Source organism: Sphaerisporangium sp. NPDC049457 (genome assembly GCF_055586705.1).
In genome coordinates this window covers 57672-115342 of record NZ_JBVJHR010000014.1, presented here as the reverse complement: position 1 = coordinate 115342, position 57671 = coordinate 57672, and the positions used below count along the sequence as shown (strand labels likewise).

The 57671-nt window shown below is 72.3% G+C and carries 47 protein-coding genes (2 of these 47 cut by a window edge); 26 read left to right on the top strand and 21 right to left on the bottom strand.

Going from position 1 to position 57671, the window contains the following annotated elements; all coding sequences use genetic code 11:
- Positions 1–1134: the 3' portion of an alkaline phosphatase D family protein gene (locus ACZ6QO_RS22525; RefSeq protein ID WP_465853515.1), read on the top strand. The gene continues 438 nt to the left of window position 1, outside the view; 1134 of the gene's 1572 nt are visible here — the last part of the coding sequence; its start codon lies beyond the left edge, outside the window; its stop codon occupies positions 1132–1134.
- A 117-nt stretch (positions 1135–1251) separates the two neighbouring features.
- Here the strand turns inward: ACZ6QO_RS22525 and ACZ6QO_RS22520 are convergent, their stop codons facing one another.
- Together ACZ6QO_RS22520 and ACZ6QO_RS22515 are read right to left on the bottom strand one after the other, a co-directional pair.
- Positions 1252–2814, bottom strand: coding sequence for an FG-GAP repeat protein (locus tag ACZ6QO_RS22520; RefSeq protein ID WP_465853513.1), 1563 nt, complete (start codon positions 2812–2814; stop codon positions 1252–1254).
- A 206-nt stretch (positions 2815–3020) separates the two neighbouring features.
- Positions 3021–3752 carry an ATP-binding protein gene (locus tag ACZ6QO_RS22515; RefSeq protein WP_465853511.1) on the bottom strand — a complete coding sequence of 244 codons (732 nt, stop codon included), beginning with the start codon at positions 3750–3752 and terminating at the stop codon, positions 3021–3023.
- A gap of 252 nt (positions 3753–4004) precedes the next feature.
- Between ACZ6QO_RS22515 and ACZ6QO_RS22510 the strand changes: the two genes are divergently transcribed.
- The 3 genes from ACZ6QO_RS22510 to ACZ6QO_RS22500 all read left to right on the top strand — a co-directional run bounded on the left by ACZ6QO_RS22510 (position 4005) and on the right by ACZ6QO_RS22500 (position 7645).
- Positions 4005–5369: a helix-turn-helix domain-containing protein gene (locus ACZ6QO_RS22510; RefSeq protein ID WP_465853509.1), complete on the top strand. Its 1365-nt coding sequence runs from the start codon at positions 4005–4007 to the stop codon at positions 5367–5369.
- Positions 5366–6277, top strand: coding sequence for a phosphotransferase enzyme family protein (locus ACZ6QO_RS22505; RefSeq protein WP_465853508.1), 912 nt, complete (start codon positions 5366–5368; stop codon positions 6275–6277). Before ACZ6QO_RS22510 ends, ACZ6QO_RS22505 begins: the two co-directional genes overlap by 4 nt.
- A gap of 120 nt (positions 6278–6397) precedes the next feature.
- On the top strand, positions 6398–7645 hold the full coding sequence (locus ACZ6QO_RS22500) for a cytochrome P450 (RefSeq protein ID WP_465853506.1): 1248 nt from the start codon (positions 6398–6400) through the stop codon (positions 7643–7645).
- A 198-nt stretch (positions 7646–7843) separates the two neighbouring features.
- On the opposite strand, the gene ACZ6QO_RS22495 is transcribed toward ACZ6QO_RS22500, so the two are convergent.
- Together ACZ6QO_RS22495 and ACZ6QO_RS22490 are read right to left on the bottom strand one after the other, a co-directional pair.
- Complete coding sequence (locus tag ACZ6QO_RS22495) at positions 7844–9208, bottom strand: hypothetical protein (RefSeq protein ID WP_465853504.1); 1365 nt, start codon at positions 9206–9208, stop codon at positions 7844–7846.
- A 387-nt stretch (positions 9209–9595) separates the two neighbouring features.
- Positions 9596–10420, bottom strand: coding sequence for an alpha/beta fold hydrolase (locus ACZ6QO_RS22490; protein WP_465853502.1), 825 nt, complete (start codon positions 10418–10420; stop codon positions 9596–9598).
- A gap of 305 nt (positions 10421–10725) precedes the next feature.
- On the opposite strand from ACZ6QO_RS22490, the gene ACZ6QO_RS22485 reads away from it, so the two are divergent.
- Both ACZ6QO_RS22485 and ACZ6QO_RS22480 read left to right on the top strand, forming a co-directional pair.
- A complete protein-coding gene (locus ACZ6QO_RS22485; protein ID WP_465853501.1) occupies positions 10726–11445 on the top strand; it encodes a hypothetical protein in 720 nt (239 codons plus the stop codon).
- Between the two features lie 292 nt (positions 11446–11737).
- Positions 11738–12874: an aminotransferase class V-fold PLP-dependent enzyme gene (locus tag ACZ6QO_RS22480; RefSeq protein WP_465853499.1), complete on the top strand. Its 1137-nt coding sequence runs from the start codon at positions 11738–11740 to the stop codon at positions 12872–12874.
- Positions 12875–13094: 220 nt separating this feature from the next.
- On the opposite strand, the gene ACZ6QO_RS22475 is transcribed toward ACZ6QO_RS22480, so the two are convergent.
- A complete protein-coding gene (locus ACZ6QO_RS22475; RefSeq protein WP_465853498.1) occupies positions 13095–15107 on the bottom strand; it encodes a glycoside hydrolase family 44 protein in 2013 nt (670 codons plus the stop codon).
- A gap of 176 nt (positions 15108–15283) precedes the next feature.
- Complete coding sequence (locus tag ACZ6QO_RS22470) at positions 15284–15709, bottom strand: ATP-binding protein (RefSeq protein ID WP_465853497.1); 426 nt, start codon at positions 15707–15709, stop codon at positions 15284–15286.
- Between the two features lie 249 nt (positions 15710–15958).
- Here ACZ6QO_RS22470 and ACZ6QO_RS22465 point away from each other — a divergent pair, with 249 nt between their 5' ends.
- The gene (locus tag ACZ6QO_RS22465) at positions 15959–16804 is read left to right on the top strand and encodes a helix-turn-helix domain-containing protein (protein ID WP_465853495.1); all 846 of its coding nucleotides are present in this window, start codon (positions 15959–15961) and stop codon (positions 16802–16804) included.
- Complete coding sequence (locus tag ACZ6QO_RS22460; protein WP_465853493.1) at positions 16786–16995, top strand: DUF397 domain-containing protein; 210 nt, start codon at positions 16786–16788, stop codon at positions 16993–16995. Before ACZ6QO_RS22465 ends, ACZ6QO_RS22460 begins: the two co-directional genes overlap by 19 nt.
- 54 nt (positions 16996–17049) lie before the next feature.
- On the opposite strand, the gene ACZ6QO_RS22455 is transcribed toward ACZ6QO_RS22460, so the two are convergent.
- Together ACZ6QO_RS22455 and ACZ6QO_RS22450 are read right to left on the bottom strand one after the other, a co-directional pair.
- Positions 17050–18252, bottom strand: coding sequence for a cysteine desulfurase-like protein (locus tag ACZ6QO_RS22455; RefSeq protein WP_465853491.1), 1203 nt, complete (start codon positions 18250–18252; stop codon positions 17050–17052).
- Positions 18253–18323: 71 nt separating this feature from the next.
- A complete protein-coding gene (locus ACZ6QO_RS22450; protein ID WP_465853489.1) occupies positions 18324–19082 on the bottom strand; it encodes a neutral zinc metallopeptidase in 759 nt (252 codons plus the stop codon).
- A 321-nt stretch (positions 19083–19403) separates the two neighbouring features.
- Between ACZ6QO_RS22450 and ACZ6QO_RS22445 the strand changes: the two genes are divergently transcribed.
- Complete coding sequence (locus ACZ6QO_RS22445) at positions 19404–20030, top strand: Uma2 family endonuclease (RefSeq protein ID WP_465853487.1); 627 nt, start codon at positions 19404–19406, stop codon at positions 20028–20030.
- Positions 20031–20346: 316 nt separating this feature from the next.
- On the opposite strand, the gene ACZ6QO_RS22440 is transcribed toward ACZ6QO_RS22445, so the two are convergent.
- Positions 20347–21360: a LacI family DNA-binding transcriptional regulator gene (locus tag ACZ6QO_RS22440; RefSeq protein ID WP_465853485.1), complete on the bottom strand. Its 1014-nt coding sequence runs from the start codon at positions 21358–21360 to the stop codon at positions 20347–20349.
- 171 nt (positions 21361–21531) lie between these two features.
- On the opposite strand from ACZ6QO_RS22440, the gene arfA reads away from it, so the two are divergent.
- The 6 genes from arfA to ACZ6QO_RS22410 all read left to right on the top strand — a co-directional run bounded on the left by arfA (position 21532) and on the right by ACZ6QO_RS22410 (position 29712).
- The gene (gene arfA, locus ACZ6QO_RS22435; RefSeq protein WP_465853483.1) at positions 21532–23052 is read left to right on the top strand and encodes an arabinosylfuranosidase ArfA; all 1521 of its coding nucleotides are present in this window, start codon (positions 21532–21534) and stop codon (positions 23050–23052) included.
- Complete coding sequence (locus ACZ6QO_RS22430) at positions 23049–24389, top strand: extracellular solute-binding protein (protein WP_465853481.1); 1341 nt, start codon at positions 23049–23051, stop codon at positions 24387–24389. Before arfA ends, ACZ6QO_RS22430 begins: the two co-directional genes overlap by 4 nt.
- Positions 24386–25321 (top strand): carbohydrate ABC transporter permease, encoded by a 936-nt coding sequence (locus tag ACZ6QO_RS22425; protein WP_465853479.1) that lies wholly within the window; start codon positions 24386–24388, stop codon positions 25319–25321. The genes ACZ6QO_RS22430 and ACZ6QO_RS22425 overlap by 4 nt, the downstream gene beginning before the upstream one ends.
- Positions 25318–26157 carry a carbohydrate ABC transporter permease gene (locus ACZ6QO_RS22420; protein WP_465853478.1) on the top strand — a complete coding sequence of 280 codons (840 nt, stop codon included), beginning with the start codon at positions 25318–25320 and terminating at the stop codon, positions 26155–26157. Before ACZ6QO_RS22425 ends, ACZ6QO_RS22420 begins: the two co-directional genes overlap by 4 nt.
- 152 nt (positions 26158–26309) lie before the next feature.
- Positions 26310–26714: an effector-associated constant component EACC1 gene (locus ACZ6QO_RS22415; RefSeq protein ID WP_465853476.1), complete on the top strand. Its 405-nt coding sequence runs from the start codon at positions 26310–26312 to the stop codon at positions 26712–26714.
- A 4-nt stretch (positions 26715–26718) separates the two neighbouring features.
- Positions 26719–29712, top strand: coding sequence for a caspase, EACC1-associated type (locus ACZ6QO_RS22410; RefSeq protein WP_465853474.1), 2994 nt, complete (start codon positions 26719–26721; stop codon positions 29710–29712).
- 26 nt (positions 29713–29738) lie between these two features.
- On the opposite strand, the gene ACZ6QO_RS22405 is transcribed toward ACZ6QO_RS22410, so the two are convergent.
- Genes ACZ6QO_RS22405 through ACZ6QO_RS22395 form a run of 3 tightly spaced genes read right to left on the bottom strand, consistent with a single transcriptional unit; the run spans position 29739 to position 33198 of the window.
- Positions 29739–31226, bottom strand: coding sequence for an MFS transporter (locus ACZ6QO_RS22405; RefSeq protein WP_465853472.1), 1488 nt, complete (start codon positions 31224–31226; stop codon positions 29739–29741).
- A gap of 8 nt (positions 31227–31234) precedes the next feature.
- Positions 31235–32437: an acyltransferase family protein gene (locus ACZ6QO_RS22400; protein ID WP_465853470.1), complete on the bottom strand. Its 1203-nt coding sequence runs from the start codon at positions 32435–32437 to the stop codon at positions 31235–31237.
- Complete coding sequence (locus ACZ6QO_RS22395; protein WP_465853469.1) at positions 32434–33198, bottom strand: alpha/beta hydrolase; 765 nt, start codon at positions 33196–33198, stop codon at positions 32434–32436. Before ACZ6QO_RS22395 ends, ACZ6QO_RS22400 begins: the two co-directional genes overlap by 4 nt.
- Before the next feature lie 210 nt (positions 33199–33408).
- Here ACZ6QO_RS22395 and ACZ6QO_RS22390 point away from each other — a divergent pair, with 210 nt between their 5' ends.
- The 5 genes from ACZ6QO_RS22390 to ACZ6QO_RS22370 all read left to right on the top strand — a co-directional run bounded on the left by ACZ6QO_RS22390 (position 33409) and on the right by ACZ6QO_RS22370 (position 41090).
- A complete protein-coding gene (locus ACZ6QO_RS22390; RefSeq protein WP_465853467.1) occupies positions 33409–34746 on the top strand; it encodes a sensor histidine kinase in 1338 nt (445 codons plus the stop codon).
- Positions 34743–35396 carry a response regulator gene (locus ACZ6QO_RS22385; RefSeq protein ID WP_465853465.1) on the top strand — a complete coding sequence of 218 codons (654 nt, stop codon included), beginning with the start codon at positions 34743–34745 and terminating at the stop codon, positions 35394–35396. Before ACZ6QO_RS22390 ends, ACZ6QO_RS22385 begins: the two co-directional genes overlap by 4 nt.
- Before the next feature lie 330 nt (positions 35397–35726).
- A complete protein-coding gene (gene lon / locus ACZ6QO_RS22380; RefSeq protein ID WP_465853464.1) occupies positions 35727–38102 on the top strand; it encodes an endopeptidase La in 2376 nt (791 codons plus the stop codon).
- Positions 38103–38319: 217 nt separating this feature from the next.
- Positions 38320–39456: a Fic family protein gene (locus ACZ6QO_RS22375; RefSeq protein WP_465853462.1), complete on the top strand. Its 1137-nt coding sequence runs from the start codon at positions 38320–38322 to the stop codon at positions 39454–39456.
- A 101-nt stretch (positions 39457–39557) separates the two neighbouring features.
- Positions 39558–41090, top strand: a complete 1533-nt coding sequence (locus ACZ6QO_RS22370) for an acyl-CoA synthetase (protein ID WP_465853461.1) — start codon at positions 39558–39560, stop codon at positions 41088–41090.
- Here ACZ6QO_RS22370 and ACZ6QO_RS22365 read toward each other — a convergent pair.
- On the bottom strand, positions 41016–42077 hold the full coding sequence (locus tag ACZ6QO_RS22365; RefSeq protein ID WP_465853459.1) for a M12 family metallopeptidase: 1062 nt from the start codon (positions 42075–42077) through the stop codon (positions 41016–41018). The two genes, ACZ6QO_RS22370 and ACZ6QO_RS22365, sit on opposite strands and share 75 nt — an antisense overlap.
- 404 nt (positions 42078–42481) lie before the next feature.
- Between ACZ6QO_RS22365 and ACZ6QO_RS22360 the strand changes: the two genes are divergently transcribed.
- The 6 genes from ACZ6QO_RS22360 to ACZ6QO_RS22335 all read left to right on the top strand — a co-directional run bounded on the left by ACZ6QO_RS22360 (position 42482) and on the right by ACZ6QO_RS22335 (position 48948).
- On the top strand, positions 42482–43837 hold the full coding sequence (locus ACZ6QO_RS22360; RefSeq protein ID WP_465853457.1) for a S1C family serine protease: 1356 nt from the start codon (positions 42482–42484) through the stop codon (positions 43835–43837).
- A 201-nt stretch (positions 43838–44038) separates the two neighbouring features.
- Positions 44039–44431, top strand: coding sequence for a GntR family transcriptional regulator (locus ACZ6QO_RS22355; RefSeq protein ID WP_465853456.1), 393 nt, complete (start codon positions 44039–44041; stop codon positions 44429–44431).
- On the top strand, positions 44428–45315 hold the full coding sequence (locus ACZ6QO_RS22350; RefSeq protein ID WP_465853455.1) for an ABC transporter ATP-binding protein: 888 nt from the start codon (positions 44428–44430) through the stop codon (positions 45313–45315). Before ACZ6QO_RS22355 ends, ACZ6QO_RS22350 begins: the two co-directional genes overlap by 4 nt.
- Positions 45315–46364: an ABC-2 transporter permease gene (locus ACZ6QO_RS22345; RefSeq protein WP_465853453.1), complete on the top strand. Its 1050-nt coding sequence runs from the start codon at positions 45315–45317 to the stop codon at positions 46362–46364. The genes ACZ6QO_RS22350 and ACZ6QO_RS22345 overlap by 1 nt, the downstream gene beginning before the upstream one ends.
- Complete coding sequence (locus tag ACZ6QO_RS22340) at positions 46361–47779, top strand: S41 family peptidase (protein WP_465853451.1); 1419 nt, start codon at positions 46361–46363, stop codon at positions 47777–47779. The genes ACZ6QO_RS22345 and ACZ6QO_RS22340 overlap by 4 nt, the downstream gene beginning before the upstream one ends.
- A gap of 14 nt (positions 47780–47793) precedes the next feature.
- Positions 47794–48948, top strand: a complete 1155-nt coding sequence (locus ACZ6QO_RS22335; protein ID WP_465853450.1) for an alpha/beta hydrolase family protein — start codon at positions 47794–47796, stop codon at positions 48946–48948.
- Between the two features lie 21 nt (positions 48949–48969).
- Here the strand turns inward: ACZ6QO_RS22335 and ACZ6QO_RS22330 are convergent, their stop codons facing one another.
- From ACZ6QO_RS22330 to ACZ6QO_RS22295, 8 genes are all read right to left on the bottom strand, one after another.
- Positions 48970–49707 (bottom strand): ABC transporter permease, encoded by a 738-nt coding sequence (locus tag ACZ6QO_RS22330; RefSeq protein WP_465853448.1) that lies wholly within the window; start codon positions 49705–49707, stop codon positions 48970–48972.
- Positions 49708–49869: 162 nt separating this feature from the next.
- A complete protein-coding gene (locus ACZ6QO_RS22325) occupies positions 49870–50760 on the bottom strand; it encodes an ABC transporter ATP-binding protein (protein ID WP_465853446.1) in 891 nt (296 codons plus the stop codon).
- Complete coding sequence (locus ACZ6QO_RS22320; RefSeq protein ID WP_465853444.1) at positions 50757–51164, bottom strand: winged helix-turn-helix domain-containing protein; 408 nt, start codon at positions 51162–51164, stop codon at positions 50757–50759. Before ACZ6QO_RS22320 ends, ACZ6QO_RS22325 begins: the two co-directional genes overlap by 4 nt.
- Positions 51161–51832 carry a hypothetical protein gene (locus ACZ6QO_RS22315; protein ID WP_465853442.1) on the bottom strand — a complete coding sequence of 224 codons (672 nt, stop codon included), beginning with the start codon at positions 51830–51832 and terminating at the stop codon, positions 51161–51163. The genes ACZ6QO_RS22320 and ACZ6QO_RS22315 overlap by 4 nt, the downstream gene beginning before the upstream one ends.
- Before the next feature lie 134 nt (positions 51833–51966).
- A complete protein-coding gene (gene cydC, locus ACZ6QO_RS22310; RefSeq protein WP_465853440.1) occupies positions 51967–53718 on the bottom strand; it encodes a thiol reductant ABC exporter subunit CydC in 1752 nt (583 codons plus the stop codon).
- The gene (cydD, locus tag ACZ6QO_RS22305) at positions 53715–55601 is read right to left on the bottom strand and encodes a thiol reductant ABC exporter subunit CydD (protein WP_465853438.1); all 1887 of its coding nucleotides are present in this window, start codon (positions 55599–55601) and stop codon (positions 53715–53717) included. Before cydD ends, cydC begins: the two co-directional genes overlap by 4 nt.
- A gap of 7 nt (positions 55602–55608) precedes the next feature.
- Positions 55609–56412, bottom strand: a complete 804-nt coding sequence (locus ACZ6QO_RS22300) for a cytochrome d ubiquinol oxidase subunit II (protein ID WP_465853437.1) — start codon at positions 56410–56412, stop codon at positions 55609–55611.
- 79 nt (positions 56413–56491) lie between these two features.
- Positions 56492–57671: the 3' portion of a cytochrome ubiquinol oxidase subunit I gene (locus tag ACZ6QO_RS22295; protein WP_465853435.1), read on the bottom strand. It continues 5 nt past the right edge of the window; the window shows 1180 of its 1185 coding nt (coding positions 6–1185); its start codon lies beyond the right edge, outside the window — the gene reads right to left on this strand; the stop codon is at positions 56492–56494.

The following is a 57671-nucleotide window of genomic DNA, read 5'->3' as shown; positions in this document are numbered from 1 at the left end:
ACGCCGGCCCCGGGCGTCACGGAGGCGTCGTTCACCTTCGCGGCCGTCTCGTGCGCGCAGTACGAGCACGGGTACTACACCGCCTACCGGCGGATGGCCGAGCAGCACCCTGACCTGGTCGTCCACCTCGGCGACTACATCTACGAGTACTCCGGCGGCATCTACACCGCGCCGCAGGGCAACGTGCGCGAGCACGCCGGCGGCAAGCTGCAGACGCTGGCCGACTACCGGCTGCGGCACGCCCAGTACAAGACCGACCCCGACCTGCGGCTCGCCCACCGCACCAGCCCGTGGCTGGTCATCTTCGACGACCACGAGGTGGAGAACAACTGGGCCGGCGACAACCCCGGCACGCCCGTCCCCGGCTTCGCCACCCGCAAGGCGGCGGGCTTCCAGGCGTACTACGAGAACATGCCGCTGCGCCGGTCGGCGGTGGTCCGCGGCCCGCACCTTAAGATCAACCGCAGGGTGTCGTGGGGGTCGCTGGCGACCTTCCACCTGCTCGACAGCCGCCAGTTCCGCGACGACCAGCCCTGCGACGACGGCATGCGCTCCGGGTGCGACGAGCGCCTCGGGCAGGAGCGGGTCATGCTCGGGGACGAGCAGATGAGGTGGCTGGCCGACGGCCTGGAGTCCACCCCGGCCGCGTGGAACCTCATCGCCCAGCAGGTCATCGTCGGCCAGCGCGACTACCACCTCGGCCCCGGCAGGGAGCTCAACGTGGACGCCTGGGACGGCTACCCGGCCGAGCGTGACCGGCTGCTGCGCACCTTGGCCGGTGCGGCGACCGGCGACCCGGTCGTGCTCACCGGCGACGCCCACGTGGCCTCCGCCTGCGACCTTCTGGCCGACTTCGACGACCCGGACGCCGGGCGGGTCGGCGTGGAGCTGGCGGCCACCTCCATCTCCAGCGACGGCGACGGCTACCACGACCCCGCCAGGAACGCGGCGCTGCTGGAGGAGAACCCGCACCTGAGGTTCGTCAACGAGCGCCGCGGCTACATCATGTGCCAGGCCACGCCACAGGAGCTGAAGGCCGACTTCCGCACCCTGGACCACATCAGCCGCGAGGGCGCCCCGGCCAGGACCGCCGCCACCTTCACCATCCCCGCCGGCGAGCGCTCCCTCACCTGACGGCGAACACTTCCTCACCTGACGGCGAGCGTCCACCACCTGACGGCACGAGGGCGAGGCGCACGGCGGCGGAGGGCGCCGGCCCGCCGCCGCCGTCGTGGTGTGGGACGGCGCGGCTCAGGGGGCGAGGGCGAAGCCGAACAGGCTCGCCGGGCGGCCGGTGAGCGTCCGGGCGCCCGAAGTGCGCAGACCGGTGTAGGAGCCCTTGCGGACCGACGAGGGGATGAACGTGACGCGGCCGGCGCCGGGGGAGCCGACGGCGAGGCCGGAGCCGGTGATCGCCACCGACGAGCCGTACAGATCGCCGGGCCGGCCCGGCCTGCCCTTGACGACCACCGCGTGCTTCGCGGTGAGCCCTCCGCTGCGGGTGCCGGGGAGCACCAGGACGCGGTCGCCGCCGGGCAGGCCGATCGCCAGTTCGGCGTCGCCGTCCCCGTTGAGGTCCCCGGCGGCGAGCGCCGAGCCGAACCTGTCGGTGTTCCGGCTCCTCCCGGGGACGCCCCTGGTCTTGCCCGACCAGAACTCCCCGCCGACCGCGGTCAGCCCCCGCCGGGAGCCGTACAGCACGTGCACGCCGCCGTCGCCGTACATCGGCCCGTCCTGGAAGGCGTCCAGGCCCTCCCCGGGGACGCCGACGGCCAGGTCGTCGCGCCCGTCACGGTTGAAGTCTCCCGCCGCGAGCGATCCGCCGAAGTAGTCCCATTTTTCGGCCTCGCCGGGCACTCCGGGACTGTTCTGGGTGTACATGCCGGCGTGGCGGGCGCGCGGGTCGACGATGGTGACCGAGCCGCCGCCGGAGGTGGTGGGGCCCACCGTGTCGCCCGGCGCTCCGACGGCCAGTTCGGCCCTGCCGTCGCCGTCGAAGTCGCCGACCGCGACGGCGGCGCCGAACTGGTCGCCTTCGATGTGCTCCTGCGCGACCCATGACGTGGCCTGGGTGACGAGCGAGCCCCTGCCGTCCGGGTCGCGTCCGCTGAGGCCGAAGATCGCCGCGCCGCCGCCCTCGGACAGGCCGGGGACGCCGACGACCAGCTCGTCGTCCCCGTCGCCGTCCAGGTCGCCGGCGGCCAGCGCGGCGCCGAACCTGTCGGTGTCGCGCGTGCGGCCGAGGCGGGTCACGTCCAGCGTCACGGCCGGACGGAAGCCGCCGGCGGCGCCGTACAGCAGGTGCACCACGCCGTTGCCGTCGGCGCCGTCGGGCACCGGGGCGCCGGCGAACTCCTCCGAGACGCCGATCGCCAGGTCGGCGCACCCGTCGCCGTCGAAGTCGCCGGAGACCACCGCGGATCCGAACGAGTCGCCGCGCTCGGGGTCGCCGGGGATGCCGCGCGCGCCCTGGGATAGCACCGCGATCCTCTCGGCGCCGCGGAACAGCGTGACCGTGCCCGCCCGGCCCTGCCCGTCCACGGTGTCGTACGGCGCCGCCACGGCCAGGTCGGCGCCGCGGCCGCACGCGGCGGCGCCGAGCGCGAGGGACGGCACACCGCTGGACGGCACACCGAGAGATGGCACACCACGGGACGGCACATGGGACGGCAGCGAGCGGCCCGGCGCTCCGGCGGGGACGGTCCCCGTGCGGGCGGCCGGGCTGGTCAGGGCGTGGGCGGCCGGCTGGTGGGCGAGGGGGACGACCACGAGGGTCGCGGCGGTGAACAGGCGGAACGCGCGCGAGGCACTCATGCTCCGGATGGTCCCCGCCGGCCCGGACGTCCGCCCTACCGCAGCGTGAAGTCCCCGCGTCGGTCGCCTGAACGGCGTGCCCACTGATCACAACCGCCATGGTCGGGACGGCGGGGGCTCGGCCGCCGTCGTCGGCCGCTCGATGGCGTGCGGCGCGGAGCACGGGCACCTCCACGACCGACCGCCGGCCGCGTGGCCGTCCCCGCTCAGTGCGCGCGGGTGGCCGGTGGCGGGGGCGGGGCGGGCAGGGCGAAGGCCACGGCCTTGGCCGCCCCGCCGCCGGCGGACATCGTCGTGGGATAGGCGTAGCAGTGCCCCCGCGACAGCCGGTGGGCCAGCAGCAGGCCGCGGCCGCTCTCGGCGAACGGCGTCAGGTCCAAGCCCGCCGAGAGGCCGGACGGCTCCTCGTCCCCCGCGGCGGCCCGCCCCGCGTCCGGGCCGGTCTCCTGCAGGCGGGCCAGCAGGGCGGAGACCCGGCCGAGGTCGCGCCCGCAGTCCACCATCTCGCACCACATCGGGATGCCGCTCAGGCAGTGGACGCGCAGCTCGTACGGTCCGCGCGCGTGGGTCTCGGAGTTGGCGGCCAGCTCGGCCACGATGATCTCGGCGTCGCCGATGTCGTCGTCGTCCGCCCCAGCCGTGACCAGGGCCTCCCGCACCGCCGCGCGGGCGCAGCGCGAGGCCGAACCCGGACGCAGCGTCGTGACCAGGACCCGGAAGGCGTCCTCGACCGGCAGGAGGGCGCACGCGGCCTCGCCTGACACGGAGGCGTACGGGCCCTCGCCAGGTAGTGGGGCGCACGGGCCCTCTCCCGGCAGGGGGGCGTACGTGGCCTCTCCCGGCAAGGGGGCGTACGGGCCCTCGCCGGGCCGCCGTTCCTGGGCGAGGACCCCGGCGCGGTGGTGGACCTCCTGCGGCACAGGCTGCTCGGCGCGCATGAGCTGATCACTCCTTGGCATGTCGACCGTTGAGCCGGCGGAGGAAGCGCGCGGTGATCCCCCCGGGATTCGGCCTCCATGCTGGGGGAGGTGCGCGCGCGGCGGTGAGCCGCCCCACCGATACCCATCTCGGGTCTGCCGCGATCGTCCGAGCCGATCAGCCTGGGCGATCGGTCCGGCCGTTATCCCCTCCGAAACCCATGGGCACCTGGTTATCTGAGAGGCCAGCGCAGTTCATCGTGGAAGGTCTGCATGAACGTCACTCATGCGAGCGATCAGTCGATCAGCTTCGCCGTCTGGGAGAGACCCCAGATGCGCCAGGCACTGGCGGCCCGCGACATCGCGACGGTCTACCTGCTCCTCCAGCGTGTCGGCATATCCCAGCGGCGCATCGCCGCGCTGACCGGGCAGTCGCAGTCCGAGATCTCCGAGATACTCAACGGCCGCCAGGTCATGGCCTACGACGTGCTGCTCCGGATCGCCGACGGCCTCGGCGCGCCGCGCGGCTACATGGGCCTGGCCTACGACGACGCCGCGCCGGCCTCCGGCGGGCCGCCCGCGGGCCACGAGGACGACCTGGACGAGGACGAGCAGGTCCGGCGGCTGCTGGCTCATGCCGCGCAGGTCACCATCGGCGCCGTCGTGGCGACCGCCGACGAGTGGCGCCGGCCGCTGGCCCGCGTCGACACCCCCGTCCCCGCGAAGATCGGGGACGCCGAGGTGGAGCAGGTGGAGACCGTCACCCAGTCGCTGCGCGCGCTCGACTACCGCTACGGCGGCGGCGTCTGCCGGGACGCGGTCGTCGCCCAGCTCGCCTGGTCGCAGCACCTGCTGCGCGCCGCCTGCTCCGAGCGGGTCGGCCGCCGCCTGCACCGCGCCCTGGCCGACCAGCACAACCTGGCCGGCTGGACCTCCTTCGACGTCGGCCTGCACGGCCCGGCCCGGCGCCATCTGGCCCGCGCGCTCGAGCAGGCCAAGTACGCCGGAGACCCGTCGCTGGCGGCGAACATCCTCTACCGCATGGGACGGGTCCACCTGCATCTCGGGCGCGTCGTGGACGCGTTACGGTTCTTCCAGCTCGGCCAGATCTGCGCCCAGGACGCCAGCTGCGAGCTGACCGTCGCCATGCTCTGCGCCAACGAGGCGTGGGCGTACGCGCTGCTGGGCGACGAGCGGCTCGCGATGAAGTCCATCAGCCGGGCGCGTGACGAGTTCGCCAGGGCACACCACGAGCAGGCGCCGGGCTGGGTGCGGTTCTTCACCGAGGCCGACCTGCTGGCGGCCGGCGGCATCACCCACGTGGGCCTGGCCGACCTCGACCGCCGTCATCTGCCGCTGGCGGCCGAGCTGCTGTCGGGCAGCGTGCGAAGGCGCGAGGCCGACATGGCGCGCAGCAAGGTGTTCGAGCTGATCGGCCTGGCCACGGTGCGGCTGCTGCTCGGCGAGGTGGAGGACGGTCTGGCCGACGGGCACGAGGCCGTCACGCTGGTCACCCAGATCAGGTCGGTGCGGACGATCGACCGGCTGACGCCGCTGGAGGCCGCCGCGGCGGGCCGGCCGAACAGCTCCGACGCCCGTGAGCTGTGCCGGCGCATCGCGGAGCTGCGCGCCGTATGAGCCTCACCGCCGTCGACCCGTCCGGGGGACTCACCCGGGACAACCTCCGTTCCCTGCTGGACGCCCTGCACGCCGAGACGGGCCTGGACCCGGCCGGCGCCGAACTGATCAAGTTCACCAACAACGCCGTCTTCCGGCTGCGCAGCGCCCCGGTCGTGGTGCGCGTCGCCGGGTCCACCGCCGCCCGCGACCGGGCCCCGCTGGTCGTGCGGGTCGCCCGCTGGCTGCGCGAGCACGACTTTCCCGCGGTGCGCCTGCTGCCGGGGTTCGTCCAGCCTCTCCGGCTGCACGGTCAGATGATCACGCTGTGGGAGGACGTCCCCGGCACCGGCGCACGGCCGGACGGCGCCGGACTCGCCGTCCTGCTCAAGCGCCTGCACCGCCTGCCCGGCGCCCCCGCGGGGCTGCCGCGGTGGCGGCCGATGCGCGAGGTCCGCCAGCGGCTGGCCGAGCCCGAGGACCTGGCCGCCGCCGACCACGAGTTCCTGCTGCGCGAGTGCGACGAGGTCGAGGAGCGGCTCGCCGATCTGCGGTTCGCGCTGCCGCCGGGCGTCATCCACGGCGACGCCTTCCTCGGCAACGTCATCGCCGGCCCGCGCGGCCCGGTGCTGTGCGACTTCGACGGCACCGGCGTCGGCCCCCGCGAGTGGGACCTGGCCCCGGTGGCGGTCGGGCGGCTGCGGATGGACTACGCCACCGACGACCACGCCCTGCTGGCCGCGCACTACGGCGTCGACGTCACCGAATGGGAGGGCTTCCCGGTGCTGCGACGTCTGCGCGAGCTGAAGCTGGTCACCAGCGTCCTGCCCATCCTGCGCAGCAACCCGTCGATCCGCGCCCAGTGGGAGCACCGCATGCGCACCTTCCGCGCCCGCGACCTGACCACCAGGTGGCAGACCTACCGCTGACCGGCGCCGCCGCCGCCGTCCCTCCCGCGTCCGTACGCGCGATGCGGGGACGGCGCGCGGCCGGTCGGGAACAGATCGGGGGCGGCGGCGCGCGCGTTGCGGGCGTGCCAGGATAGGACCGTGACAACCGCGGTGGAGACGGGCATCGACCTGGCGGATCTCGCGTTCTGGCGCAGGCCGCCGCGTGAGCGTGAGCGCGACTTCGCGCGGCTGCGCGGCCTTCCCCACCCGGTGTTCTTCCCCGAGCGCCGCGTGCCGCTGCTCCGCTCGGGCAAGGGGTTCCACGCCCTGGTGCGGCACGCCGAGGTGGTGGAGGCCAGCCGCAACGCCAAGGTGTTCTCCAGCGAGCCGGCCGTGACCAACCCCGAGCCGCCCGGCTGGGTCAAGCACGTGTTCGGCGACTCGATGGTCAACCTGGACGACCCGCGCCACGCGCGCCTGCGCCGCATCGTCTCGCGCGCGTTCTCCCCCAAGATGCTGGGCCGCCTGGACGACGGCATCGCCAGGACCGCCGAGCGCATCGTCGACGACGTCGTCAAGGAGGGGCCGCGCGACTTCGTCTCGCAGGTCGCCGCCCGGCTCCCCATCAGCGTCATCTGCGACATGATGGGCATCCCCGACGGCATCCGGGCCAAGGTGCACGAGCACGTGGACGTCTCCACGGCCTACACCGGTGTCCGCATGAGCCTGCCCCGCACGGTCGCCATGGCCGGGCGCAACATGGCGGCGCTGTTCGCCCTGCAGCGCATGGTGATCAACCTCGGCCGCGAACGCGAGCGCGAGCCGGCGGACGACCTGGTGTCCGCGCTGGTCAACGCGAACGTCGACGGCGAGCGGCTCACCCCCAGAGAGCTGGGCTCGTTCTTCACGCTCCTGCTGGTCGCCGGCAACGAGACCGCGCGCAACACCATGGCCCACGGCATCAAGCTGCTCACCGACAACCCCGGCGAACGCGAGCGGCTCGTGGACGACTTCGACGGCCACATCGGCGGCGCCATCGAAGAGACCGTCCGGTACGTCTCGCCCATCATGCAGTTCCGGCGCACGGTCACCGAGGAGTACGAGATGCGCGGGGTGCGGTTCGCCCCCGGCGACAAGGTGGTGCTGTTCTACGGCTCGGCCAACCGCGACGAGGAGGTCTTCGGCGACCCCGACCGGTACGACATCACCCGCAAGCCGAACCCGCACGTCGGCTTCGGTGGTCCTGGCCCGCACTTCTGCCTCGGCGCGAACCTCGCCCGCCAGGAGATCAAGATCATGTACCGCGAGCTGTTCACCCGGCTGCCCGGCATCCGCGCCGTAGGGGAGCCCGAGCTGCTGCTGTCCAACTTCGACAACAGCGTCCGCGCCCAGGGGTTCACCTTCTGACCGAGCGATACCGGCCGGACGGTTCCCACTGAGCGATACCGGCCGGACGGTTCCCGTTGAGACGTCTGCCGCCAGGGCCTTCCGGCCGACGTCAGGTCTCCGGCGAAATCCGCCCGTTCCCGGCCCACGCACGCGGCGTACGCGGCGCGCCCGGCCGCTGGATGCGGCCGGGCGCGCGTCGAGACGGCGGAGCGAGGCTCAGCTGTTGCCGAGGCGGCAGCCGTCGGTGGTCTTGCCGTTGTTGCAGTGGTTGAGCTGCAGAGCGTCCAGCACGTAGGCGAAGTTCTGCCCGGACGGGCTCACCACCGACACCTGCGCGGTGGCCGCTCCGCTCGGCGCGACGGCCGACACCGAGTACTCCTGCCAGCCGGTGGTCAGCGCCGTGACCGGGCCGTCGCTGTTGGAGATCAGGGTGCCCGAGGAGTTGTACCAGGAGAGCCGTAGCTTCACGTTGCCGGAGGTGCCGGTGGTCAGCTTGGCGAAGAACTTGTACCGCTGGCCCGCGGTGACCGCCGGTTTGCGGGTCACCGACACCGATCCCTCGGCGTACGACTGGACGTTCATGGTCAGCGACCGCCGCCCGTCGTAGTACCGCGCGGAGACCTGGCCGTCGGACCCGGGCGGGGTGACCTGCATCCAGCCGCCGCCCGAGACGGTGAAGCCCGAGGGCGTCGAGTAGGGCGCGTCCGCCTCGACGGTGCGCTCCTGCGCGGTCAGCAGGTCGTTGCTGTAGCCGACGTCGCAGCAGGTCGCCGTGGTGAAGTACGGCCAGGTGGCCACGTTGGCCTTACGGGTGTCGGGGTAGTTGCCCTGGTAGAACGTGGCCGTGGTCTCGCTGGGGTCGTAGTAGCTGTTGAAGTCGTGGTCCAGCGCCCAGTCGTAGTACGGGTTGGACATCACGTCGGGGTAGCTCAGGATCTCCGAGCCCTCGGTGACCTTGGGGTGGTCGACGTAGAAGCCGTCCGCGGCGAGGTGGGTCAGCTCGTGCAGCATGGTGCCGCTGGCCCAGCCGTCGGCGGTCGCCGCGCACGCGGGCTCGCACCAGGCGTTCGCCGTGCCGTTGAAGTCCTCGAACACCACGTACTTGCGGTTGTCGACGTCGTAGCCGGCGTCCGCCAGGTCGTGGGTGATGGTCTGGACCGGGGTCTCGCCGCCGATCACGCCGGACTCGATCTTCTCCGGCACGACCAGGGCGTGCGCGTAGCCGGAGTAGGTGCTGGTGCTGTACCCGGTCCTGCAGCTCAGGTTGATGTGCTGGTCGTAGTTCGTGGACTCGTCGAGCGACCAGTCCATCCGGTCGACGATCTTGGCGATCTTCTCGACCTGCTGCTCGTACCTGTTCCCGATGCCGTCGTGCCAGGCGTAGATCACCTGGACCGCCGGGATGCTCCCGCTGGCGTCCTTGGGGTCGGCCAGCGTGACGGCGCAGCCTCGCTGGGGGACGCTCGCGTCCACCGGCTGCGCGTAGGGGCCCGTGGGCTCGGGGTCGTAGGGGGCATCGAACGCGCCCGCCGGGCTCGCCGTCACCAGGACGGCGAGTCCCCCCGCGGCGATGGCTGACACAAGGCGCTTCAACCGTAACGACAAAGGTGCTCCTCCTGTGGGTGTCATTGCGGAGGGAGCCTAACCACCTCTGGGGACCCAAAAGAGTGCAATGTGAGAAATTTCATAACAAATGCCGAATTGCAGTGAATGGACTACGGAAAGTGCGGCGACTTGTCGGCCTATCTGTAGATGATCATCCCATTTTTGTATCAGAGATGGCTAATCATCGATCATTGTGGGTTGTTATCCCATTAACCGGTTAATCAAGCCCCTTTGTGCCGTTTTGTGAGCTTTATTGGCACAAGGGGTAGCCGCACGGCTTCGTTCCCGCAGGTCGCCGCCCCACCGCCTCGGCGAGTTCGTCCTGGTGGGCGAACAGAACGCGGGCGGGGCCCTCTCCCGGTGTCAGGACCGGAAGAACGCCAGCAGGTCGGCGTTGACGGTGTCGGCCTGGGTGGTGATCATCCCGTGCGGGAAGCCCGCGTACGTCTTCAGCGTGCCGTTCCGGAGCAGATTCGCCGACAGCGGCGCGGAGTCCTCGTACGGCACGATCTGGTCGTCGTCGCCGTGCATGACCAGCACCGGCACCGTGATCCTCTTGAGGTCCTCGGTGAAGTCGGTCTGCGAGAACGCCACGATGCCGTCATAGTGCGCGTTCGCGCCGCCCATCATGCCCTGGCGCCACCAGTTCTGGATGATCGCCTCGGATGCCTCGACGCCAGGGCGGTTGAAACCATAGAACGGGCCGGACGGCAGCATCCGGTAGAACTCGGAACGGTTCGCCGCCAACTGCGCCTGGAGGTCGTCGAACACGCTCTTGGGCAGGCCGCCGGGGTTGGTGTCGGTCCGCACCATGATCGGCGGGATCGCGGAGATGATCGCCGCCTTGGCCACTCGCTCCTCGCCGTGCCGCGCGAGGTAGCGCACCACCTCGCCGCCGCCGGTGGAGTGCCCGACGTGGACGGCGTCGCGCAGACCGAGGTGAGCGGTCACCGCGGCCAGGTCGTCGGCGTAGTGGTCCAGGTCGTGCCCATCGGCGACCTGCGCCGATCGGCCGTGACCGCGGCGGTCGTGAGCGATGACCCGGTAGCCGTGCCGGAGGAAGAACAGCATCTGGTTGTCCCAGTCGTCGGCCGACAGTGGCCAGCCGTGGCTGAACACGATCGGCCGGCCCGAGCCCCAGTCCTTGTAGTAGATCTCCGTGCCGTCGTTGGTGGTGATGAAAGGCATCTCTGTTCCGTTCCCGAGGGTGCCGGCGGCGGTGTGGGCGTACGCCGGCGGTGCGAGAGATCGTTCGTGCCGACGGAGTCCCGTGTCGGCGGACCACTCGCGGTCGGTGCCCGTCAGATGACCGGGCCCATGACGGTCGGCGCCTGAAGCCAAGGTCGCACGGCCACCGCCGGGAAGGCGCGAGGCGCTCCGGCGTGACGTCGAGATATCGAGGGTCGCCGCCGGGGGTGGGTACGTTTCCGCGTGGGGGCGCGCGACGGTCGCCGGGAGCGCCACCATGATCGATCCACCGGGGGAGCGCTGCCATGATCGATCTGCTGGCCGAGGCGGTGCGGGCCCACGGCGGGCTCGGCCGCTGGCGCGAGCTGACCACCGTCCGGGCGACGATCGTCAGCGGCGGCGAGCTGTTCGTCGCCAAGGGCGTGCCGCAGGATCCCGCGCCGCGCCAGATGACCGCCTCCCTGCACGAGGTGCGGGCCTCGGTGCGGCCCTTCGGCGCCCCCGACCAGAGGACGAGCTTCACCCCCGGCCGGGTCGCCGTCGAAAAGCTCGACGGACGGGTCGTGGCCGAACGCCGCGACCCGCGCTCGGCGTTCCACGGCCACGACCTTCACACCCCCTGGGGCCCTCTGGAGCGGGCGTACTTCAACGGCTACGCGCTCTGGCTGTACCTGACCACTCCGTTCCAGCTCACCATGCCCGGGTTCGCCCTTGAGGAGATCGAGCCGTGGCGGGAGGGCGGCGAACAGTGGCGCAGGCTGCGCGCCACGTACCCGCCGGAGATTCCCAGTCATTCCAGGGTGGAGGAGTTCCACTTCGGGCCAGACGGCCTGCTGCGGCGGCACGACTACCACCTCGACATCGCGGGCGGGCTCGCGTCGGCGAACTACGCCTGCGACATCGTCGAAGCCGACGGCATCCGCCTCCCGGCCAAGCGGCGCATCTACCTCCGCGACGCCGAAGGCCGCCCGTCGCGTGACCACCTGATGGTGTTCATCGACATCACCGACCCGCACTTCACCTAGCGCGGGCGCCCGCTCACCTTCGCCGGAAGCGCTTCCTCCCATCCCTCCGATGAGGTCCTCCCATCGGCGCCGGGTCGGCGGGACGGTGGACGGCGAAGGTCGGCGCCGCCCTACGGCGGGGATCCGGCGAACCACTCCGGTCATCACACCGGCACGATGAGCACGCACTTCCGCCGCGCGGCGTTTCACTCCACCGCAGTGCTGGTGTGGTTTCTCATTGCTTCCGGGCGGCGCGCCCGGATTGTGGTGGGGGGTATGCGTAATCGCCTGGGCGGGCGGTTAGTGTCCGGTTGTGAACATCGACGACTTCAGCCTGGACCCGTCCGTCACGCACCTGAACCACGGCTCCTTCGGTGCGGTGCCGCGCCGCGTGTCGCTGAGGCAGGACGAACTGCGCCACGAGGTCGAACGCGCCCCCGACCTGTTCTTCGCCACGGTGCTGGACCGCATCGCCAAGGCGCGCAACGAGGTCGCCGCCTTCCTCGGCGCCGAGCCGGAGGGCATCGCGTTCGTCTCCAACGTCACCGAAGGCGTCGCCGTCGCGCTCAACAGCCTGCCGCTGGGACCCGGCGACCAGATTCTGATCACCGACCACACCTACGGCGCCGTCGACATCGCCGTGCGGCGTACGGCGGAGCGCGCCGGGGCCGAGGTCGTCGTCGTCACGCTCCCCGGGCGCGAGGACGGTGAATGGTCCGGCGAGGAGGCCGCCCAGGCCTGCCTCGGCGCGGTCACCCCCCGCACCAAGGCCGCCGTCTTCGACCACATCACCTCCGACACCGCACACCTGCTGCCGGTGGCCCGCCTGGTGGAGGGGTTCCGGGCCCTCGGCGTGACGACGATCGTGGACGCCGCGCACGCTCCGGGCATGCTCGACGTGGACGTGAGCGAATTGGGCGCCGACTTCTGGACCGGCAACCTGCACAAATGGGCGTTCGCGCCCCGGCCGGCGGGCGTGCTGGCCGTCGCCCCCGCCTGGCGCGAGCGGGTCGAGCCGCTGATTCCGTCCTTCTACCAGGAGGCCGGCTTCCCCAGGAGCGTCGAGTTCCAGGGCACCCGCGACTACACCGCCTGGCTGGCGGCGCCGGACGGCCTGCGCGTCTTCGCGGACCTCGGGCTGCACGCCGTCCAGGCGCGCAACGCCGAGCTGGTCGCGCGCGGCGGCCGGATCGTCGCCGACGTCGCCGGTCTGCGGCCCTGGCGCGCGGACCCCGAGCTGGCCATGCGCGTCCTGCGGCTGCCGGACGGGGTGGCCGAGACCCGCCCGCGCGCCGAGGCCCTGTCGGCGGAGATCCTCCGCAAGTACCACTGCCGCGCGGGCGTCAAGTTCCGGCCGGGCGCCGGCCTGCTGCGCCTGTCGGCCCAGGTCTACAACCGAGAGCAGGACTACGAACGCCTCGCCGCCGCCCTCCGCGACCTGTTCGCCTGATTCCGCTCGCCTCTGAGGAGGTCCCCGCCCCTTTTACATGTTGTCCGGCGCCCCGGCCCGGTCTTTCGCCCCGACACTCCTGGGCCGGGGGGACGGCTCGCTTTGGAACAGGCCCGGCACGACTCGCATTTCAGGAGGGTTCGGGCCGGTCCGCGGGCCGGTTCGGTCCCTGCCGCGTTCGCCGGCGAACCGGGACGGACGCGACAGGGACCCGCGGTTCTCAGTGGCGCGGCGTGGTCACCTGGACGGGCGGCGACTTCGGGCCGAAGTTGCCGGCCTTGTCGCGGGCCCGCACGCAGAAGGTGTACCGCCGCCCGGGGGCGAGGTCCCGTATGACGGCCTTGGTCGTGGTCACCACCGTTGTCTTGACGGGTTCCCCCGCGCTCTGCCGCGAGACCTCGTAGCCGGCGACGGCCACGTTGTCCCTGGCCGGCTTCCAGGTCAGCGTGACCTCGTGCGCGGTGGGACGGCCCGCCTTCAGGCCGGTCGGCGCGCTGGGCGGCACCGTGTCCGCGATGACCAGTTCGGTGATCGAGTTCGCCGGGAAGGTGGTGGACGCCGTGGCCGTCCCCGCGCTGGTGCTCAGCGGCAGGTCGGCCGCGCGGGCGATGGCGGTCAGGTCGGCGCCGTCGTACCGGTAGACCTGGGCCGTCGCGCCCGGGGCGCCGCCGTTGACGGTGACCGGGCTGGTCAGGTCCGAGCCTGTCTTGTTGACGACCATCAGCGTCAGCGCGCCGTCCGCGCTCCGCTTGGCCCCGTACACGGCGAGCCGGCCCTGGTCCTCGCTGGTGGACAGCACCGAGGTGTCGCCGAACCGGCCGCCCTTGCCGTCGTAGTTGAGGTACATGCGGAAGGCGTACGCGCCGGGGTCGGACGAGGAGGGCGGCGACCACAGGGTCGCCAGGTCGGCGCCCTCCCGGCCGAAGATGCCGAGCACGTCCGCCTGGGCCAGCGCGCCGTTCAGCGAGCCGAGTGCGCCGAAGCTGTACTCGGTGATGGCGACCTTGGTGCCCGGGTAGTTGCGGGCGACCATGTCCTTCATCCGCGGGATGAGGTAGACCGGCTGGCCGATCCAGCTCTCGTCGGTGTAGGTGCGGTCCCACAGGGTCCGGGTCTGGCGCAGCCGCAGCGCCTGCTTGGCCGCGTCGCCCGCGTCGTCGCCGAAGACTCCGGCCTGCGGGTACCAGTGGTTGTCGTAGTAGTCCAGGATGCGCACGCCGTGCGCCTGCTCGTAGGCGCGCATCTGCTGCAGGTACCACTCGCCGAACGGCACGCCGCCGTGCGCCGCCTGGTCGGGCGGGTTGCTCCAGCAGCCCTCGATCGCGCATCGCTGCTGGTCGGAGCCGGCCAGCGTGATCGACGACCAGCCCCAGCCGACCGGGCCGAGCGTCTGAGCCGCGGGGTCGGCGGCCTTGACCGCGCCCGCGATCTCGTAGGTCTTGTCGCGCATCTCGTCGTAGGACGCTCCGGCGGGGTGGACGTCACGGTGCGTCGAGTGCCAGATGTCCGGCTCGTTGTCCAGGTTGTAGAACCGCACGCCGCCGTGCGCGGCGTCGCCGTACCGGCCGCGCAGGTGCGCCATCCAGTCGGTGACGTACTCCGGGCCGATCTCGACGCTGGTGTCGTGCGGGTCGTTGCCCGTGACCTGGGTGCCGTCGGGCTTGACGCCGTTGCCGCAGTCAGGGGCCCACTGGTCGGTCGCCTGCTGCGGGCCGTACTTGGTCACGCTGAACCCGCACGCCTTGGCCCGCTCCTTCGGCGCCCAGCCGATCAGCGGGAGGGTGATGACGCTCTCGGTGCCGGTGCGCTTGTCCTGGTCGACGAACCGGTCGCTCTCCGAGCCGTCCGGCAGCGCGTCCGGGTCGGCGTTCTCGCCGGGGATGTTCTCGAAGAACCAGTCCGCGGCCCGGTTGGTGGTGTCCAGCCGGAAGTTGTACCGGGTGGTGGCGTTGCCGCCCCAGCGGCGCACCGGCAGGCGCAGCTCCTTGGCCAGCGACTCCTCGGTGAAGTTCATCCCGTACACGTACGGGCTGATGGGGTGGGTCGGCGCGCTCAGGTCCACGGCCAGCGCCGGCCCGGCCTCCGCCGCGGTCCGTCCGGCCGCCGCCCCGAGCCGGCCGCCGGCGCTCTGCGCGGCGAGCCGGCCGCCGTCGGCCTGTGCGGGCAGCGCCGTCGCGGCCATGACCAGCAACGTCGTGGCGGCCAGGGTGAGCCGGGTCCGGTGCGGTGGCATGACGAGGTCCCTCCTTGCGGACGACTGCGTTCCGGTGGTACGCCCTCCCGGACGGCTGCGTCCCGAGGGCGGTACGACCATCGGCCGATGCTGCTGCCCACACGAGGCCGGGTCCAGACAACCGCCGCCCACTCCGCGTGAATCCCCTGGTCACCCTCCCTGAACTGCTGAAACTTTCAGTTTTCTCCGTCACCGCACTGTTCGCGGAAGACGATCTGGAACCAGACGACGCGGCGGGTGCCGTCCCGGTAGGTGCCCCAGCGTTTGGCGAGCGACCGCAGTATCGCCAGTCCGCGTCCATTCTCGTCCGCCGGACCCGCGCGCCTGGGGCGCGGAATCGCGTACGGGGAGCCGTCGTCGACCACGACGACGTGAAGCCTGTTTCCGGGTAGTTCTCCGATGCCGACCCGGACGATCCCGCCGTCCAGTCCGGAGCCGGAGTGGGCCAGTGCGTTGGTGACGAGCTCTGAGACGAGCAGGGTCACGTCGTCCAGGACGGGGTGCCCGGCTCCCAGGGTGTCGCGGACGAACCGCCGCGCGACGCCCACGCTCCGCGGCGTGCCCTCCAACTCCGTCTCACCCAGGAGAATGCCCACGGTCATGCCCGCCCTCTTTCTCTTCCGTCTATTCCGGTGGCTTGTCATGTTTCGCGCGGTTACCGGTAGGCAGATTCGCCTTACCGTCCGCAAAGAATGCCCGCACGGGACGCCGTCCCGAAGTAAATTCACACGGCGGAGAACGGCGTTGAACGGTGGTGTACGGCGTATCACGACACGCTCTGTCGTAAGGCGTCGTGGACGGGCGTCGATCGTCGTTCCCCTTCACTTCGTCCCCCGACGATGGGAGCGCCCATGAACGATCGACCATCAGCCAGCTTCTGCTCTCCCCTGGAGCGCTTCGGCGCCGAACTTCGGGCCTTCAGAAGGGACGCCGGTCTCTCTCAGTCACGTATAGGGGAGCGGCTCGGCTGTTCGCAGGATCTGGTGTCCCAGATCGAACTAGCCAAAAGGGCGCCGTCCAATCACCTTGCCGTGCGGCTGGACGAGATATTCGGGCTTGTCGAGAAAAAGCACTTCATTGGGCTATATCGGCGAATCGCCTACCCCGCGGGCGGACCGCAATGGTTCTTGCGCTGGGCGGAGGAGATCGAGCCGAACGCGGGAGTGCTCCGTGGGTGGGATCCGCTGCTCTTCCCCGGGCTTCTGCAGGTTCCGCCGTATGCCAGGTACCTCTTCCAGCGTGCGCCGATGGTCACGGCGGAGGAGGTGGAAGAGCGTCTGGCCAACCGCATGCGCCGCAAGGCGGTGCTCGAACGACGAGATCCGCCCGCCGTCTGGGTTCTGCTGGACGAGGGGGTCCTTCATCGGCCGGTCGGTGGTCCCGAGGTCATGTGCGAACAACTTGAATACCTGGTCACCCTGGCGGAGTCGCCCAACGTGGTGATACAGATCGTTCCGATCTCCGCCGGGTGTACGGCCGGACTGATGTCGGCGTTCGCCATAGCCGAGCAACTGCCCGGTGCGGAGCCCGATACGGTGTACGTCGAATCCTCCGCCGAGGGGCTTGTCACAGCGGATGAGGTTATCGTCAACCAGATTCGCAACCGATACGACTGCATACGAGCCGATGCCCTCCCTCAAAGGCCGTCCCTCATGACCGTTAAGGATGCGTACGAGCAATGGCGCAGGCAGATCTGACGAACGCCGAATGGCGCAAGGCGCAGATGAGCGGCGACTCAGGTGGCGGTTGCGTGGAGGTGGCGATGAATCTGCCGGGGGTGGTGGCGGTGCGCGACTCCAAGGATCCGGCCGGGCCGGTGCTGGTGTTCACCCCGCACGAGTGGGCCTGCTTCCTCGACGGCGCCACCAAGGGCGAGTTCGATCTCTGACCCGCCGGGCCGCCCGCGCGAATGGGCGCGGGCGGGAGCGGACGCGGCGCCGGATCAGGACGTCAGGTCGTCAAGTGCCTTGAGGAGGCGGTCGACGTCGGACTCGTCGGTGTAGGGGGCCATGCCGGCCCGGACGGCTCCTTCGTCGCCGAGGCCGAGCCATCTGCTGCACTCCAGGGCGTAGAAGCTGCCCGCCGGGGCGTTGACCCCGCGCGCCGCGAGGAACTCGTGGACGGCGGCGGGCGCGACGCCGTCGACCGAGAACAGCGTCGTGGGCGTGCGCCTGCGGCCTGGAGCGCCGTGCACGCGCACGCCGGCGATCTTGGCAAGACCGCTGTCGAGCCGCTCCAGCATGACCCGCTCGTGCTCGTCCAGCGCGGTCATCGAGCGCGTCAGGCGCTCGCGCCGTGTCCCGTCGCCGGGGACCAGGCCGGCCAGGAAGTCGACCGCCGCCGTCGTCCCCGCCAGCAGCTCGTAGGGGAGCGTGCCGAGCTCGAAGCGCTCGGGAACGGCGTCGGTCTGCGGCAGCAGCTTGTCGGGGTGGACGCCCTCCAGCAGGAGGGGGTCGGCGGCGAGGACGCCGAGGTGCGGGCCGAGGAACTTGTAGGGGGAGCAGGCGTAGAAGTCGGCGCCCAGGGCCCCGATGTCGACCAGGCTGTGCGGGGTGAGGTGCACGCCGTCCACGAACAGCAGCGCCCCGGCCGCGTGCACGGTCTCGGCGATGGCCGGAATGTCGGGCCGGGTGCCCAGCAGGTTCGACGCGCCGGTGACGGCGACCAGACGTGTGCGGGCGCCGAGCAGGCCCGCGACGCGCTCGGTGGCCAGCTCGCCGGTGTCGCGGTCGAAGTCCGCCCACCGGACGGTCACCCCGCGCGACTCGGCGGCGTGCACCCAGGGCCGGATGTTGGCGTCGTGGTCGAGCCGGGAGACCACGACCTCGTCCCCGGGGTGCCACTCCTTGGCCAGGGCACGGGCCAGGTCGTAGGTGAGCTGGGTCATGCTGCGCCCGAACACGATGCCCGACGGCACGCCGGCGAGCAGGTCGGCCATCGCTGTGCGTGCCGCGAGGACGATCTCGTCGGCGCGGATCTCGGCGGCGGTCACCGACCCCCGGTTGGCCACGGCGGCCCGCAGTGCCCCGGTCACCGCGTCCGCCACCTCGCCGGGCGTCTGCGTGCCGCCCGGCCCGTCGAAGTGCGCCGCTCCTTCTCTGAGCGCAGGGAACCGTTCCCGCACCGCCGCCACGTCGTACGTCACAAGACCTCCAATGCCGTCATCAACATGACCTTTGCGCACTGATGCGGCATGTGCCAAGTTTCCGAGAGGCGTCAGGCGACCTGTTCGGCGGAGGCGGTCCAGGTGTTGCAGGAACGCGGGTCGCGGGAGGCGTGGCCCCGGTCGAGCCAGCGGACGATGCTCGCGCCGCGGCCTTCCCGTCCGGGCTTCTTGCCCTCGTCGCCGTTCCCGCGCATCAGTTCCAGCAGGGCGTGCCAGCTCTCGGCCTTGCGCGCGGCGGTCTTCCAGGTGGCGCCGAGAAAGACCCCGGCCAGGCACATCGACTGGAGGGAGTACCGGCGGAACTGCTCGTTCAACTCGGCCTTCGAGCCGTAGGAGATGTCCTCGAACGCCTCGCCGACGCCTACGAGCCGTTGCAGGTGGTAGGCGTACACGCCGGCGACGAGCTGGAAGTGGAAGATCTCGCGGGTGCGCAGGTAGTACCCCTTGTCCACGAAGACCGCACCCGTCGAGGTGGCGTCGCAGTAGCTTCCGGCCTGAGTCTTGCCCCAGTCGTCGCCGCAGAACCGGCGCTTCTTGGTGAGCACGAGCAGCTTGGCCGGAGTGAAGCTCAGCCCGGCCTTGCGGAAGTACGCCCCCCACGCCTTGTTCATGCAGCCCCATAACGCGTGCAGCGTCTTGGCCGCCGCTTTGGCGTTGGCGATGCTGAGCGCTCCCTGCGGGCAGGCGAACGCGGGCAGGGGGCCGCTCTTGTACAGCTTGTTGGCGGTCAGGGCCGGCGCGTCCTTGATCGGGTAACTGGACGCGGCAGTTCGCGCCTCCGCCGTACCGGACAGCGGAAGAACCACCATAAACCCTGCAATAATTATGGAAAACACTCGTTTGCGCATAAATATTGGACGCTAGTCGAGAGAATGACGTGTATCAATACACCCGGCAAAAGCATGATAGTCGCTGGTCGTCGCACCCCCTGTAGCCGTCCACGGCCGATCAAGATCGTCACTTCGGAAATCATCGACATCAGCCAATCGCACGACTGATTCTGAAGTGGACTTATCCCGCCGCGACCGAATCCTGAAGCTACGATGACCCGTGGCCATGCCGAAGCCTGGCCCGCCGGCTGGCCCGGCGCCTGTGGACGGTGCACACTGGACGGCGTGGAAGGAGATCCGATGAGCGCGCTCCCCGCGGAGGGGTGGCCGGAGCCGCCGGCAGAGCGGGCTCATCTGGTGCTGCTCCCCGATCACCCCGGCCCGTACACCGTCGACGACTGGCTCGCGCTTCCGCACACGGAGGAACGCATCGAGCTCATCGACGGGAGTTTCGTGGTGAGTCCTGCCCCTGCGGCCGACCACGCGCTGTGCGCCCAGCGGCTGGTCCGCGTTCTTCTCGACGCCGCCCCGCACGACGTGGAGGTCGTCGAGAGCCCGAACGTGCAGGTCGGCAAAGAGGGGTTCATCCCCGACGTGGTGGTCGCCCGGGCTGAGCCGATCGTCGCTGGAGCCGTGGTGCTCGACTGTGACGACGTCCTGATGGTCGTCGAGATCGTCAGCCCCGGCAATCGCAAGCGCGACTACGTCGTCAAGCCGCCTTCCTACGCCGAGGCCGGGGTGCCGGTGTTCCTGCGCGTCGAGCTGCATGGTGACGGGCCCATGCCGCTGGTCGAGGCCTTCGCCGAGCGCGGCGGGGAGTACGAGCCGCTGGCCGCCGCCCGCGCGGGGCAGACGCTGGTGCTGACCGAGCCGTTCGATGTGCGTCTGAACCCAGCCGACCTGGTCGGGCCCCGGCGTCCCCGCTAGCAGCGTCCACGAACATTCGCCGGGTGGAGCGCCGTACGGCGGCGCCGGCATCGCCGCACCACGACTCGCCGACCCGGCGCCGATCACAACACGCACACATCGGGTGGAGGGGCGGCACGCGGTGGAGGTGTGTGGTCGGCGGATTGCGGCTTGGTGAGCGGGCGCTGGTCACATCAAGCGCATGCCGGGTGGGGGACGGCACGCGGTGGAAGTGTGTGGTCGCCGTATTGCGGCTTGCTGATCGGGCGCCGGTCACATCAGGGCACGCCGGGTGGGGGGACGGCACACGGTGGTGTGGGGGGACTGGGGCAGGGGGTCAGGTGCTGGGGTGGTCGGGGGTGGTGCTTTCTCTGATCATTAGGTGGTAGTCGGCGGTGACTTCCTGGACGGGGTGGTGTGCGGGGCCGTCGAGGCGGCGTTTGAGGAGGTCGACGGCGACCCGGGCGAGCTGGGCCTTGTCGGGGGCGACGGTGGTGAGGGTCGGGGTGCTGAACCGGCCGTCCTCGATGTCGTCCACCCCCGCGATCGCGATGTCCTCCGGCACGCGGAGCCCGGCCGACAGGATGGCCCGCATGGCGCCGAGGGCCAGCAGGTCGTTGAAGCAGAACACCGCGTCGGGCCGCGCGGAGGACGCCAGCAGGGCCGCCATGGCGGCGGCGCCCTCGGGCCTGCCGTACCGCTCGACCTCCACCACCAGCTCGGGCAGCCCGTGGGCCGCCATCGCCTCGCGGTAGCCGGCCAGCCGGACCGACGAGGTGCCGCTGGCGGGGTTCTCCTGCGCGCCGAGGGCGGCGATGCGGGTGCGGCCGAGGCCGATCAGGTGCTCGGTGACGTCCCTCGCGGCGCGCACGTTGTCGATGGCCACGTGGTCGGCCGGGCCGTCGTGGATGCGCTCGCCGAGCAGCACCAGCGCGGTGTCGTCGGTGCGGGCGGCGAGTTCCTCCTTGCCGATCGCGACCGGGCTCAGGATCAGCCCGTCGATGCGGTGGTCGCGCACCCCGTCCAGCACCTGGCGCTCGCGGTGCAGCTCGCCGTCGGTCTGCTCGATGACCACGATCCAGCGCTGTTCGGCGGCGGCGGCGATGACGAACCGCGACAGCTCGGCGAAGTACGGCTTGTCGATCTCGGGCAGGCCGAGGGCGATCACGCCGGTGCGGCCCTGGCGCAGGTTGCGCGCGGAGAGGTTCGGGCGGTAGTCCAGCTTGGACAGCGCCCGCTCGACCTTCTCGCGCGTGACCGGCGAGACGTGCGCGTAACCGTTGACCACGTTGGAGACGGTCTTCACCGACACTCCGGCCAGACGCGCGACATCGCGCAGGCTCACTCCCACGTGGGGCCCACCTTCCCGGTTCACGAACCGATCTCCACGTACGACGGTACCGGTCCCGGCGTACGTAACGGCACGGTATCGACCAGGTCAGCCCCTGTTTACAACGTTGAAACAACGTTGTAGAAACGCACCAACCACCCGAAACCGTGTGACGACAGAGAGGGTCGTGCCTTGGCACCGGCTGCTCATATCACTCTTGACCCCTCCTTCCGGATCGGCCCGGTGGAGCCACGGCTGTTCGGCTCGTTCGTCGAGCACATGGGCCGTTCGGTCTACACCGGCGTCTACGAGCCGGGGCATCCGCTGGCCGACGACGACGGCCTGCGCACCGACGTGCTGGAGCTGACCCGCGAGCTCGGGGTGACCCTGGTGCGCTATCCAGGGGGGAACTTCGTCTCCAACTACCGCTGGGAGGACGGCGTCGGCCCGGTGCGCGACCGGCCCGCCCGCCTGGACCTCGCCTGGCGCAGCCTGGAGGACAACAGCTTCGGGCTCAACGAGTTCATGGCCTGGGCCGCCAAGGCCGGCGTCGAGCCGATGATGGCGCTGAACCTCGGCACCCGCGGCGTCGCCGAGGCGCTGGAGCTGGTCGAGTACGCCAACTACCCCGGCGGCACCCGCCTGTCGGAGCTGCGCAGGTCCCACGGCGTCGACAAGCCGCACGACGTGCGCCTGTGGTGCCTGGGCAACGAGCTGGACGGCCCCTGGCAGATGGGGCACAAGACGGCGGGGGAGTACGGCCGGCTGGCCGCCGAGACCGCGAGGGCGCTCAAGCGCTTCGACCCCGGCCTGTCCCTGGTCGCCTGCGGCAGCTCCAACAGCGGCATGCCGACCTTCGGCGCGTGGGAGGCCGAGGTGCTGGAGGCGACCTACGACATGGTCGACTACATCTCGCTGCACGCCTACTACGACCCCTCCGACGGGGACGTGGACTCCTTCCTGGCCAGCGCCGCCGACATGGACCACATGATCCGGTCCATCGCCGCGACGGCCGACCACGTGGGCGCCAAGCTGCGCAGTCGCAAGCAGATCAAGCTGTCGTTCGACGAGTGGAACGTCTGGTACCAGAGCCGCTTCCACGGCGAGTCGTCGCTGGACTGGGCGCAGCACCCCCGGCTCATCGAGGACGTGTACGACCTCACCGACGCGGTGGTGGTCGGCAGCCTGCTGATCACGCTGCTGCGCAACGCCGACCGGGTGGGCATCGCGGCCCAGGCCCAGCTCGCCAACGTCATCGCGCCGATCATGACCGAGCCCGGCGGCCCGGCGTGGCGGCAGACGATCTTCCACCCGTTCGCGCTGACCGCGCGGCACGCCCGCGGTCAGGTGATCAGGGTGGAGCCGGACTGCCCGACGGTCGACACCGAGAAGTACGGCGAGGTGCCCGCGATCTGGGCGACCGCCACCCACGACCCGGAGACCGGCGAGATCACGCTGTTCGCCGTGAACCGCGACCGCCGGGCGCCCTGCCCGGTCGACATCGACCTGCCCGCCGGTATGCGCGTCGTCGAGCACCTCGAACTGGCCGACCAGGACGGGTCGGCACGCAACACCGTGGCCGAGCCGGACCGTGTCGTCCCACGTCAGGGCGAAGGGCTCCACCTCGCCGACCGCCGCGCCTCGCTTACGCTCCCGCCCGTTTCATGGACTATTGTCCGCTTCGCTCCCCTCATCTCCAGGAGTGCATCATGACCAGTCCGCTGTCCCGCCGTTCCTTCCTCGGCCTCTCCGGGGCCGTCGGGCTGACCGCGGCGCTGGCCGCCTGCGGCGGCGGCACGAAGATCGGGGCCGACGCCGGCGCGCCCGCCTCGGCCGCGCCCACCTTCTCCGGCGGCGAGTACTCCGGTCCCAAGGTCGACCTGGAGTTCTGGAACGGCTTCACCGGCGGCGACGGCCCGCACTTCCGCGCCATGCTGGAGGCCTTCAACAAGCAGTACGCCGGCAAGATCGAGGTCCGGAACGTGACCCGCCGCTGGGAGGACCTCTACCCGGCGCTGCCCACGGCCATCGCCGCAGGCAAGGGCCCCGACGTGGCGGTCATCCACATCGACTGGATCGGCACCTTCGCCGCCCGCTCGGTGCTCACCCCGATCGACGACGTCGTCTCCGCGCTCAAGCTCGGCGACGCCGACTTCATCCCCGCCGTCTGGAACGCCGGCGTCTACGACGGCAAGCGCTACGCCGTCCCGCTGGACGTCCACTGCCTGGGCGACTACTGGAACAGCGCGCACCTGGACAAGATCGGGCTCAAGGACGCGCCCACCGACAGGGCGGGCTACGAGGCCGCGCTCGCCGAGCTCGCCAAGGCGGGCGTGGCCAAGCCGTTCTGGATGCCCAACAAGTGGCCCGCCCACCTGATGTTCATGTCGCTGCTGTGGCAGAACGGCGGCGAGCTGTACAGCGAGGACGGCGCCAAGGCGCTGTGGGGCTCGGCCGAGGGCGAGCAGGCGCTGGCCTGGATGGTGGAGCAGATCGACAAGGGTCACAGCCCCGCCAAGGTCGCGATCGACACCCAGTACGCCGCCTTCAAGAACGACAAGGTGAGCTTCACCTGGGACGGCATCTGGCAGATCAACGACCTGAAGACCAACGCCCCCAACCTGTCGTGGGGCCTGTCGCCGGTGCCGGCCATCGGGTCCACCCCCGCGGTGTGGAGCTCCTCGCACAACTTCGTCATGACCGCGCAGGCGGCCAAGGACGCCAACAAGGTGCAGGCGGCGAAGTTCTTCATCGACCACATCAGCCGCCAGTCCACCGAGTGGGCCAAGGCCGGGATGATCCCCGCCCGCAACTCGGTCCGCCAGGACCCCGCGATCGCCGACCTGCCGCAGATCAAGCTGGCCGCCGACCCGGACGTGTTCCACTTCCTGCCCGCCCTGCCGGGCGTCGGCGACGTCCAGTCCAAGGCCCTGGAACTGGCCGTGGCCAAGGCGGTGCTCAAGGAGACCAGTCCCGCGGACGCGCTCAAGGAGGGCGTGGCGACCGCCGACAAGCTGCTGGCCGAGAACAAGAGGAAGTACGGCCAGTGAGCCTGCTCACCCGCCCGGACGATCTCGCGGGGGCGGCCGCCGCCGCCCCCGCGGTCTCCGCGCGCCGGATGCGATGGTGGACCCCGTACGTCTTCCTCGCCCCGTACCTGGTGCTGTTCGCGGTCTTCATGGTGCTGCCGATCGGCTTCGGCTTCTACACCAGCCTCCACGAATGGGACATCAGCCTGCCCGCCAAGCCGTTCGTCGGCCTGGAGAACTACGCCGAGCTGTTCGACCCCGGCAGCGTCGACGGCTCGCGGTTCTGGACGGCGATGCGGGCGACCGGCGTCTTCACCCTGTTCTCCGTGCCGCTGCTCATCCTGGTGCCGCTGCTCGTGGCGCTGCTGATGAACGGCAGGTTCCGCGGGCGCAACCTCTACCGCGCCGTCTACTTCGCCCCGTACGTGCTGGGCGTGGCCGTGGTCGGGTTCGTCTGGCGGTACCTGCTGGACGGCAACATCGGCCTGGTCAACCACTACCTCGGCCTGGACGTGCAGTGGACCACCGACGTGCCCCCGGCCTGGATCGCGCTCATCGGCGTCACCGTGTGGTGGACGCTCGGCCTGAACGCCGTCATCTTCCTGGCCGGGCTGCAGGACATCCCGCGCGAGCTGTACGAGGCGGCCATGGTGGACGGCGCGAGCCCGCTGGCCCGCTTCCGCGCGGTCACGCTGCCCGGTCTGCGTCCGGTCATGGTGTTCGTCGTCAACGCCACCATCCTGGCCTCGGCCAACATGTTCGGCCAGTCCTACCTGATCACCGCGGGCGCGCCCGCCGACCAGACCAAGACCGCGATCTACCTCATCGCCGAGACCGGCCTGCGGCGCTTCGACATGGGCACCGCGTCCGCGATGAGCTTCATCCTCGCCGGATTCCTGATGTGCGCGAGCGCCCTGGTGTTCGGCGCCTTCCGCGACAGGAGGAAGCGTTGACCACCATCGCCCCACAGCGGGCACGGCGCGCCCTGCTCCACCTGGTGCTGGCCGTCGTCGCCGCGCTCTACATCAGCCCGCTGGTGTACATGCTGCTCACCTCGTTCAAGACCCGCGAGGGCGCCGGATCGACCGAGCCGCAGTGGATCCCGACGCCGGCCACCCTCGACGCGTACCGGGAGATCCTCAACAGCCCCGACAGCCCGATCTTGACCTGGTTCGCCAACAGCCTCGTCGCGGCGACCGGCCACGCCGCCCTGGTGCTGGTCACCGCCGCCCCCGCGGCCTACGCGCTCGCGCGGCTGCGCTTCCGCGGCCGGTCGGCCATCTTCGCGGTGATCGTCGCGACGCTGTTCGTGCCGCCGGTGGTGCTGCTCATCCCGAACTTCCTCATCGTCAACGAGCTGTCCTGGGTGGACAGCCTGCCCGCGGTGATCGTGCCCGCGGCGGCGGGCGGCTTCGGGGTGTTCTTCCTGCGGCAGTTCTTCCTCAGCCTGCCCGCCGAGCTGGAGGAGGCTGCCGAGCTCGACGGGTGCAACCGCTGGCAGATCTTCACCTCGATCGCGCTCCCGCTGGCCAAGCCGGCGCTCGTCACGCTGTTCCTGCTGTCGTTCCTGACCAACTGGAACGACTTCCTGTGGCCCATCTACGTGCTGCTCAGCCCGGACTCCCTGACGCTGCCCGCCGGCCTCGGCAACTTCCAGAGCGCCAACAACATCCGCTACGACCTGCTCATGGCCGGCGCGGTGATCGCCAGCCTCCCGGTCATCCTGCTGTACCTGGTGGCCCAGCGCTGGGTCATCGAAGGCATCTCCCGCTCCGGCCTCAAGGGCTGACCCGGGGCCCATGCGCCCCGGGCGGCCCCTCCCCTCCGAGACGGTCCGGCGGTGCGTCACGCCGAGCCAGGGACCGCCCCACCCCTTGTCAGCGCCGGGCGGCCCAGAGGATGATCGAGCCCTGGATTCCGGGCCGAGCGGGCGGAGCAGGCATGGGCGGCGGCACGGGCACGAGCGGCGAACTGAGTTTGACGCTGGTCGTCCTCCCCGATGCCGACGCGGGGGCCGAGCAGGGGGAGCGGCTCGCCCGGCGGCTGCGCGCCGAACTCGCCGAGCTGGACGTTCAGGCGATCGGCTGGGCGGCGGGCGAGGCCCCTCCGGCCGGCGCCAAGGGGGCCGACCCGGTCACCCTGGGCGCCATCGTGGTGGCGTTGAGCGCGTCCGGCGGGGTCTTCGCCTCGGTGATCGACACCGTGCGCGACTGGCTCGGCCGCCAGACCGGCCGGCACCGGGTCACGGTCTCCATCGACGGCGACACCATCGAGCTGGAGCGCGCGACGGCCGACCAGCAGCGCGACCTGGTCGATGCCTATCTTCGCCGCCACTCCGGCGGCTAGCACCATGGGTCGGCGACTGGCGCTGGTGATCGCCTCCTACGCCTACCAGGACTCTGGCCTGCGGCGCCTGACGGCCCCCGCGCACGACGCCGAGGCGCTCGCCGCCGTCCTGCGCGACCCGCACATCGCGGGTTTCGAGGTCACCACGCTGATCAACCAGCCGCACCTCAAGGTGGGCCAGGCCATCTCCGACCTCTACCGCGACCGGCGGCGGGACGACCTGACGCTGCTGTACTTCACCGGACACGGGCTGAAGGACGACGCCGGGCGCCTGTTCCTGGCGATGGCGGACACGCGCCGTGACAGCCTGCTGTTCACCGGACTGTCCGCCGACCAGATCGACCAGGCGATGGAGGAGTGCGCCTCACGGCAGAAGATCCTCATCCTGGACTGCTGCTACAGCGGCGCCTTCCCCGCGGGACGACTGACGAAGGGCGATCCGGAGGTGCACTCGCTGGAGCGCTTCCGCGGCCGAGGACGCGTCGTCCTCACCGCCTCCGACGCCACCCAGTACTCCTTCGAGGGCGACCGGCTTCGAGGCGAGGCCGCGCGGTCGGTGTTCACCCGCCATCTCGTGGAGGGCTTGCGGGAGGGACACGCCGACCTGGACGGGGACGGGAACATCACCGTCGACGAGCTGTACGGCTACGTCCACGAGCGCGTGGTCGAGGAGATGCCGCAGCAGCGGCCGAAGAAGCAGGACGACGTCGAGGGCCGCATCGTCATCGCCCGCAACGTCCACTGGACCCTGCCGGCCCAGCTGAGCGCCTCTCTGCGCAGCCCGATCGCGGCCGACCGGCTCGCCGCGCTCGACGGGCTGGCCCACCTGCACCGCATCGGCAACGACATCGTCCGGGCGACCGTCCGGGCCGAGGTGGAACGGCTGACCGACGACGACAGCAGGCTCGTCTCCGCCGCGGCGGAAGATCGGCTGCGGACCCTCGACGTGCGGCCGCCCGCCCCCGCCTCACCGCGCGGCGTCGATGCGCCGGTGGCCGGTCCCGTGGCGGGGGTCGCGCGGCCGTGGCGCCGCCCGGCGGGGAGCGCCGGAGGGGACGGGGCACGGCGGACGTGGGCGCCCCGCCGGTGGCCGGCGGCCGCCGTGCGGGGGGTGTGGCGGCACATCGGCATGGTGGCGGGGGTCCTGGCGGCCGTGGCGGGAGCGGTGCTCGCGGCGGGCGAGGTGACCTGGCACGGCTGGCGTGCGGCCAAGACCGCGTCCTACCTGTCCGGCGCCGCGTTCTTCTCCGCGGGACCGGGCCCGGGGGCCGTCCTCGCGTGGTACACGGCGGGCATGGCCCTGGTGGCGACGGCCGGCGCCGTGCTGGCGTTCCTGCCGCGCACCAGATCGCTCGCCGGGCCGGGCGTGCTGGTCGGCTGCGGCGCCGCCGCTCCCTGGGGGGTGGCGTTCTTCGCCGGCGGCTTCCGCTCAGGCGACGACTTCGGCGGCCGGCTGCCGGCCGAGGTCGCGGGGTACGCGGCCCTGGTCCTGGCGGCGGTGTGCGCCGGGCTCGCGCTGTGGCGGCGCCCCGAGGCGCGTCTGCGCCTCGGCCCGCCCGGCGACCGGGTCCGGCGGTCGGTGCTCGTGCTGGCGGTCCTCGGGACGCTCGCGCTGCTCGGCCAGCTCGCGGCCGTGGCGGCGGCGCAACGGGTGGACGGCGACCTGGAGGTCTGGCTGGCGCCGCTCTGCGCGGCGGCGCCGGCGGCGCTTCTCGTGCCGGCCGTCGCGGTGGCCGCCACCTCGCGCGAGCTCGCGCGGTCCCTGATCGCGGGGTGGGCGGCGGGCGGCGCGGCCATCGTGGTGAGCGTCGTCGCGCTGGTCTTCGGCCGGGACTCGCTCGCGCCCGCTCCGGCCGTCGTCTTCGCCGGCACGCTGGCACTCCTCGCCCTGGCGGCCCGCTCGTGGCCGGCCGCGGTGGCCGGGCCGGTCCCGCCTCCGCGACGGCACGCACGCGCCGGCCTGCTGGTCGTGCCGCTGTTCGCCGTGCTGACCGTGGCGACGGGGACGGCCGTCGTCGTGCGCTACGACCAGGTGCCCGTCCTGATGAGCTCGGTCGCCGTGAGCCCGGACGGGGCACGGCTGTACGCCGTCGGGGACGTCCTGTTCACCGGCGGGACGCGGATGTGGACGATCGAGGCGGCCATCGGGCACGTCAGCGGCGGGCCGGTCACGCTCGGGAACGTCTACCAGGCCTTCTACCAGGTGGCGCTCACCCCTGACGGCCGCCGCGCCTATGTCACCCGTCAGGACACCGGCACCGTCCGGGTGGTGGACACCGCGACCGGCACGGTCGCCGGTCGGTCGATCAATGTGGGGAAGTGGCCGGCGGGCATCGCCATGGCCGCCGACGGCCGCCGCGCGTACGTCGCCAACAGGGAGTCCGACAACGTCTCGGTGATCGACACCGCCACCGGCGAGACGGTCGGCGAGCCCATCCCCGTCGGCGACGAGCCCCTCGGAATCGTCGTCTCCCCCGACGGGCGGCGCGTCTACGTCGCCGACAGCGGATCCGACCGGGTGTCGGTGATCGACACGGCGACGGGCCGCACGAACGCGCCCATCCCCACCGGCGACCGTCCCGGGGGACTGGCCATCAGCCGGGACGGCGGCCGTCTGTACGTCAGCACGGGCGGCATCTGGAATCTCACCGACGAGGGCTTCGAAGTGATCGACACCGCGACCGGGAGGACGGTGGGGAGCCGGCTGGAGGTCGGGATCGACGCCAACAGCAAAAGCGTCCTGTTCACCGGCTGGTCGGGGGTCGCCGTGAGCCCGGACGGGGACGAGGCCTACCTCACCGACGGCTGGTCGAACGCGGTCGTCACCGTCGACCTGGCCGCGCACCGGGTCGTGCCCAGCGCCATCAAGGTCGGCGAGCACGCCACCGCGATCGTGGCGAGCCCGGACGGCCGCTACCTCTACGCCGCGACCGCCGACGGCGTCTCGATCGTCGACCTCTCGACCAGGACCAGCGAGCTGGTCACCGTCTTCGGCTAGCGCGAGCGCGGCAGGTAGCGGCGTGCTCAGGAGCGGCCGCGGGTCTCCTCGGCCGGCGCGCAGGGTTCCAGCGGAGGAGCGTCGAGGTTGCAGGCGGCCTTGCGCTCGGGGGCGCGCAGCACGTTGGTCCTGATGGTGAGGAAGGTCAGCAGAGCGGCGCAGACCATCATGGCCGCGCTGGTCAGGATGGCGGCGCGGAAACCCGCGGTGAAGTCGGTCGCCGAGGTGTAGGCGGCACCGGTCAGCCCGACCAGCGGGGGAATGGCCGCCACGGCCAGCAGGCTGCCGGTGCGGGCCACCGCGTTGTTGACCCCGCTCGCCACCCCCGCGTACCGCTCCTCGGCCGTGGCCAGCACGGTCGCGGTCAGCGGGGCGACGGCGGCCGACAGGCCGAGCCCGAAGAGCACCACCGCGGGCAGCACGTCCACCAGATAGGACGCGCCGGGCCCGACGCGGCTCATCAACACGAGCCCGCCCGCGCACAGCAGGATGCCCGCGGTCATCAGCGGGCGCGGCCCGACGCGTTTGGCCAGCTCGCCCGCGCGGGGGGACAGCAGCAGCATCAGCAGCATGATCGGAAGCATCGCCGACCCGGCCGCCAGCGGCGAGAACCCGGCGGCGACCTGCAGTTCCACGACGAGCATGAAGAACACCACGCCCATCGCCGCGTACATGATCAGGGTCACCACGTTGACGGCGGTGAACTCGCGGGAGGCGAACACCCGGACGGGCACCAGCGCCGACACGGCGGCCCCGTCACGCGAACGGCGGACCTCCAGCACGACGAAGGCGGCGCCCAGCGCGACGCCCGCGACCGCGGTCACCAGCGGGATCGCCGTCCCGCGCTCGATCAGCCCGTAGGTGATCCCGGCCAGGGCCAGGGCGGCGAGCGCGGCGCCGAGCACGTCGAACCGGCCGGCGGCCGCCTCGTCCCTGGTCTCGGGCACGTGCCGCGCGGCGACCGCCACCGTGACGGCGGCGATCGGCAGGTTGATCAGGAAGACCCAGCGCCAGCCCGCCGTCTCCACGAGCCAGCCGCCGAGCAACGGCCCCACGGCGCCGGCGGCCCCGCCGAGGCCCGACCAGGCGCCGACGGCGCGCGGACGGTCCTCGCGGGCGAACGACGACTGGATGATCGCCAGCGAGCCCGGCGTGAGGAGCGCCCCGCCGATGCCCTGGAGGCCGCGGGCCAGCACCAGCGTCTGGATGTTGGGCGCCAGCCCGCACAGCGCCGAGGCAAGCGCGAACCAGACGACGCCCACCGTGAAGATCTTCCGCCTGCCGTACCGGTCGCCGAGGGAGCCGCCGAGCAGGATCAGCCCGGCCAGGGTGAGGGTGTAGGCGTTCACCGTCCACTGGAGCCCGGAGATCGAGGCGCCGAGGTCCTCGCCGAGCCTGGGGAGGGCCACGTTGACGACGGTGCCGTCAAGGAATGCCATCCCGGAGCCCAGCACGGTGGCGAAGAGAACCCACCGGCCGCGGGCGGATTTAACGCGGATGCCGCCTTTGTCCATGGCGTCCATCATGCTCGACGTTCAGACTGCTCTGTCCGCTCGCGCCGTAGGAAGAACACGCACGCCGCGACGACCAGTACGGCTGGCAGGGGCAGCCACGACACCCGGTCCAGCAGCCAACCGGGCGAACCGGGCGGGGAGAGCAGGCCTGGCACCGCCGAGCCGAAGGGGAGCGCGCTCAGCATGACAACGGTCAGCGCCGTCTGGTGCCACAGGAAGACGGTCATCGCGGCGAGGTTCGCCAGGACCACCCCGGCCCACAGCGGGGGACGCCGCATGAGGGCGGTCAGCGGCCGGTGCAGCAGCATGGCCAGCCCGACCTGGGCGACGCCGAAGCAGACGGCGGCCAGGGTGGGCGGGCTCAGGTTGGACACCCGCGCCCCGGTGACTCCGATCATGCTCGCCGGGTAACCGAACCCGGCGACCAGGACCACCGTCCCCACCGCCCCGCCCGCCAGCATCGCCGCCGCTCCCCGCCCTCCGCCGAGCCCGGGCGCGTCACCGGCCCCGCGGGCGAGGCCGAGGGCGTACGGGACGAGCCAGCCGGCGAGCACGTTGGTCCAGGCCGGCCAGGCGGGGCCGCCCAGGCCGAAGCGGACCACGTCCGTCACCAGCACGAGCACGACCGCCGCGACGGCCGCATGGACGGGCCGCACCCGGATCAGCAAGGGAGTGACCGCGGTGAGCGCGCCGTACACGCCGAGGAACCACAACGGGCCGAGGGCCGGCACGGCCAGGGAGCGCAGCGACGCCGGCGACACGCCGGCCGCCGCGAGCAGGACCAGCAGCCCGGCCCACACCGCGAGCAGCGGCCCGGCCGGGACGAGCAGGCGGCGCATTCGCAGGCGGACCCACGCCCCGCCCGGCTCGCGGCCGAGGCTGCGCGCCGCCGCGTACCCGCCCACGAAGAAGAAGACGGCCAGCGTCTGGAGCACCCACGACAGCGGGACGAGACCGGGCATGGCGGAGAGCGGGCTGGTGACCCGGAGGTGTCCGAGATCGTCCACCACCCAGGCGGTCACCAGCCAGTGCCCCGCGATCACTCCGAGGATCGCCAGGGCGCGCAGCGCGTCGGCTCCCCGGTCGCGCGCGGCCGGCGTGCTCGCCTCGATCCGCCCGGCGAACGCCTCCCACGCCCGCCGCCCCGGGACCGCCGCGCGTGCCGCGAGCAGGGCCCGGATTCGTCCGGCGGGATCGTGCGCCCGCGTCACGGCGCGCTCACTTCGGAGGCGCGGCCGAGCGTGATCAACGCCAGGTTCCGCAGGGACACGCCACCCGGCTGGAAGTAGTCGCTGTGCCCGGCCGCTCCGGCCGCGAAGAGCCGCGCGCCGAAGGAGGAGCGCGCCGGGTCGGCGCCGAAACCGAGATGCCCGATGCGCACCGGTGGGACGAAGCGCATCCAGTCGTGCCCGCCGCGGCCCGCCCACAGCCGGGCCCGGGTGCCGAGATCCCGCGCCCGGCCGACCCCGAGGCCAGGGCTGCCGAACACGGCCACGTCGGCCACGTCGGCCATGGGCAGGCCGGGCAGGGCTTTCGCGCAGACCACCGAGCCGTAGCTGTGGCACAACAGCGTCACCGGGGCGGAGCTGACCGAGCGGACGCGGGCGACGGCGCGGCGCAGTTCTCCGGCGCCGTCTTCGGCGACCGCGTCGGTGGCCGCCGCGAGACTGACGGCCCGCGGGCTGTCGTACCCAAGCCAGGCGATCACCGCCGGCCGGGCCGCCGGGTCCAGGGCCCGCACCTGCGCGATCAGGGCGCGGGCGGCGCCGCCCGGCGTGCTGTACGCCTTGCGCCGCCCGCCGTCGAAGGTGGCCCGCGTGACGTCGGCGCCGGGCACGATGACGGCGACCCGGTCCGCCGTCGCCAGATCGCCGAAGACCTTGACCATCCGGTCGCCGGGAGTGGGGGCGAGCAGGGTGAGGACGCCGAGTGCGCCGGTGAGGGAGATCGCCGCGAAAGCGCTCCTGGCCATGGGGGAGCCTCCTGTCCGGTTCGCGGCACGCCGCCGCGAACACAGCAGCAAGCTAGGAATCGCGATCGCCGACCCGCGTCCCCGGCAGGTGTGATCTTCTCCGCTCCCACCCCGGTACGCGGCCGTGCCGTGCGATGGCACCACGGGGTGAGACGGAGGGTCACCCCTGGGGGTGACGCCGGGCGGGGGCGTGGCTCGTACGCTGGAGCGGTGATCTCGCGTGCCTGGTCCGGGCTCGTCCGGCTGGCGTCGCCGCTGACCGCGGCGCTGGTCACCGCGACGGCGGAGCCCGCGGGCCCGCGGTCGCGGTGGCTGCGGCCCGCCGTGCCGGCGTGGGCGCGGTGGCTGCCGTTCGCCACCGTCGACCTCGTCGTCGTCGCCGACCTGTCGCTGGCCTACATCCTGCTCGGCACCGGGGTGTCGTACCTGGAGACGGAGGCGGCGGCGTCCCGCTTCTTCGCCGACGGGCCCGTCCTGATCGTGCTCGCCGCCGCCTACGCGCTGCCGGTCGCTCTGCGCGAGCGCTGGCCGGTGGCGGCGTGGCGGATCTCGGCGATGGCGGCGGTGGTGGGCGGCCTGGTCAACCCGCGCATCCTCAACGGGGCGATGGGCGGTGCCGCCGGCCACGGTGACGGCGTGATGCCCTACGTGGCCGCCCAGGTGATCACCTATCTGCTCTGCGCGTACTCGATCGCCGTGCGCGCGGATCGGAACGTCGCGATCGGGGTCTGGATCGTCTCGGCGGTGGGCGCGTGGATCATCCATCCGAACTCGATGTTCCTCGCCACGGTCCTGGTGACGGTGGCCGTGCTGTTCGGGCAGAACGTCCGGGTCCGCAGGCGGGCGACCAGCCGGCTGGACGAGGAGCGGCGGCGCGGCGAGGAGCAGCGCGCGGCGCGCATCGTCCTGGAGGAGCGCACGCGTATCGCCCGCGAGCTGCACGACATCGTCGCCCACCACATGTCCGTGATCGCGATCCAGGCGGAGGCCGTGCCGCTGCGGGCCCAGGGTGACGTCGCGGCCCTGGAGGCGGGGCTGGCCGAGATCAGGGTGCTGTCGCTGGCGGCGCTCGCCGAGATGCGCCAGGTGCTGGGCGTCCTGCGTGGTTCGGACGGCCGCCGGGAGACGGCGCCGCAGCCCGGGCTGGACCGGGTGGACGACCTGATCGGCAAGGTCCGGGCCGCGGGGCTCGCCGTCACGGCCGAGGTGTCCGGCTCTCTCGACCTGCCGGCCGCGGTCGGCCTGTCGGCGTACAGGATCCTGCAGGAGTCGCTGAGCAACGCGATGCGGCACGCGCCCGGGGCGCCGGTGCGGGTGAAGATCGAGCGGACCGCCGCCGAGCTGCGGCTGAGCGTGACCAACGGCCCCGCCGGCGCGCCTGCGCCCGACACCCCGGACGGACCGGGCCAGGGGATCGCCGGAATGCGCGAGCGCGCGGCACGGCTGGGTGGCACCCTGGAAGCCGCGCCCATGGCGGACGGCGGGTTCTCGGTGACGGCCACCCTTCCGCTCGCCGCCGCCGAACCCGACGCGCCGGAGGAGCCGTGATCCGTGTCCTGATCGCCGACGACCAGGGCATGGTCCGCACCGGCTTCACCACCTTCCTCGGCACCCAGCCCGACATCGAGGTCGTCGCGGAGGCCGTCAACGGGCAGGAGGCGGTGACGCGGGCGGCCGAGCTGGCGCCGGACGTGGTGCTGATGGACGTCCGCATGCCGGTGATGGACGGGCTGGAGGCGACGCGCCGCATCCTCGCCGGCACCGCCACCAAGGTCCTGATCCTGACGACCTTCGACCTGGACGACTACGTCTACGAGGCGCTGCGGGCGGGGGCGAGCGGCTTCCTGCTCAAGGATGCCTCCGCCCAGCAGCTCGTCGAGGCTGTGCGGGTGGTCGCCGCAGGGGAGGCCCTGCTGGCCCCGTCGGTCACCAGGCGGCTGATCGCCGAGTTCGCCAGGCTCGGCGGGCCACGAGCGCCGACCGTGAAACGGCTGGCAGAGCTGACCGGCCGCGAGACCGAAGTGCTGGCGCTGATGGCCCAGGGCCTGTCCAACGGGGAGATCGCCGGGCGGCTGGTGGTGTCGGAGCAGACGGTGAAGACGCACGTCGGCCGCATCCTGGCCAAGCTCGGTCTGCGCGACCGTGCCCAGGCCATCGTCTTCGCCTACGAGACCGGCCTGGTGCGCCCCGGCGACTGACCCCGGTCGGCGTCCACGCGCGCGGCGGCCCGCATAGGTCACCAGGCGCCCCGCCGTTCCCACCCGAGGGTGATCGGTCACCACCGCAGAGGGGCGCGCGGGGGCCGCCGGCGGTCGTCCCCCGTCGGAGTCAGCGCTCGGCATGTGCGCCGAACCGCGGCGACGCTGCCCGCTCGGTACGCCGGCGACTCCGGTGGACCGACCGGCGAGGGACACGGCCGACGGAGCTGATTACAGAATTACGATCGCTGCAAGCGAACAAGCGCAGAGTTGGGAACAATCCCGGGCTCTCATTAATTGAGTCGGTGTAACTCAACCCTTGGAGTTCGCATGAGTCAGAGCTTGATCCTTCCGGTGCTCCCGCTGGACGACGAGGTCGTCCTGCCCGGCATGGTCGTCCCCCTCGACCTGTCGGACGCCGAGGTGCGCGCCGCCATCGACGCCGCGAGGGCCACCTCGCAGCAGAGCAAGCCGCAGGTCCTGCTTGTTCCGCGCATCGACGGCAAGTACGGCGCCGTCGGCGTCTCGGCGGTCGTCGAGCAGATCGGAAGGCTTCCCGGCGGCGAGCCCGCCGCCGTGGTCCGCGGTGTCGAGCGCGTGCGCGTGGGCTCGGGCACCACCGGCCCCGGTGCGGCGCTGTGGGTGGAGGCGACCCCCATGGACGCCGTGCCCAGCGGCGCGCGCGCCGAGGAGGCGGCCAAGGAGTACAAGGCCCTGGCCACCACCATCATGCAGAAGCGCGGCGCGTGGCAGATCGTCGACGCCATCAACCAGATCGAGGACGCCTCGGTGCTCGCCGACAGCTCCGGGTACGCGCCGTGGCTGACCACCGCCCAGAAGGCCGAGCTGCTGGAGAACGCCGACCCGGCCGAGCGCCTGACCCGGCTGGTCGAGTGGGCGCGCGAGCACCTGGCCGAGCTGGACGTCGCCGAGACCATCCGCAAGGACGTCCAGGAGGGCATGGAGAAGCAGCAGCGCGAGTTCCTGCTCCGCCAGCAGCTCGCCGCCGTCCGCAAGGAGCTGGCCGAGCTGAACGGGGACGCCGCTTCCGAGGAGGAGGACTACCGCGCCCGCGTGGAGGCCGCCGACCTGCCCGAGAAGGTCCGCGAGGCGGCGATGAAGGAGGTCGACAAGCTCGAACGCACCTCCGACCAGTCGCCGGAGACCGGCTGGATCCGCACCTGGCTGGACACCGTGCTCGACATCCCGTGGAACGAGCGCACGGAGGACTCCTACGACATCGCCGCCGCGCGCGCGGTGCTCGACGCCGACCACACCGGCCTCGACGACGTCAAAGAGCGCATCGTCGAGTACCTCGCGGTGCGCAAGCGGCGCGCCGACCAGGGGCTCGGCGTGGTGGGCGGCCGCCGCAGCGGCGCCGTCCTCGCGCTCGCCGGTCCTCCCGGGGTCGGCAAGACCTCCCTCGGCGAGTCGGTCGCCCGCGCCATGGGCCGCAAGTTCGTCCGCGTCGCCCTCGGCGGCGTCCGCGACGAGGCCGAGATCCGCGGCCACCGGCGCACCTACGTCGGGGCGCTGCCCGGCCGCATCGTGCGGGCCATCCGCGAGGCCGGCAGCATGAACCCCGTCGTCCTGCTGGACGAGGTCGACAAGGTGGGCGCCGACTACCGGGGCGACCCGACGGCGGCGCTGCTGGAGGTGCTGGACCCCGCGCAGAACCACACCTTCCGCGACCACTACCTGGAGGTCGAGCTCGACCTGTCGGACGTGCTGTTCCTGGCGACCGCCAACGTCCTGGAGGCGGTGCCCGGCCCGCTGCTCGACCGCATGGAGATCGTGACGCTCGACGGCTACACCGAGGACGAGAAGGTCGCGATCGCCCGCGACCACCTGCTGCCCCGCCAGCTCGACAAGGCCGGGCTGACCGCCTCCGACGTCACCGTGGAGGACGACGCGCTGCGCAGGCTCGCCGGCGAGTACACCCGTGAGGCCGGCGTGCGCTCGCTGGAGCGGTCGATCGCCCGGGTGCTGCGCAAGGTCACGGCCAAGGCCGCGCTGGAGGAGGCGGCGCTGCCGGTCCACGTCCGGGCTGCGGACCTGGTCGGCTACCTCGGCCGGCCGCGGCACGTCCCCGAGTCCTCGCTGCCCGAGTCGGCGCAGCGCACGGCGGTGCCGGGCGTCGCCACCGGGCTCGCGGTCACCGGCGCGGGCGGCGACGTGCTGTACGTCGAGGCGTCGCTGGCCGACCCCGAGACCGGCTCCACGGCCGTCACGCTCACCGGCCAGCTCGGCGACGTGATGAAGGAGTCCGCGCAGATCGCCCTGTCCTACCTCCGCTCGCGCGGCGCCGAGATGGAGCTGCCGGTGGGGTCCCTCAAGGACCGCTCCGTGCACATCCACGTCCCGGCGGGCGCCATCCCGAAGGACGGCCCGTCGGCGGGCGTCACGATGACCACCGCCCTGGCCTCGCTGCTGTCGGGCCGCCCCGTGCGGCCGGACGTGGCGATGACCGGCGAGGTCTCCCTCACCGGCCGGGTGCTGCCGATCGGAGGGGTCAAGCAGAAGCTGCTGGCCGCCCACCGGGCGGGGATCACGACGGTGCTGATCCCGGCGCGCAACGAGCCCGACCTGGACGACGTGCCCGAGGAGGTCCGCAACGAGCTGACCGTCCACGCGGTGAGCGACGTGCGGGAGGTGCTGGACATCGCGCTGGCCCCGGCCACGGTGGCCGAGCCGGCCGCCGCCTGACCGCAGGCCCGGCCCGCCCTTCGGGCGCCGGTCGGGCCTCACCCCGGGCGCCGGTCGGGCCTCACCCGGGGCGCCGGGCGGCCTTACCCCGGGCCCGACCTGGGCCGTAGCCTTCGCCCGCCTTCGCCGGGATTCGTCCAGGCGAAGGCGGGCGGACATTATTGGACGAATCATCTAGCTGCTTGACCGGATGATTCGTCCATGCTGTTATGAGGGTGTGATTTACGGGACCCCTGAACTCGAACCGGCCGACAAGGCCGTCCTCGGCGAGATCGAGGAGATGCGCCGCGACCTTAAGTACCGCCTCGCCGAGCCGCACCGCTGGGACGGCCAGCTGCGGCGTCAGCTCCAGGCGCGGGCCATCCAGGGGTCCAACTCCATCGAGGGCTACCGGGCGAGCGTCGAGGACATCGAGTCCATCATGCTGGGGGAGGAGCCGCTGGAGACCTCGCGCGCGGTGGCGAGCGAGATCGCCGGATACCGGCAGGCGCTCACCTACGTCCGCCGGCTCTCCTCGGCCAGGACTTTCCGCTACGACACCGGCCTGCTCAACGCGCTGAACTTCATGATGATCGGCCACCACCACGACAAGACCCCGGGTGTGGTGCGACCGGGCGGCATCTACGTCCGCGACTCCGCCACCGGCGAGGTCGTCTACGAAGGCCCGGACGCCGAGGACGTCCCCGAACTGCTCGACGAGCTGGTCGGGTGGCTCAACGGCGGAGATCTCGAGGCGCCGGCCTACGTCCGGGCCGCGATGGCGCACCTCAATCTGGTGAGGATCCATCCCTGGCGAGACGGCAACGGGCGCATGTCCCGGGCGTTGCAGACCCTGGTGCTGGGTCGCGACCAGATCACCACGCCCGAGTTCTGCTCCATCGAGGAGTGGCTGGGCGAGGGCCGCACCACCTACGCCTACTACGACGCCCTCAAAGATGTCGGGCGGGACCGCTGGAGCCCGCACGGCGAGACCCTGCCCTGGGTGCGGTTCTGTCTGCGGGCGCATCACATGCAGGCCCAGCGGGTGCGGCGCCGGCTCGCCGAGGCGGGGGAGGTGTGGACGCTCCTTGAGGCACAGGTCGACAAGGAGGGCCTGCACACCCGGTGCGTCTCGGCGCTGTACCAGGTGTTCGTGTCGCGGCGGCTGCGGCGCGCCACCTACCAGGCCGAGGAGTCGCTGAGCCAGGGCCAGGCCGCGCGCGACCTGCGCGAGCTGGCCGCGCGCGACTGGCTCACCCCGTACGGCGAGACCAAGGGGCGCTTCTACGCCCCGGGCCCCCGCATGGAGCGGGTGAAGGCCGACTTCGCCGCCCGGGTGGAGCCGCTGCGCGACCCGTACCGCGCCCTGCTCTGACCGGCCGCGAGCCGGGCCGCGCCGGGTGGCGGCGAGGACGCGGACCCGGGTGGTAAGTGAGTGCTTTCCAGCGGCGGGATGACCGAGTACCGTTCGGGTCTATGCATCCCGGAGCGGTCGCGGCAGAGACGCCCGACAAACCCGCCGTGATCATGGCCGGCTCCGGACGGGTGGTGACCTACCGCGAGCTGGACGAGGAGTCCAACCGGCTGGCACGGCTCTTCCGCGCGGCCGGGCTGCGGCCGGGGCGGCACGTCGCCTTCATGCTGGAGAACCACCCGCTGTTCCTGGTCGTCGCATGGGCCGCGCACCGCGCCGGGCTGTACTACACGGCGATCAGCTCCCGCCTGCAGCCGGACGAGCTGGCCTACGTCGTCGACAACTGCGAGGCCGAGGTCTTCATCTCCTCGGCGGCGCTCGCCGGCGTCGCGACGTCGATCACCGAGCGCACCCCGCGCGTCCGGCTGAGGCTGATGCTCGACGGCGTCGCGCCGGGCTTCGCCTCCTACGAGGAGGCCGTGGCGGCGCACCCGCCGGAGCCGGTCGAGGACGAGTGCCAGGGCGCCGACATGCTCTACTCCTCGGGCACCACAGGCCGGCCGAAGGGGATCAAGCCGCCGCTGACCGGCGCGCCGCTGGACGCCCCCGGCGCCCTGTTCCGGCTGGTGAGCTTCCTGTTCGACCCCTCACCCGGCTCGGTGTACCTGTCGCCCGCTCCGCTGTACCACGCCGCGCCCCTGCGGTACTGCATGACGTTCCAGCGCATCGGCGCCACGGTCGTCGTGATGGAGCGGTTCGACCCCGAGCAGGCGCTCGCGCTGATCGAGAAGTACCGGGTGACGCACTCCCAGTGGGTGCCGACGATGTTCATCAAGATGCTCAAACTGCCCGAGGCGGTGCGCGGCAAGTACGACCTGTCCTCGCTCGCCTGTGCCATCCACGCCGCCGCGCCGTGCCCGGTGCAGGTCAAGGAGCGGATGATGGCCTGGTGGGGCCCGATCGTCCACGAGTACTACGCCGGCACCGAGGGCAACGGCTTCCTGTACGCGGGCCCGCACGACTGGCTCGCCCACAAGGGCACCGTGGGACGCCCGCTGCTCGGCGTCGTGCACGTCTGCGACGAGAACGGCGACGAGCTGCCGGCCGGCGAGCACGGCACGGTGTACTTCTCCGACGGGCCGCGGTTCGAGTACCACGGCGACCCTGAGAAGACCCGGGCGGCGCAGGACCCGCGGGGCCGGGGGTGGACGACGCTCGGCGACATCGGCTACCTGGACGAGGACGGCTTCCTCTACCTCACCGACCGCCGCTCCTACATGATCATCTCTGGCGGGGTCAACGTCTATCCGCAGGAGGCGGAGAACGTCCTGTCCCTGCACCCGAAGGTGGCGGACGTGGCGGTGTTCGGGGTGCCCGACGAGGAGATGGGCGAGGCGGTGAAGGCGATCGTCCAGCCGGCCGATCCGGCCGAGGCCGGGCCGGCGCTGGCGGCCGAGCTCATCGCGTACTGCCGGGACCGCCTCGCCCATTACAAGTGCCCGAGATCGGTGGACTTCCGGCTAGAGCTTCCCCGCCATCCGACCGGGAAGCTCTACAAGCGCCTGCTCAGGGACGAGTACTGGCCCCCCGCCTGAGGCCGGGGCGGCCGCGGGCGGTTTCGCGGCGGCCGGCGGGCAGCCGTACAGCGTGCGCACGGCGGTCAGGTCGGCCTCGCTGAAACCTTCGCGCTGCCCGATTTGCACCGGCATGAGGGGCACCAGGGTGTCCTGCCCGTTCGCGCTGAAGAAGTTCCTTCCGTACAGCATCACCGAGCCGTAGTCCAAGGATCCGAACAGGCGGTTCTGCTCGGGCGCCAGCTTGTGAAACTGCGGTTCGTACCCCTTCATCACGTTCTCCAGGTGAACCGTCACGGCGGTGTCCCGGTCGGACCGTGAATGCTCGTGGTAGAAGCCGACCGCGTGCAGCAGCTCGTGTATGGCGACGCCTTTCCGCTCGCATCCGGCGCCGATCGAGACGTCCTGCGGCTGGGGGCCCACCCGGCCCACGTACGAATAGCAACCGTTGCCGGAGATGATGTTCAGATATCCCGCCTCGTCGGTGCGCGCGACGAAACGCACGCAGGTGTTGTCGTGGAAGTCCTTCATCGCCTGGCTCACCGCGTCGCGCGCCGCCGGGGTGAGGGTGGGGGACAGGACGTAGGGCACCTTCCTGTCCGGCCACAGCGCGCCCGCCTGCGTGGTCGCCGCGCCCGCCGAGAGACCTGGGCAGCCCGCCGAGCGGGCGGGGCGGTCGGGCGGCGTCGGGCCCGGCGCCGCCGGCGACGGCGCCGACAGCCGTGCGGTCCCGGGGAAGACGCCGGGCATCTGGATCTTCCCGGACGACGCCTCGGTGGACGTCCCGATCACGATGTCGCCTTCTGTGATGGCATGCCCGTCGATGTTGGCGAACCCGATCGTGTGGGGCTGTCCGGTGATGTCCGGGGTGGTGATGAAGTACGAGGGATGTTCAAGCTGTTGCCGCCAGAGCCAGTCCAGCGCGTCGTCCTCCTCGTCGGCGAAGGCCGGCGAGGCGCCTGCCAGCAGCCCGGACAACACGGCGGCCAATATCAGTTTATGTCTCATATCGATACCCCCGAAAAGCGTTAGTGACGGTGCACCCGCCGTCGCCCGGGAAACCTACCCCCGTGATCATCCGGCACTCGCGGGAAAAGCGCCCGCCGCCATGGCTTCCGTTGGCCGAGGGCCGCCCGGCCGGCCGGAATTACCGGCTCATTCTCCTTATCCCGGCCTTATATTCTCCCGCGTGCGAGAGGGATGATCGGGCAGGTCAGAGCCATTGTTCGCAAGCCGTCGCGGACCCGCGCCATCGGCCGCCCCGCCGCGCGTAACAGGACGCGGGCGACGTTCAGGAGACGTTCAGCGAGGGCTTAGGAAGGTCTTATCGCCGGTGCGCCATCATTGATTCACCGGTCCTCAACCGGCCGCCGCCGAATAGCGGCGCATGCGGACGACCTTGGGGGAAAGAGATGAGCACCGAAGACCCGCGTGAGAACACGACCAGCGACACCGCTCGGGTGGAGGAGCCGGAGGCGCGGGGATGGACGCAGTTCGGCCGCACCGCCCCCCAGACGGGCGGCTTCCGGCGGCACTGGGACGCACCTGGGGCGCAGAGTGCGGACACCTGGCAGTCGCCGCCCGTCCAGGCGGGCGCCGTGCCGGCCGGCGGCGCGGCGGGCGGATGGTGGACGACCGGCCGTAAGGCGGTGGCGGGCCTCGCCCTGGCCACGGTGGCGATCGGAGGCGGGGCCGCGGGGGCCTTCGTCGCGACGGCCACGGCGGGCACCGGCACCGTGATCTCCAGCCCGATCGTGCGACCGGCGTCCAACGAGGCCGGCGCGACGGTCGCCGACGTCGCGCGGGCCGTGCAGCCGTCCGTGGTCTCCATCACCGTCACCAGCGGCGCCGGGCAGGCCGAGGGGTCGGGCGTGGTCCTGTCCGGCGACGGCCTGATCCTCACCAACAACCACGTGGTCGCCGGCGCCGGCCAGGACGCCCGGGTCCAGGTCAAGTTCAGCGACGGCAAGGTCGCCTCCGCCGACGTCGTCGGCACCGACCCGGCCACCGACCTCGCCGTGGTGCGGGCGAAGGGCGTCTCCGGCCTGACCCAGGCCACCCTGGGCGACAGCGACCGGCTGAGGGTCGGCGACGCGGTCCTGGCCATAGGCAGCCCGCTGGGCCTGGAAGGCTCGGTGACCGCCGGCATCGTCAGCGCGCTCGACCGCACGCTGACCGTCGGCGGCGAGTCCCAGCCGCAGCGGCCGCAGCTCCCGCCCGGCTGGGGCGACGGCGGATTCGGCCGGCCCGACCGGCAGCCCGAGCAGCAGCAGAGCGGCGGCACGACGATCGGCGGTGCCATCCAGACCGACGCCGCGATCAACCCCGGCAACTCCGGCGGCGCCCTGGTGAACTCCTCCGGTCAGGTCGTCGGCATCAACAGCGCCATCGCGACCAACGGCGGCGACGGCAACATCGGCGTCGGCTTCGCCATCCCGATCAACACCGCGCGCAAGGTCGCCGACCAGCTCATCAAGAGCGGCAAGGTCACGCACGCCTTCCTCGGCGTCACGCTCGCCGACGCCACGGGCGACGTCCAGGGGGCCGTCATCGGGTCGGTGCAGCAGGGCAGCCCCGCCGAGCAGGCGGGCCTCAAGGCGGGCGACCTGATCACCAAGATCGGCCAGACGCAGGTGTCGGGCGCCGAGACGGTGGTGGGCGCGGTCCGCGGATACCAGCCGGGCACCAAGGTCACGCTGACGTACGTGCGTGACGGCGCCACCTCCACGGTCACCGTCACTCTCACCGAGAAGACCATGACGAGCTGACCGTCCCTGACAGGATGCGCCGCCGGGCACGCTGCGGGCCCGGCGGCGCATCCGCCTTTCCTGGCGCCTCGCGAAGGGGCCGTCGCCATGAGGCGACGGCCCCTTTCTCGTGGGTGCCGGCGACACCGGATCACGGCGAACTTATGATCCTTTAACCTTGATAGGTCTAAAGTACTAGCAACCTAGATAAACGGAGCAGCCGTGATCGAGTTCCATCTGGACGGCAGGTCGGGTGTGTCGCCGTATCTGCAGCTCGTCCAGCAGGTACGCCACGCGCTACGGCTCGGCGTGCTGCGCGAGGGCGACCAGTTGCCGACCGTCAAGGAGGTCGTGGCGCACCTGGCGATCAACGCCAACACCGTGCTCAAGGCCTACCGGGAACTGGAGCACGAGGGCCTGGTCGCCGCCCGGCCGGGGGTGGGGACGTTCGTCACGGCGACGCTCGCCGACACCTCGCTGGCCGCGCACGGCCCGCTGCGGCTGGAACTGCGGCGCTGGCTGGCCAAGGCCCGCCGCGCCGGCCTCGACGACGAGAGCATCGAGGCCCTGTTCATGACGACTTTTCGGACCACCGCTCAGGAGGACATAGCGTGAACGCCGTCCTGCAGGCCCAGGGGCTGGGCAAGAGATACGGCAGGCGCTGGGCGCTGCGCGAGTGCACCATCGACATACCGGCGGGCCACGTCGTCGGGCTGGTGGGCCCCAACGGCGCCGGCAAGACCACACTGCTGAAGCTGGCCGGCGGCCAGCTCGAACCTACGGCGGGCGGCATCACCGTGCTGGGCGGCCGTCCCGCGGACGGCCCGGCGCAGCTGGCCAGGGTCGGGTTCGTCGCCCAGGACACCCCCGTCTACGCGGGACTGACCGTCGGCGAGCACCTGCGGCTGGGGGCCCGGCTCAACCCGCGCTGGGACGACGCGATGGCGCGGGAGCGCGTCGCGCGGCTCGGCCTCGACCCCTCCCAGCGGGCGGGGAAGCTGTCCGGCGGCCAGCGCGCCCAGCTCGCCCTCACCCTCGGCCTGGCCAAGCGGCCCGAGCTGCTGATCCTGGACGAGCCGGTCGCCTCGCTCGACCCGCTGGCCCGCCGCGAGTTCCTGCAAGGACTGATGGAGGCCACCGTCGAGCACGAGTTCAGCGTGGTTCTCTCCTCCCACCTGGTCTCCGACCTGGAACGGGTCTGCGACTTCCTGATCGTGCTCGTCGACTCGCGCGTGCGGGTGGCCGGAGAGGTCGACGAGCTGCTGGCCACCCATCACCGGCTCACCGGCCCGCGCCGCGACCCCGATCGGCTGCCCGCCGACCAGCACGTCGTCTCCGCCAGCCACACCGACCGGCAGAGCACGTACGTGATCCGCACCGACGCCCCGATCCACGACCCCGCCTGGAAGGTCACCCAGCTCGACCTGGAGGACCTCGTCCTGGCCCACATGGAGAACCACCTCGCCGAGGACCGGCGGGTCGCCCTGGAGGTGCGGTGATGATCTGGCTGACCTGGCGCCAGCTGCGCGGCTCGGCCGTGATGATGGCCGCCCTGCTCCTCGTCCTCGCCATCGTCCTGGCCCTCACCGGCCCGGACATCGCCTCCGGCTACTCCGCCGGGATCGCCGACTGCACCCAGAACGACAGCTGCGGCCGTTTCTACGACCGGTTCTTCGACCAGTACGAGCAATCCTTCACGGCCCTCAGCCTCGTCGTGCTGCTCCTGCCCGCCCTCGCCGGGCTCTTCTGGGGAGCACCGCTGATCACCCGCGAGCTGGAGGCCGGCACGCACCTGCTGGTGTGGAGCCAGAGCATCACCCGCGGCCGCTGGCTGGCGGTCAAGCTCGGGCTCACCGGCCTGGTCGCCATGGCCGCCGCCGGCGTGTGCGGCCTCGCCGTGACCTGGTGGTCCGGCCCTCTGGACAAGTCGGCCCCGGGGGAGCTGGCCCTGATGGCCCCCCTGGTGTTCGGCGCGCGCGGCATCGCCCCGATGGGGTACGCGGCCTTCGCCTTCGTCCTCGGCGTGACCGTGGGCCTGCTGGTGCGCCGCACGCTGCTCGCCATGGCGCTCACCCTGGCCGTCTTCGCCACGATCCAGATCGCCATGCCGCTGCTGGTCCGGCCCCAACTGATGACCCCGGTCACCTCGACCTTCGAGCTCAGCGAGGCGAACGTCGACTCGTTCAACATGGCGCGGGACGAAGGCGGAGTCGTGCGCATCATGCTGGAGTCGGCGATTCCCGACCACGCCGGCGCCTGGGTCCTGTCCAGCGAGCTGGTCGACTCGTCCGGGCGCACGGTCGTCCCCGGCGACGGCGGAGCCCCCGTGACGGTCTCCACCACGTCGGGGCCGTGCGCGCCGTCGGGGACACAGGGCATGGGCGGCTGCGCGGCCGAGATCAACCGGCTCGGCTACCGGCAGAAGGCGACCTACCACCCCCTTGAGCGCTTCTGGCCCTTCCAGTGGATCGAGACCGGGATCTACGCCGTGCTCACCCTCGGCCTCACGTGGTTCTCCTTCTGGTGGATCCGGAGGCGCGTGTCATGACCGCCGGCAGGACCGTGGCCGCCGGGCTCGCCCTGCTCCTGGCGGCGGCGTGCACGGCGCCGACGCCGCCGCGAAGCGAGGCGAACACCGCGGGATCGTCGGCGTGCGCGCAGCCCCGGGGCGCCCCCGGGGCCGAGACGGCCACCACGATCGACGTCATCGAGCAGGCGTACTTCTGCGTCCTCGGCAACTACTACGGCGGCGCCACGCTGGACGCCCGCGCGCTGCTGACCGCCGGCTTCGCGGCCCTGACCCAGGAGCTCGACCGCGACGGGCGCGAGGTGCCCGGGGCGTCCATGCCGGCGCTGACCGGCGACCGCAAAGCCGACTGGGCCGCGTTCGAGGCCGCCTACCGCGCGGTCACCGACCAGGTCCCCGACCTTCGCGACAAGCTGGCCGTCGTCACTCTCGAAGGGATCGTGGCCGCCCTCGGCGACGACCACGCCCGCTGGGCGCACGACATCGAGCGGCCGCCCGACTACTACGACGGCGACGGCTACGGCTTAGGTCTGCAGGCGAACGTCAACGGCCCGCAGGTCGACTCCAACCCCGGCGTCGCGCTGCCTCCGCTGTTCGTCACCGCCGTGCAGGGCGGCGCGGCGCAGGCCGCCGGACTGCGCCCGGGCGACATCATCGAGTCGATCAACGGATCCGCGCCCTTCGTCGACGGCGAGCCCACTCCCGCGATCGCCGCCCTCTACCCGCGGTACCCGGAGGCCCGCCCGGTCCGGCTGCGGCTGCTGCGGCAGAGCACCGGCCGCCGCTGGAGCGTCACGCTCAAGCCCGGCCTCTTCCAGCGGGATCTGGCCGCCCTGCAGGTGGTGCGGTCGAAGCTGCTGGACGACGACATCGCCTACGTGCAGTTGCGCGGGTTCGCTCCCGACTCCGCCAACCGGGTGCTCAAGGCGATCTCCAGGCTGCGCGCCGGCCGGACGATGTCCGGCGTCGTGCTGGACCTGCGCGGCAACGGCGGCGGCAGCCCCACGGAAGCGACCCGGCTGGTGAGCGCGTTCGGCCACGGCAAGGTCACCGCCTACCAGTGCACCGCGGAGGGCAGTTGCCAGACCTCCTGGACCGACGACACCGTCGAGCTGCTCGGCCTGCCGCTGACGGTGCTCACCGACCGCGGCTGCGCCTCGGCGTGCGAGCATTTCAGCTCCGCGGTGAAGGACCTGCGCCTCGGCCGGCTGGTCGGCACCAGAACCGCCGGGGTCATCTCCGGCCCGGCGCAGCCGTACCTGCTGCGCGACAACACCACGCTGAGCTTTCCCAGCAGGCACCACCTCGGCCCGAACCGCGAGGTGATCGACCGCATCGGCGTGCCGCCCGACCACTACGTGCCCCTGACCCCGAAGGACGCGGCCGCCGGACGCGACCCCGCCCTGGCCAAGGCCCTGACCTTGCTGCACGGATGAGGACGGACCTTTCGATGAGACAGATCCTGGCAGTCGCCGCGGGACTGGTCGTCCTCGCCGTGTCCGGCTGCTCCGCGCCCACGCCGCCCCGCTCCGCCGGTGCGCCGGCCAGGCTCACCGGCCCCGTCACCCTGCCCGCCCCCACCGGCGCCCGTCCGGTCGGCACCACCGTCCTTCACATGAGAGACACCTCCCGCCCCGATCCCTGGAACCTCGACGCCGGCGCCAGGGAGCTCAAGGTCACCCTGTGGTACCCGGCCGGGCGGCGGGACGGGCGGCGGGCGCCGTACATGACTCCCAAGGAGTCGGAACTCGTCCTGAAAGGGTCACGGATCAGCGGCGTGCCGTCCGACACGCTCAGCAAGACGCGCACCAACGCCGTCAGGGACGCCGAACCGGCGGGGAGGAGGCTCCCGCTGGTGGTGCTCTCTCCCGGCTTCACCAAGCCGGTGAGCACCCTCACCTCCCTGGCCGAGGACCTGGCCAGCCGGGGGTACGTGGTGGCCGGCATCGACCACACCTACGAGAGCTACGCCACGACCCTGGCCGACGGGAGCGTCGCCGAGTGCCTGGCGTGCGACAGCGACACCGACCCCGGCTTCGGCGCGGGGGTGGTCCAGGGCCGGGCGGCGGACGTGTCCTTCGTGCTGGACCGGCTGAGCTCGGAGTGGGACGGCGCCGGCCTGATCGACCGATCCAGGATCGCGATGGTGGGCCAGTCGATCGGCGGCGCCGCCGCCGTGGCGGCCATGGTGAAGGATCCCCGGGTCCGCGCCGCGATCGACATGGACGGCACCACCTACGCCCGAATCCCCAAGACCGGGTTCTCCCGGCCGTTCATGTTCATGGGGTCGCCGCAGCACGTCCCCGCCGGGCGCGACAACTCGTGGGACCGCGACTGGAAGCTGCTGACCGGCTGGAAACGCTGGCTCGTGCTGACGGGCGGGGACCATCAGTCCTTCACCGACGGCCCGCTGATGGCGGGCGCGCTCGGCATCGCGCCCGCCTACGGCGCCCTGTCGGCGGCGCGCTCCTCCGAGCTCACCCGCACGTACGTGGCGGCCTTCCTCGATCGGCACCTCAAGTCGCAGCGGCGGCCCCTGCTGGACGAACCGTCGCCCGGCCACCCCGAGGTCGAGTTCTGCCCCGCCACCTGCGGTCAGTCCTGAGGCCCCCCGTGCGCGCAGTGCTCAGGAGAACCTGCGGCCCTCGTCGCGGCGGTAGGCCCAGGCGGCCAGGCCGCCCGCGACGACCGTCCACGCCGCCATCATCACCAGCGAGATCGCGTGCGGGGTGTAGCCGCCCGTGGCGGCCCAGACCAGCTCCACCGCTCCTCGCGCGGGCAGGTAGGGGGCGATGGCCTCGATGAAGCCGGGCGCGTGCCCGGGAGCGGTGAGCAATCCGCCGCCGAACGCCATCGGGAAGAACACTATTTGCGCCACGGCGATGGCGGCCTTCGACGGCAGCGCGTACCCGATCAGCAGGCCGAGCATGGTGAACGGGACGGCGGCGACGGCCAGCGCGGCCACGCCGAGCACCGCCCCGAGCGGGGTGACCGTCGCCTCGGTGAGCAGCGCCGCGATCAGGATCACCGGCACGAGGGCGAGCGCCAGGAACGCCAGGCCGTTGAGCAGCCGGGCGGCGAACCTCGGCCAGGCCCCGGCGGGCAGCGTGCGAAGGTAGGGGTCCCAGGGTTGCGCGCGGTCCTCGGAGACCCCGATGCCGTAGGAGAACAGGCAGGTCCCCATCACCGCGAACGTCGTCATCGAGCCGGTCGCGTACGTCGCGGCGACGGGGTCGCCGCCGGCGAAGGGGACGACGAAGAACAGCATCGAGGCGGCGGGGAAGAACATGTTGCCGATCACCGCGATGGGGATGCGGATGGTCGTCAGGAACTGGTACTTCACGTGCGTCGCAGTGAGCGACATGGGACTCTCCCTGTGGGCTTGGCGGAAGACGGGGGGTGCGCAGGGAAGCGGCACGCGGACGGCGCGGGCGGCGACCGCCGGGCCGGGGCTCTTCGAAGGCCGGGGCGGGGGTGCGCGAGCGACGCGAGCGTGCGACGCGCGGCCGGACGGCGGCGCCGGGGGTCAGACCGGGGCGGGTTCGGAGGTCGCGGCGGTGATCGCCAGGAAGGCCTCCTCCAGGGTGGTGGCCCGGATCTCCAGGTCGGAGAACGGGACCTCGGACCTGACCAGCTCGCGGACGAGCCGGTCGGCGTCGGCGGTGACCAGGTGCGTCCGGCCGCCCTCGGTCTCGGACTTCAGCACGCCCGGCAGCTCGGGCAGCCGGCCCGCGGTCAAGCTGACCCGGCGCGCCCCGACCATGCCGCGCACCGACGCGAGGGTGTCGTCGGCGAGCACCCGTCCCCCGCCGAGGACGACGACCCGCTGGGCCAGCGCCTCGATCTCCTCCAGGTAGTGGCTGGTCAGCAGCACGGTGCCGCCGTCGGCGTGGAAGTCGCGGATCGCCTCCCACAGCGTGTGGCGGGCCTCGACGTCCAGCCCGGTGGTCGGCTCGTCGAGCAGGACGAGCCGCGGCCGCCCGGCGAAGGCAAGGGCGACCGCGATGCGCCTCTTCTGGCCGCCCGACAGGCCGCCGATCTGCCGGTCGCGAAGCTCGGTGAGGCCGAAGCGTTCGAGAAGCTCGTCGCGCCCGGCCCGCGACGGGAAGTGGGCGGCGACGAAGTCCACGCACTCGCGCACGCGCAGCGTCGGCGGAAGCCCGGTCTCCTGGGGCGTCATCCCGAGCGCGCGGCGGCGGGCCGGGTCGGCCGGCGAGCCCCCGAACAGGGTGACCGAGCCGGAGGAAGGCCGCCGCAGCCCCGCCAGCAGGTTGACCAGGGTCGACTTGCCGGCGCCGTTCGGGCCGAGCAGGCCGATGAGCTCCCCGGCCCGGATGTCCAGCGACGTCGTGTCGAGCGCCACCACGTCGCCGTAGCGGCGGGTGACCTCGGCCACCTGAGCGAGCGTCTCGGTCATGGTCGTTGCCCCGTCTCTTCCGGATCTGTGCCGGATGTCGGTGAAGGTGCCGCGCCGCCGGCGGCCGTTGGGGGGTGCTGCGCGGGCCGGGTGCCGGCCATGTCGAGCAGCGTGCGGATGGCGGCCGTGTAGTCGTCGAAGGCGAGGCGGCCCCTGCGGGTGAGCGCCACGAACGTCACCGGCGTGCGTCCCCGGTGGGTCTTGCCGATCTCGACGTATCCCGCGGCCTCCAGCTTGCTGAGGTGGACCGAGAGGTTGCCCGCCGTCATGCCGAGGACGTCCTTCAGGCCGGGGAAGCTGATCTGGTCGCCCTCGGCCAGGGTGGACAGCGCGGTGACGACGCGCAGGCGGGCCTGGGCGTGGATGACCGGGTCGAGCTCAGGAAGCCCGGCTGAGGGGTTCATGCCCTGCCCGGCCGCAGTCGGGTGCGCAGGTGGATGACCGCGCCCGCGGCGACGAAGACGCCGCCGACCCCGGCCGCGGAGAACAGCGCGTGCAACCCCGGCCCGGCGAGCACGCCCGCCACGTTCACCAGGGTGATCCAGACGCCGATGTAGAACATGGGGCGCGCGTTCCACACGGCCGCCCCGGCCATGAACAGCAGGCTCACGACCAGCATCGAGACGCAGCACCACAGCAGGGTCCGCTCGGCCTCCGGCAGCAGCCTGCCGAAGTGGCCGCAGAGGGCCCCCACCAGCATGTAGCCGAAGAACCACGTCAGGCCGTACATCGTGCCGCGGGCCTGGGACACGCCGCGCACCTGGCTGCCCTGCCTCCAGCCCACGTACGCGCTGACGGCCAAGGCCACGCCGATGGAGCCGAACAGGATCCACAGCGCCGTGCCGATCGAGATCGGCCCCTCCGGGCGTCCCGACAGGCCATAGCGCACGAAGAAGGCGCCGTAGCCGACGATCCACACCAGTCCCCAGAGGACGTAGAAGATCGGCAGGGGGCTCGCGAAGTGCCGCGCCGACGCGGCCCGCTGATCCTCGATGATGCCGAGCATCTCCTCCGGACTGAGCGCCCGCTCGCCCTCGGCGTCCTCAGCGTCCTCGGTCTCGCCTGGTCGCATGACCGCTCCTCCACCTGGTTTGCCAACTGGTTTGAACTATAAACCCAACCAGTTTGCAATGTAAACCATTTTGCCGGACGAAGCGCGGAACGGGCCGCCGAAACGGCGCGGGTGTGTGTGGCGGACGCCGTCGGTCAGGCGTTGTGGGTGGTGAGGGCCTCGGAGTGCCACAGGTCGCGGTAGTAGCCGGGGACGGCCACCAAATCGTCGTGGTGGCCGCGCTGGACGACGCGGCCGTCCTCCAGGACGATGATCTCGTCGACGCCTTCCAGGCCGTGCAGGCGGTGGGTGACCAGCAGCGTCGTGCGGCCGTGGGTGGCGTCGAGCAGGTCGGCCATCAGAGCGTCGGCCGTGGCCCCGTCCAGCGACTCCGCGGGCTCGTCGAGCAGCAGGATCTCCGGGTCGTGCAGCAGCGCGCGGGCCAGGGCGAGCCGCTGGAGCTGGCCGCCGGAGACCGTGCGCCCGTCCTCGCCCAGCGTCACGTCCCAGCCGATGCGCTCGACCCAGGCGTCCAGCCGCGCCCGGCGCACGGCCTCCGCCAGCTCGCGCTCGCCGGCCTGCGGCCCCGCCAGCAGCAGGTTGTCGCGCAGCGTGGCGCGGAAGACGTAAGGGTCCTGCGTCAGGCCGGTGATCCTTGCGCGGACGTCGTCGGGGGAGAGCTCGCGGATGTCGACGCCGCCGACGCGGACGCCGCCGGCCTCGAAGCCGGTCGTGCGCATGAGGGCCGACAGCAGCGTGCTCTTGCCCGCCCCGCTCGGCCCGACCACGGCGACCCGCCTGCCCGGGGTCAGGGTCAGCGACACCCCGTCCAGGGCGGGCGGCCTGCCGGGGGCGTGCCGTACCACCAGGTCCTCGACCTCGACGGTCAGCGGCCCCGGCGGCACGGGGACGGGCGCGGCCGGCTCAGGCACGGCGGCCGGGACGGCCTGGACCTCCCTGAGCCTGCGCAGCGCCGCGGTCACCCCGGCGAACCGCTCGCCCGCCGCGGCCAGCGGCAGGATCGGCTCGAAGGACACCAGGGCGGTCAGCGCGAGCACGGCCGTGGGCGCCGTCGCGAGCCCGGCCCGCCGCGCGACCAGCACGATCGCGGCCACGGTGAGGCCCTGCACCGCAGTGCCGAGCATGAGGGCCGCGGCGTTCGCCCTGCTCTGCCGCCGCTCCAGGGCGGCGAGCCTCGCGTCCGCCTCCGCGGCGGCGGCCAGCGCCCGCTCGCCCGCCCCGTAGGCGGCCAGGTCGGCGGCGCCGTGCACCAGGTCGGCGACCCGCGCCGCCAGGCCGGCCCTGGCCGGGGCCAGGCGCGCCGACCAGCGCCGGGCGGCGGTGGCGGTGCCCGCGGGCAGCAGCACCCCGGCGACCAGCAGGCCGGCCAGCAGGACCAGCGCGGCGGCGGGCAGCAGGAAGGCGCCCAGCGTCACGGCGGCCACGGCGGTCACCAGGGCGGCGAGCGCGGGCAGCAGGCAGCGGACCAGCAGGTCCTGGACGGCGTCGGTGTCGTCGACCATACGGCTCAGCAGGTCGGCGCCCCGGTGCCCGCCGGACGGCCTGGACGGGATGAGCGCCTGGTACAGCCGCTCACGGGTCGTGGCCTGCGCGCGCAGGGCCACGTCGTGCCCGGCGAGGCGCTCGGCGTACCGGAACACGCCCCGGCTGGTCGCGAACGCCCGGACGCCCACGATGGCCACGCTCAGGGCGGCCAGCGGCGGCTGCTCGGCCGCCCGGGTGATCAGCCAGGCCGCGCAGCCGATGAGGGCCAGCGAGGCCAGTTCGGCGGCGGCGCCCGCCGCCACGGCGGCCAGCGTGCGGCCGCCCATGCCGGACAGCAGCCGCCGGGCCGCAGGCGGCGCGCTCCGGCCGGTCCGGGACGCGTGCGGGGTCGCGGTGGTCATGGCGTGCCTCCCAGCCCCGCGCTGCCATGAGCCCCCGGCGGCGGGGCGCCGTTCCCGCCGTTCTTGCCGTCTGCGCCGTTCGTCCCGTGCGGGGGCCGCACGGGACGCGGGCCGCCGTCCGGGGTGCCGGACCGCGCGGGTGCGGGGCAGGACGGCGGGCGGGTCACCCTGCGGTCGGAGACGACCTTCCCGGCGTCCACGCGGACGACGCGGTCGGCCAGGTCGATCATGGCGGGCCGGTGCGCGACGATGACGGCGGTTCGCCCCTCGGCCAGCTTCCGGGTCGCCTCGACGATCGCGGCCTCGCTCCTGCCGTCCAGGCGCGCGGTCGGCTCGTCCAGCAGCAGCACCCGCGCGCCGGGGCGGCAGAAGGCGCGCGCCAGAGCCACCCGCTGCCGCTGGCCCGCCGACAGGCCGGCCCCGCGCTCGCCGACCACGGTCGCGTACCCCTCGGGCAGCGCGCGGACGAACTCGGCCGCCCGCGCGGCGGCCGCCGCGGCGTGGACCTCCTCGTCGGAGGCGTCTGAGCCCAGCCGGATGTTCTCGGCGACGGAGGCGGCGAACAGGTGGGGGCGCTGCGGCACGAACGCCAGCCGGCGGCGCCACAGGTCGGCGTCGAGGCTCGTCAGGTCCACGCCGTCGATCAGCACGCGGCCCTCGGAGGGGGCGACGAAGCCGAGCAGCAGGTGCAGCAGCGTGCTCTTGCCCGCGCCGCTCTCGCCGACCAGCGCGAGGCGCTCGCCGGGGGCGACGGTCAGCGACACGCCGTCGAGCGCGGCGTCCTCGCGGCCCGGGTATCGGACCGTGACGTTCTCCAGCCGGATCTCCGGCACACCGGGAGGCGGCGGGAGCGTGCCGTCCGCGGCGGGGACCGCCTCCGGGGCGCGTCCGCCGCGCTTCGCCCGGCCTGCGGTGGCCGGGGCCGACGCGGGGGCGTCCGCCGCGGCCTTGGCGCCCTCATTGAGGACGGCGAACGCGTCGTCGGCGGCGGCGACGCCCTCCATGGCGGCGTGGAACCTGGTGCCCATCATGCGCAGCGGGATGTAGGCCTCGGGGGCCAGCAGCAGGACCAGCAGGGCCGTGCGCAGGTCGAGCGACCCCGACAGCAGCCGCAGGCCCACCGGGACGGCGACGAGCGCGAGGGAGAGCGAGGCGACCAGTTCGAGCACCAGCGAGGACAGGAAGGCCACCCGCAGCGTGCGCATGGTGGCCGAACGGTGGGCGTCCGCGACCTGCCGGATCACCGTGGCCTGGTAGTGCGCCCGCCCGAACGCGCGCAGCGTCGGCAGGCCGCGCACCACGTCCAGGAAGTGGCCGCCGAGGCGCGACAGCGCCCGCCACTGCCGCTCGGTGACCGCCTTGGTCTGCCAGCCGACCAGCGCCCCGAAGACCGGGATCAGCGGCAGCGTGATCAGGACGATGACGGCGGTGCCGAGGTCGGCGGCGAACAGCCGGACCAGCACGGCGATCGGCACCACGCCCGCCACGGCGACCGAGGGAAGGTAACCGGTGAGGTAGGGGTCGAGCGCGTCCAGCCCACGACCGGCCAGCGTGACCAGCTCGCCCGAGCGGTGCGCGGTGAGCCGGGCCGGCCCGAGGTCGCGCAGCCGGGACAGCAGCCTGCCCCGCAGCGACGACTTCAGCGCCGTCGCCATGCGGCCGGCCGCGAGGCCCTGCAGGCCGCCGAGCAGCGCCCGCGCCACCACCACGGCCGCCAGCGGGAGCAGCGCGGAGGTGGTGAACGCGCCGGACAGCACGCCCGACAGCAGCTCGGCCTGCGCCAGCACCAGCAGCCCGGCCACGACGGCCGCCGTCAGGCACACCAGCAGGTGCAGGCGGACCGCCGACTCGGTGCGCGCCATGCGCAGCAGGTCCTTGTGCATCGGTTCCTCAGAAGAAGGACGGGATGGCCGCGGCGGCGCCGGCGGACCTGGCCGGTCCGAAGGTGCGCCATACCCATACTTGCGCCGCCACCATGATGGGTGTGACGGGCAGGACGATGACATTGAGCACACCGAGCGTCGCGGGGGAGGCGGCGTGGCCGAGCAGCGCCGGTGCCAGCGCCGCCAGAGGCGCCGCGACGGGAAGGGCGGCGACGGCGGCCGTCAGCCACAGCCTCCGGCCGGCGCGGCCCGACTCGCTCGGGCCCGACAGGCGCCATTCGGCGAAGGCGCGGCCGTGGAAGGCGAACGCGGCGGCCACCACGGCTCCGTACAGCAGCCCGATCACGTCGAACGGCCGGTCCGGCAGCCCGCGCACCACGGAGGCCAGGGCGACTCCCCAGCTCAGGGCCAGGCCCCACGATCCGGCGCACAGGACGGCGTCCCAGCAGGCCCGCCAGGCGGCGCCGTCGAGCCTGCGCCGGAACCACAGTCCGGCGTCGCGCAGGATCCACGACACCAGCAGCGCCACCACCACGGGGTACAGGCCGTTGATCACCCTGCCCTCCAGTGAGGGGAAGGCGCCGAACAGCGTGCCCGCCGCGGCGACCAGCCAGATCTCGTTGGCCAGGACGAACGGGGCGACGGCGGACACCAGGCGGTCGCGGTGCCGCTGCCGGGAGCCGGGCTCTCCGGCCCGTTCGTGCGCCCGGCTCAGCACCGGGAGCATCATGCCCACCCCGATGTCGAAGCCTTCCAGGGCGAAATAGCCGATCAGCAGCACGGCGAGGATCGCCAGCCAGATGATCTCCATGGGGGAGCTCCTCAGCTCGGGGGCGGGTACGTGGACCGGGGCGGGTCCACGAGGGCCCAGGGGACAGGGGGACGAGAGGTCACAGGGCCAAGGCCGGGGTGGGGGAGGGGTCGGCGGGTCGCGTCGCGCCGAGGTCGGCCTGCGCGGGGCCTCGCCGGACGACGCGGGCGATGAGCAGGTAGTCGACGAGGGCCAGCAGCGTCAGCAAGCCGGCGAACGCGGCGAACGAGAGGGTCACCATCTCCTTGGTGAGGCCGGGCGACATGGCGTCGGCCACGGTCAGCCTGCCGTACACCAGCCACGGCTGGCGGCCCACCTCGCGGGTGAGCCAGCCGAGGATCGCGGCGGCGAAGGGCAGCGGCGTCGTGATCATCAGCAGCGGGTGCAGCCAGCGGGCGCGGGCGAGCAGGTCGCGGAACAGCAGGGGGAGCAGGAAGAACATCACGATCGTGTGCACGAGCTGGCCGATGAGGATCATGGTGCCGAGCGCCGTCCCGGGTATCGCGCCCTTGAACTTGTCGGGCTGGATGTCGCCGATGAAGCCGAACTGCGCGTACCCGAAGCCGACGGCGAGGTTCGTGCCGACGAACGCCCACACCACGCCGGTGCGCAGCGACCGGCGGAAGAACTCCTGCTCGGGGGTGCGGCGGAAGAGCTGGTATGCGCTGGCCCCGATGATCAGGAAGCTGCCCGCGAACAGCCCGGCGCCGGCGATGTGCGGGAAGGCCATCAGCAGGCTCGGATTGGTCAGCAGCGCCCCGAAGTCGGTCAGCACCAGGTGGTCGCCGCGCTGGACGGCGCCGGCCGGGTGCTGGAGGAAGGAGTTCGCCACCATGATCCAGTAGGCGCTGGCGTAGGCGGTGAGCACGACCAGCCAGATGCACGCCAGATGCAGCTTCTTCGGCAGGCGGTTCCAGCCGAAGATCCACAGGCCGAGGAAGGTCGACTCAAGGAAGAACGCCACGAGCGTCTCGATCGCCAGCGGCGCGCCGAACACGTCGCCGGCGTAGTCCGTCAGTCCGCTCCAGCTCAGCCCGAACTGGAACTCCATCACCAACCCGGTGAACACGCCGAGCGCGTAGTTGATCACATAGATCTGGCCCCAGAAGCGGGTCATGCGCTCGAAGACCGGCCTGCCGCTGATGGCGTGGCGGGTCTGCATGATCGCGACGAGCGGTGCCAGGCCGAGCGTCAGCACGACGAACAGGAAGTGCAGGCTCCCCGTCACGGCGAACTGGAGCCGGGCCAGGTCGGTCACG

Bases quoted from the DNA above. Each gene is read 5' to 3' on its own strand.
- ACZ6QO_RS22520 (WP_465853513.1), bottom strand. From the start codon at position 2,814: ATGAGTGCCTCGCGCGCGTTCCGCCTGTTCACCGCCGCGACCCTCGTG.
- ACZ6QO_RS22515 (WP_465853511.1), bottom strand. From the start codon at position 3,752: ATGCGCGCCGAGCAGCCTGTGCCGCAGGAGGTCCACCACCGCGCCGGG.
- ACZ6QO_RS22510 (WP_465853509.1), top strand. From the start codon at position 4,005: ATGAACGTCACTCATGCGAGCGATCAGTCGATCAGCTTCGCCGTCTGG.
- ACZ6QO_RS22505 (WP_465853508.1), top strand. From the start codon at position 5,366: ATGAGCCTCACCGCCGTCGACCCGTCCGGGGGACTCACCCGGGACAAC.
- ACZ6QO_RS22490 (WP_465853502.1), bottom strand. From the start codon at position 10,420: ATGCCTTTCATCACCACCAACGACGGCACGGAGATCTACTACAAGGAC.
- ACZ6QO_RS22485 (WP_465853501.1), top strand. From the start codon at position 10,726: ATGATCGATCTGCTGGCCGAGGCGGTGCGGGCCCACGGCGGGCTCGGC.
- ACZ6QO_RS22475 (WP_465853498.1), bottom strand. From the start codon at position 15,107: ATGCCACCGCACCGGACCCGGCTCACCCTGGCCGCCACGACGTTGCTG.
- ACZ6QO_RS22470 (WP_465853497.1), bottom strand. From the start codon at position 15,709: ATGACCGTGGGCATTCTCCTGGGTGAGACGGAGTTGGAGGGCACGCCG.
- ACZ6QO_RS22465 (WP_465853495.1), top strand. From the start codon at position 15,959: ATGAACGATCGACCATCAGCCAGCTTCTGCTCTCCCCTGGAGCGCTTC.
- ACZ6QO_RS22460 (WP_465853493.1), top strand. From the start codon at position 16,786: ATGGCGCAGGCAGATCTGACGAACGCCGAATGGCGCAAGGCGCAGATG.
- ACZ6QO_RS22450 (WP_465853489.1), bottom strand. From the start codon at position 19,082: ATGGTGGTTCTTCCGCTGTCCGGTACGGCGGAGGCGCGAACTGCCGCG.
- ACZ6QO_RS22445 (WP_465853487.1), top strand. From the start codon at position 19,404: ATGAGCGCGCTCCCCGCGGAGGGGTGGCCGGAGCCGCCGGCAGAGCGG.
- ACZ6QO_RS22430 (WP_465853481.1), top strand. From the start codon at position 23,049: ATGACCAGTCCGCTGTCCCGCCGTTCCTTCCTCGGCCTCTCCGGGGCC.
- ACZ6QO_RS22415 (WP_465853476.1), top strand. From the start codon at position 26,310: ATGGGCGGCGGCACGGGCACGAGCGGCGAACTGAGTTTGACGCTGGTC.
- ACZ6QO_RS22410 (WP_465853474.1), top strand. From the start codon at position 26,719: ATGGGTCGGCGACTGGCGCTGGTGATCGCCTCCTACGCCTACCAGGAC.
- ACZ6QO_RS22405 (WP_465853472.1), bottom strand. From the start codon at position 31,226: ATGGACAAAGGCGGCATCCGCGTTAAATCCGCCCGCGGCCGGTGGGTT.
- ACZ6QO_RS22395 (WP_465853469.1), bottom strand. From the start codon at position 33,198: ATGGCCAGGAGCGCTTTCGCGGCGATCTCCCTCACCGGCGCACTCGGC.
- lon (WP_465853464.1), top strand. From the start codon at position 35,727: ATGAGTCAGAGCTTGATCCTTCCGGTGCTCCCGCTGGACGACGAGGTC.
- ACZ6QO_RS22370 (WP_465853461.1), top strand. From the start codon at position 39,558: ATGCATCCCGGAGCGGTCGCGGCAGAGACGCCCGACAAACCCGCCGTG.
- ACZ6QO_RS22365 (WP_465853459.1), bottom strand. From the start codon at position 42,077: ATGAGACATAAACTGATATTGGCCGCCGTGTTGTCCGGGCTGCTGGCA.
- ACZ6QO_RS22360 (WP_465853457.1), top strand. From the start codon at position 42,482: ATGAGCACCGAAGACCCGCGTGAGAACACGACCAGCGACACCGCTCGG.
- ACZ6QO_RS22345 (WP_465853453.1), top strand. From the start codon at position 45,315: ATGATCTGGCTGACCTGGCGCCAGCTGCGCGGCTCGGCCGTGATGATG.
- ACZ6QO_RS22340 (WP_465853451.1), top strand. From the start codon at position 46,361: ATGACCGCCGGCAGGACCGTGGCCGCCGGGCTCGCCCTGCTCCTGGCG.
- ACZ6QO_RS22335 (WP_465853450.1), top strand. From the start codon at position 47,794: ATGAGACAGATCCTGGCAGTCGCCGCGGGACTGGTCGTCCTCGCCGTG.
- ACZ6QO_RS22330 (WP_465853448.1), bottom strand. From the start codon at position 49,707: ATGTCGCTCACTGCGACGCACGTGAAGTACCAGTTCCTGACGACCATC.
- ACZ6QO_RS22325 (WP_465853446.1), bottom strand. From the start codon at position 50,760: ATGACCGAGACGCTCGCTCAGGTGGCCGAGGTCACCCGCCGCTACGGC.
- ACZ6QO_RS22320 (WP_465853444.1), bottom strand. From the start codon at position 51,164: ATGAACCCCTCAGCCGGGCTTCCTGAGCTCGACCCGGTCATCCACGCC.
- ACZ6QO_RS22315 (WP_465853442.1), bottom strand. From the start codon at position 51,832: ATGCGACCAGGCGAGACCGAGGACGCTGAGGACGCCGAGGGCGAGCGG.
- cydC (WP_465853440.1), bottom strand. From the start codon at position 53,718: ATGACCACCGCGACCCCGCACGCGTCCCGGACCGGCCGGAGCGCGCCG.
- cydD (WP_465853438.1), bottom strand. From the start codon at position 55,601: ATGCACAAGGACCTGCTGCGCATGGCGCGCACCGAGTCGGCGGTCCGC.
- ACZ6QO_RS22300 (WP_465853437.1), bottom strand. From the start codon at position 56,412: ATGGAGATCATCTGGCTGGCGATCCTCGCCGTGCTGCTGATCGGCTAT.